At 40.5% G+C, this 57,671-nt stretch carries 62 protein-coding genes, 1 pseudogene and 1 riboswitch; of the genes and pseudogenes, 49 read left to right on the top strand and 14 right to left on the bottom strand.

Translation table 11 applies throughout. The features are described from left to right. The first annotated feature begins 15 nt into the window (after nucleotides 1–15). The 6 genes from HPC67_RS13460 to HPC67_RS13435 all read left to right on the top strand — a co-directional run bounded on the left by HPC67_RS13460 (nucleotide 16) and on the right by HPC67_RS13435 (nucleotide 3,892). Nucleotides 16–465, top strand: a complete 450-nt coding sequence (locus HPC67_RS13460) for a Panacea domain-containing protein (protein ID WP_217588716.1) — start codon at nucleotides 16–18, stop codon at nucleotides 463–465. 3 nt (nucleotides 466–468) lie between these two features. Next, complete coding sequence (locus HPC67_RS13455; protein ID WP_217588715.1) at nucleotides 469–825, top strand: MAG6450 family protein; 357 nt, start codon at nucleotides 469–471, stop codon at nucleotides 823–825. Nucleotides 826–991: 166 nt separating this feature from the next. Then, the gene (locus HPC67_RS13450; RefSeq protein WP_217588714.1) at nucleotides 992–1,432 is read left to right on the top strand and encodes a hypothetical protein; all 441 of its coding nucleotides are present in this window, start codon (nucleotides 992–994) and stop codon (nucleotides 1,430–1,432) included. 622 nt (nucleotides 1,433–2,054) lie between these two features. After that, the gene (locus HPC67_RS13445; protein ID WP_217588713.1) at nucleotides 2,055–2,270 is read left to right on the top strand and encodes a DUF6366 family protein; all 216 of its coding nucleotides are present in this window, start codon (nucleotides 2,055–2,057) and stop codon (nucleotides 2,268–2,270) included. Nucleotides 2,271–2,295: 25 nt separating this feature from the next. After that, nucleotides 2,296–2,691, top strand: a complete 396-nt coding sequence (locus HPC67_RS13440) for a VOC family protein (protein ID WP_217588712.1) — start codon at nucleotides 2,296–2,298, stop codon at nucleotides 2,689–2,691. 151 nt (nucleotides 2,692–2,842) lie between these two features. Next, entirely contained in the window at nucleotides 2,843–3,892 is a 1,050-nt protein-coding gene (locus tag HPC67_RS13435) for a M42 family metallopeptidase (protein WP_217588709.1), read from the top strand. Nucleotides 3,893–3,966: 74 nt separating this feature from the next. On the opposite strand, the gene trhA is transcribed toward HPC67_RS13435, so the two are convergent. Continuing rightward, nucleotides 3,967–4,617, bottom strand: coding sequence for a PAQR family membrane homeostasis protein TrhA (gene trhA, locus HPC67_RS13430; RefSeq protein WP_217588707.1), 651 nt, complete (start codon nucleotides 4,615–4,617; stop codon nucleotides 3,967–3,969). A 132-nt stretch (nucleotides 4,618–4,749) separates the two neighbouring features. Here trhA and HPC67_RS13425 point away from each other — a divergent pair, with 132 nt between their 5' ends. From HPC67_RS13425 to HPC67_RS13415, 3 genes are all read left to right on the top strand, one after another. Next, nucleotides 4,750–5,340, top strand: a complete 591-nt coding sequence (locus tag HPC67_RS13425; RefSeq protein ID WP_217588706.1) for a DUF1836 domain-containing protein — start codon at nucleotides 4,750–4,752, stop codon at nucleotides 5,338–5,340. 134 nt (nucleotides 5,341–5,474) lie between these two features. Continuing rightward, on the top strand, nucleotides 5,475–6,473 hold the full coding sequence (gene sppA / locus HPC67_RS13420; protein ID WP_343327848.1) for a signal peptide peptidase SppA: 999 nt from the start codon (nucleotides 5,475–5,477) through the stop codon (nucleotides 6,471–6,473). Between the two features lie 13 nt (nucleotides 6,474–6,486). Further along, entirely contained in the window at nucleotides 6,487–6,963 is a 477-nt protein-coding gene (locus tag HPC67_RS13415) for an RDD family protein (RefSeq protein WP_246570105.1), read from the top strand. Nucleotides 6,964–7,029: 66 nt separating this feature from the next. On the opposite strand, the gene HPC67_RS13410 is transcribed toward HPC67_RS13415, so the two are convergent. Further along, nucleotides 7,030–8,046 (bottom strand): FUSC family protein, encoded by a 1,017-nt coding sequence (locus HPC67_RS13410; RefSeq protein WP_246570103.1) that lies wholly within the window; start codon nucleotides 8,044–8,046, stop codon nucleotides 7,030–7,032. A 224-nt stretch (nucleotides 8,047–8,270) separates the two neighbouring features. Between HPC67_RS13410 and HPC67_RS13405 the strand changes: the two genes are divergently transcribed. The 5 genes from HPC67_RS13405 to HPC67_RS13385 all read left to right on the top strand — a co-directional run bounded on the left by HPC67_RS13405 (nucleotide 8,271) and on the right by HPC67_RS13385 (nucleotide 15,593). Next, a complete protein-coding gene (locus HPC67_RS13405) occupies nucleotides 8,271–9,509 on the top strand; it encodes a C40 family peptidase (RefSeq protein WP_217588705.1) in 1,239 nt (412 codons plus the stop codon). A 642-nt stretch (nucleotides 9,510–10,151) separates the two neighbouring features. Continuing rightward, nucleotides 10,152–11,642: a BCCT family transporter gene (locus HPC67_RS13400; RefSeq protein WP_217588704.1), complete on the top strand. Its 1,491-nt coding sequence runs from the start codon at nucleotides 10,152–10,154 to the stop codon at nucleotides 11,640–11,642. An 82-nt stretch (nucleotides 11,643–11,724) separates the two neighbouring features. Then, the gene (locus HPC67_RS13395) at nucleotides 11,725–13,008 is read left to right on the top strand and encodes a hemolysin family protein (protein WP_217588701.1); all 1,284 of its coding nucleotides are present in this window, start codon (nucleotides 11,725–11,727) and stop codon (nucleotides 13,006–13,008) included. A gap of 175 nt (nucleotides 13,009–13,183) precedes the next feature. Further along, complete coding sequence (locus tag HPC67_RS13390; RefSeq protein ID WP_217588700.1) at nucleotides 13,184–14,410, top strand: DUF58 domain-containing protein; 1,227 nt, start codon at nucleotides 13,184–13,186, stop codon at nucleotides 14,408–14,410. Then, the gene (locus HPC67_RS13385; RefSeq protein WP_217588699.1) at nucleotides 14,400–15,593 is read left to right on the top strand and encodes a hypothetical protein; all 1,194 of its coding nucleotides are present in this window, start codon (nucleotides 14,400–14,402) and stop codon (nucleotides 15,591–15,593) included. Before HPC67_RS13390 ends, HPC67_RS13385 begins: the two co-directional genes overlap by 11 nt. Before the next feature lie 124 nt (nucleotides 15,594–15,717). On the opposite strand, the gene HPC67_RS13380 is transcribed toward HPC67_RS13385, so the two are convergent. Genes HPC67_RS13380 through HPC67_RS13365 form a run of 4 tightly spaced genes read right to left on the bottom strand, consistent with a single transcriptional unit; the run spans nucleotide 15,718 to nucleotide 18,759 of the window. Then, nucleotides 15,718–16,131, bottom strand: coding sequence for a Fur family transcriptional regulator (locus HPC67_RS13380; protein WP_217588698.1), 414 nt, complete (start codon nucleotides 16,129–16,131; stop codon nucleotides 15,718–15,720). Further along, nucleotides 16,100–16,978, bottom strand: coding sequence for a metal ABC transporter permease (locus HPC67_RS13375; protein WP_217588697.1), 879 nt, complete (start codon nucleotides 16,976–16,978; stop codon nucleotides 16,100–16,102). Before HPC67_RS13375 ends, HPC67_RS13380 begins: the two co-directional genes overlap by 32 nt. Continuing rightward, complete coding sequence (locus HPC67_RS13370; RefSeq protein ID WP_217588696.1) at nucleotides 16,975–17,751, bottom strand: metal ABC transporter ATP-binding protein; 777 nt, start codon at nucleotides 17,749–17,751, stop codon at nucleotides 16,975–16,977. The genes HPC67_RS13375 and HPC67_RS13370 overlap by 4 nt, the downstream gene beginning before the upstream one ends. A 24-nt stretch (nucleotides 17,752–17,775) precedes the next feature. After that, nucleotides 17,776–18,759, bottom strand: coding sequence for a metal ABC transporter solute-binding protein, Zn/Mn family (locus HPC67_RS13365; RefSeq protein WP_217588695.1), 984 nt, complete (start codon nucleotides 18,757–18,759; stop codon nucleotides 17,776–17,778). Between the two features lie 228 nt (nucleotides 18,760–18,987). On the opposite strand from HPC67_RS13365, the gene HPC67_RS13360 reads away from it, so the two are divergent. The 3 genes from HPC67_RS13360 to copZ are packed head-to-tail and all read left to right on the top strand — an operon-like array spanning nucleotide 18,988 to nucleotide 21,899. Further along, the gene (locus HPC67_RS13360) at nucleotides 18,988–19,278 is read left to right on the top strand and encodes a metal-sensing transcriptional repressor (RefSeq protein ID WP_217588694.1); all 291 of its coding nucleotides are present in this window, start codon (nucleotides 18,988–18,990) and stop codon (nucleotides 19,276–19,278) included. Between the two features lie 13 nt (nucleotides 19,279–19,291). Continuing rightward, nucleotides 19,292–21,676 carry a heavy metal translocating P-type ATPase gene (locus HPC67_RS13355; protein ID WP_217588690.1) on the top strand — a complete coding sequence of 795 codons (2,385 nt, stop codon included), beginning with the start codon at nucleotides 19,292–19,294 and terminating at the stop codon, nucleotides 21,674–21,676. A gap of 19 nt (nucleotides 21,677–21,695) precedes the next feature. Then, nucleotides 21,696–21,899 (top strand): copper chaperone CopZ, encoded by a 204-nt coding sequence (gene copZ, locus HPC67_RS13350; protein ID WP_217588689.1) that lies wholly within the window; start codon nucleotides 21,696–21,698, stop codon nucleotides 21,897–21,899. Between the two features lie 55 nt (nucleotides 21,900–21,954). Here copZ and HPC67_RS13345 read toward each other — a convergent pair whose 3' ends face one another. From HPC67_RS13345 to ymzB, 4 genes are all read right to left on the bottom strand, one after another. Next, nucleotides 21,955–22,476, bottom strand: coding sequence for a hypothetical protein (locus tag HPC67_RS13345; RefSeq protein ID WP_217588688.1), 522 nt, complete (start codon nucleotides 22,474–22,476; stop codon nucleotides 21,955–21,957). A gap of 128 nt (nucleotides 22,477–22,604) precedes the next feature. Beyond that, nucleotides 22,605–22,784, bottom strand: a complete 180-nt coding sequence (locus HPC67_RS13340; RefSeq protein WP_217588687.1) for an H-type small acid-soluble spore protein — start codon at nucleotides 22,782–22,784, stop codon at nucleotides 22,605–22,607. 13 nt (nucleotides 22,785–22,797) lie between these two features. Beyond that, on the bottom strand, nucleotides 22,798–22,995 hold the full coding sequence (locus HPC67_RS13335; RefSeq protein ID WP_217588686.1) for an H-type small acid-soluble spore protein: 198 nt from the start codon (nucleotides 22,993–22,995) through the stop codon (nucleotides 22,798–22,800). Between the two features lie 70 nt (nucleotides 22,996–23,065). Continuing rightward, nucleotides 23,066–23,413, bottom strand: coding sequence for a protein YmzB (ymzB, locus tag HPC67_RS13330; RefSeq protein ID WP_217588685.1), 348 nt, complete (start codon nucleotides 23,411–23,413; stop codon nucleotides 23,066–23,068). Nucleotides 23,414–23,661: 248 nt separating this feature from the next. Here ymzB and HPC67_RS13325 point away from each other — a divergent pair, with 248 nt between their 5' ends. The 16 genes from HPC67_RS13325 (at nucleotide 23,662) to sufB (ending at nucleotide 39,799) form a co-directional block, all read left to right on the top strand. Continuing rightward, nucleotides 23,662–26,061 carry a 3-hydroxyacyl-CoA dehydrogenase/enoyl-CoA hydratase family protein gene (locus HPC67_RS13325; RefSeq protein ID WP_217588684.1) on the top strand — a complete coding sequence of 800 codons (2,400 nt, stop codon included), beginning with the start codon at nucleotides 23,662–23,664 and terminating at the stop codon, nucleotides 26,059–26,061. Nucleotides 26,062–26,079: 18 nt separating this feature from the next. Next, on the top strand, nucleotides 26,080–27,255 hold the full coding sequence (locus HPC67_RS13320) for an acetyl-CoA C-acetyltransferase (protein ID WP_217588682.1): 1,176 nt from the start codon (nucleotides 26,080–26,082) through the stop codon (nucleotides 27,253–27,255). 60 nt (nucleotides 27,256–27,315) lie between these two features. Further along, complete coding sequence (locus HPC67_RS13315) at nucleotides 27,316–29,100, top strand: acyl-CoA dehydrogenase family protein (protein WP_217588681.1); 1,785 nt, start codon at nucleotides 27,316–27,318, stop codon at nucleotides 29,098–29,100. A 167-nt stretch (nucleotides 29,101–29,267) separates the two neighbouring features. After that, entirely contained in the window at nucleotides 29,268–29,630 is a 363-nt protein-coding gene (locus HPC67_RS13310) for an arsenate reductase family protein (protein WP_217588680.1), read from the top strand. 70 nt (nucleotides 29,631–29,700) lie between these two features. Next, entirely contained in the window at nucleotides 29,701–30,087 is a 387-nt protein-coding gene (gene gcvH, locus HPC67_RS13305) for a glycine cleavage system protein GcvH (RefSeq protein ID WP_217588679.1), read from the top strand. Between the two features lie 102 nt (nucleotides 30,088–30,189). Continuing rightward, nucleotides 30,190–30,543, top strand: coding sequence for a toprim domain-containing protein (locus HPC67_RS13300; protein ID WP_217588678.1), 354 nt, complete (start codon nucleotides 30,190–30,192; stop codon nucleotides 30,541–30,543). 97 nt (nucleotides 30,544–30,640) lie between these two features. After that, on the top strand, nucleotides 30,641–30,943 hold the full coding sequence (locus HPC67_RS13295) for a thioredoxin family protein (RefSeq protein ID WP_246570113.1): 303 nt from the start codon (nucleotides 30,641–30,643) through the stop codon (nucleotides 30,941–30,943). A gap of 109 nt (nucleotides 30,944–31,052) precedes the next feature. Then, nucleotides 31,053–31,171, top strand: a riboswitch (SAM riboswitch). A 153-nt stretch (nucleotides 31,172–31,324) separates the two neighbouring features. Then, a complete protein-coding gene (locus HPC67_RS13290; RefSeq protein ID WP_217588675.1) occupies nucleotides 31,325–32,353 on the top strand; it encodes a methionine ABC transporter ATP-binding protein in 1,029 nt (342 codons plus the stop codon). Beyond that, nucleotides 32,343–33,011 carry a methionine ABC transporter permease gene (locus tag HPC67_RS13285; RefSeq protein WP_217588674.1) on the top strand — a complete coding sequence of 223 codons (669 nt, stop codon included), beginning with the start codon at nucleotides 32,343–32,345 and terminating at the stop codon, nucleotides 33,009–33,011. The genes HPC67_RS13290 and HPC67_RS13285 overlap by 11 nt, the downstream gene beginning before the upstream one ends. Nucleotides 33,012–33,052: 41 nt before the next feature. Continuing rightward, nucleotides 33,053–33,910 (top strand): MetQ/NlpA family ABC transporter substrate-binding protein, encoded by an 858-nt coding sequence (locus HPC67_RS13280; protein WP_217588673.1) that lies wholly within the window; start codon nucleotides 33,053–33,055, stop codon nucleotides 33,908–33,910. A 229-nt stretch (nucleotides 33,911–34,139) separates the two neighbouring features. Further along, nucleotides 34,140–34,292, top strand: a complete 153-nt coding sequence (locus tag HPC67_RS16040) for a YuzK family famiily protein (protein ID WP_484984253.1) — start codon at nucleotides 34,140–34,142, stop codon at nucleotides 34,290–34,292. Between the two features lie 293 nt (nucleotides 34,293–34,585). After that, nucleotides 34,586–35,371 (top strand): Fe-S cluster assembly ATPase SufC, encoded by a 786-nt coding sequence (gene sufC / locus HPC67_RS13275; RefSeq protein WP_217588672.1) that lies wholly within the window; start codon nucleotides 34,586–34,588, stop codon nucleotides 35,369–35,371. A gap of 17 nt (nucleotides 35,372–35,388) precedes the next feature. After that, entirely contained in the window at nucleotides 35,389–36,702 is a 1,314-nt protein-coding gene (gene sufD / locus HPC67_RS13270) for a Fe-S cluster assembly protein SufD (protein WP_217588669.1), read from the top strand. 1 nt (nucleotide 36,703) lies between these two features. Next, entirely contained in the window at nucleotides 36,704–37,924 is a 1,221-nt protein-coding gene (locus HPC67_RS13265; protein WP_217588668.1) for a cysteine desulfurase, read from the top strand. Then, the gene (sufU, locus tag HPC67_RS13260) at nucleotides 37,914–38,360 is read left to right on the top strand and encodes a Fe-S cluster assembly sulfur transfer protein SufU (RefSeq protein ID WP_217588667.1); all 447 of its coding nucleotides are present in this window, start codon (nucleotides 37,914–37,916) and stop codon (nucleotides 38,358–38,360) included. Before HPC67_RS13265 ends, sufU begins: the two co-directional genes overlap by 11 nt. A gap of 41 nt (nucleotides 38,361–38,401) precedes the next feature. Then, a complete protein-coding gene (gene sufB, locus HPC67_RS13255; RefSeq protein ID WP_217588665.1) occupies nucleotides 38,402–39,799 on the top strand; it encodes a Fe-S cluster assembly protein SufB in 1,398 nt (465 codons plus the stop codon). Nucleotides 39,800–39,865: 66 nt separating this feature from the next. On the opposite strand, the gene HPC67_RS13250 is transcribed toward sufB, so the two are convergent. After that, complete coding sequence (locus tag HPC67_RS13250; RefSeq protein WP_217588664.1) at nucleotides 39,866–40,168, bottom strand: hypothetical protein; 303 nt, start codon at nucleotides 40,166–40,168, stop codon at nucleotides 39,866–39,868. 383 nt (nucleotides 40,169–40,551) lie between these two features. Between HPC67_RS13250 and HPC67_RS13245 the strand changes: the two genes are divergently transcribed. From HPC67_RS13245 to HPC67_RS13210, 8 genes and pseudogenes are all read left to right on the top strand, one after another. Next, nucleotides 40,552–41,082 (top strand): hypothetical protein, encoded by a 531-nt coding sequence (locus HPC67_RS13245; protein ID WP_217588662.1) that lies wholly within the window; start codon nucleotides 40,552–40,554, stop codon nucleotides 41,080–41,082. Between the two features lie 251 nt (nucleotides 41,083–41,333). Beyond that, nucleotides 41,334–41,855 (top strand): annotated as a pseudogene (locus tag HPC67_RS16025) (peptidoglycan recognition protein family protein); the annotation flags it as partial. A gap of 760 nt (nucleotides 41,856–42,615) precedes the next feature. After that, nucleotides 42,616–43,434: a sulfite exporter TauE/SafE family protein gene (locus tag HPC67_RS13235; protein ID WP_217588660.1), complete on the top strand. Its 819-nt coding sequence runs from the start codon at nucleotides 42,616–42,618 to the stop codon at nucleotides 43,432–43,434. Nucleotides 43,435–43,498: 64 nt separating this feature from the next. Further along, a complete protein-coding gene (locus tag HPC67_RS13230; RefSeq protein WP_217588659.1) occupies nucleotides 43,499–44,890 on the top strand; it encodes a bifunctional metallophosphatase/5'-nucleotidase in 1,392 nt (463 codons plus the stop codon). Between the two features lie 96 nt (nucleotides 44,891–44,986). After that, nucleotides 44,987–45,289 (top strand): YunC family protein, encoded by a 303-nt coding sequence (locus HPC67_RS13225; protein ID WP_217588657.1) that lies wholly within the window; start codon nucleotides 44,987–44,989, stop codon nucleotides 45,287–45,289. Nucleotides 45,290–45,375: 86 nt separating this feature from the next. Continuing rightward, complete coding sequence (gene yunB / locus HPC67_RS13220) at nucleotides 45,376–46,155, top strand: sporulation protein YunB (protein WP_217588656.1); 780 nt, start codon at nucleotides 45,376–45,378, stop codon at nucleotides 46,153–46,155. Nucleotides 46,156–46,343: 188 nt separating this feature from the next. Next, nucleotides 46,344–47,897 carry a sodium-dependent transporter gene (locus tag HPC67_RS13215; RefSeq protein WP_217588655.1) on the top strand — a complete coding sequence of 518 codons (1,554 nt, stop codon included), beginning with the start codon at nucleotides 46,344–46,346 and terminating at the stop codon, nucleotides 47,895–47,897. Further along, nucleotides 47,898–47,996: a MetS family NSS transporter small subunit gene (locus tag HPC67_RS13210; protein WP_217588654.1), complete on the top strand. Its 99-nt coding sequence runs from the start codon at nucleotides 47,898–47,900 to the stop codon at nucleotides 47,994–47,996. A 62-nt stretch (nucleotides 47,997–48,058) separates the two neighbouring features. Here HPC67_RS13210 and HPC67_RS13205 read toward each other — a convergent pair whose 3' ends face one another. Beyond that, nucleotides 48,059–49,033, bottom strand: coding sequence for a M23 family metallopeptidase (locus tag HPC67_RS13205; RefSeq protein WP_281417531.1), 975 nt, complete (start codon nucleotides 49,031–49,033; stop codon nucleotides 48,059–48,061). A gap of 182 nt (nucleotides 49,034–49,215) precedes the next feature. On the opposite strand from HPC67_RS13205, the gene HPC67_RS13200 reads away from it, so the two are divergent. Further along, nucleotides 49,216–49,491 carry a YutD family protein gene (locus HPC67_RS13200; protein ID WP_217588653.1) on the top strand — a complete coding sequence of 92 codons (276 nt, stop codon included), beginning with the start codon at nucleotides 49,216–49,218 and terminating at the stop codon, nucleotides 49,489–49,491. Nucleotides 49,492–49,524: 33 nt separating this feature from the next. Here the strand turns inward: HPC67_RS13200 and HPC67_RS13195 are convergent, their stop codons facing one another. Together HPC67_RS13195 and HPC67_RS13190 are read right to left on the bottom strand one after the other, a co-directional pair. Continuing rightward, nucleotides 49,525–49,791, bottom strand: a complete 267-nt coding sequence (locus HPC67_RS13195; protein ID WP_217588652.1) for a hypothetical protein — start codon at nucleotides 49,789–49,791, stop codon at nucleotides 49,525–49,527. 64 nt (nucleotides 49,792–49,855) lie between these two features. Continuing rightward, the gene (locus HPC67_RS13190) at nucleotides 49,856–51,301 is read right to left on the bottom strand and encodes an amidase (protein WP_217588651.1); all 1,446 of its coding nucleotides are present in this window, start codon (nucleotides 51,299–51,301) and stop codon (nucleotides 49,856–49,858) included. Between the two features lie 324 nt (nucleotides 51,302–51,625). Here HPC67_RS13190 and HPC67_RS13185 point away from each other — a divergent pair, with 324 nt between their 5' ends. Genes HPC67_RS13185 through HPC67_RS13155 form a run of 7 tightly spaced genes read left to right on the top strand, consistent with a single transcriptional unit; the run spans nucleotide 51,626 to nucleotide 57,530 of the window. Next, on the top strand, nucleotides 51,626–52,435 hold the full coding sequence (locus HPC67_RS13185) for a flagella basal body P-ring formation protein FlgA (RefSeq protein WP_217588650.1): 810 nt from the start codon (nucleotides 51,626–51,628) through the stop codon (nucleotides 52,433–52,435). Nucleotides 52,436–52,475: 40 nt separating this feature from the next. Continuing rightward, nucleotides 52,476–53,612: a CpaE/TadZ family protein gene (locus HPC67_RS13180; protein ID WP_217588648.1), complete on the top strand. Its 1,137-nt coding sequence runs from the start codon at nucleotides 52,476–52,478 to the stop codon at nucleotides 53,610–53,612. 40 nt (nucleotides 53,613–53,652) lie between these two features. Then, entirely contained in the window at nucleotides 53,653–55,017 is a 1,365-nt protein-coding gene (locus HPC67_RS13175; RefSeq protein ID WP_217588647.1) for a TadA family conjugal transfer-associated ATPase, read from the top strand. Next, the gene (locus HPC67_RS13170) at nucleotides 54,989–55,918 is read left to right on the top strand and encodes a type II secretion system F family protein (RefSeq protein WP_217588646.1); all 930 of its coding nucleotides are present in this window, start codon (nucleotides 54,989–54,991) and stop codon (nucleotides 55,916–55,918) included. The genes HPC67_RS13175 and HPC67_RS13170 overlap by 29 nt, the downstream gene beginning before the upstream one ends. A 4-nt stretch (nucleotides 55,919–55,922) precedes the next feature. After that, nucleotides 55,923–56,858: a type II secretion system F family protein gene (locus HPC67_RS13165; protein WP_217588645.1), complete on the top strand. Its 936-nt coding sequence runs from the start codon at nucleotides 55,923–55,925 to the stop codon at nucleotides 56,856–56,858. An 18-nt stretch (nucleotides 56,859–56,876) separates the two neighbouring features. Then, complete coding sequence (locus HPC67_RS13160) at nucleotides 56,877–57,104, top strand: hypothetical protein (protein ID WP_217588644.1); 228 nt, start codon at nucleotides 56,877–56,879, stop codon at nucleotides 57,102–57,104. Nucleotides 57,105–57,161: 57 nt separating this feature from the next. Beyond that, nucleotides 57,162–57,530 carry a hypothetical protein gene (locus HPC67_RS13155; protein ID WP_217588643.1) on the top strand — a complete coding sequence of 123 codons (369 nt, stop codon included), beginning with the start codon at nucleotides 57,162–57,164 and terminating at the stop codon, nucleotides 57,528–57,530. The last annotated feature ends 141 nt before the right edge of the window (nucleotides 57,531–57,671 follow it).

The raw sequence follows: 57,671 nt of genomic DNA, 5'->3' as shown, positions 1-57,671 counted from the left end.
TGTGGAGGGAGAAGAATGAATCGAATTAGCGTATTGGATGTAGCTAATTATTTTCTAAGTAAAAATAGCATGACTCCAAAAAAACTTCAAAAACTTGCTTATTATGCAGAGGCGTGGCATCAAGCTTTGCTTCAAAGACCATTAATTGAAGATGAAAGCTTTCAGGCATGGGTTCACGGTCCTGTCGCACCCAGTTTATACCAAAAATATAAAACATATGGATGGAATCCTATACCGAAAACAGAAGAGGCAACTGTCAATTTTTGTGAAGAGTCGTTGTCTATCTTAGAATCTGTTTGGGAAACATATGGTGATCAAGACGGTAATTCATTGGAAGCACTAACCCATAGTGAAGCACCTTGGATAAACGCTCGTGCAGGATTAGAACCAAATGAGAACTCCAACGTAGTTATTTCAACCGAAGATATGAGGAATTATTATAGATCAATATATTTGGGTGGGTAATAATTGCAATTAACAACCAAAAATATAGGGATACCTAAAAAAGGACAAGTATTAACTAATAAAAGCAAAGCGAAATTCAAAATGTCTTTGGAGAGATCGTTGGAGAATGGGTTTTGTTTTAAAGATTTACAAAAACGAGAAGTAAAAGCTTTTAACAGCTTTATAGATAAGACAGTTGGAAAAAATTTAACGGTACTAGAGGTTAATCAACGATTCGGAAGATCCCCTGATAAAAGTGATTCAATAGACGGATATAATATATACCATTATGAAGTTTCAGGTAAGTTTAGAATCCATGGGTATTTAAAAGAGGGGTATTTTGTAATTTGTAGAATTGACCCCAACCACAGAGTTCATTAAGGCCCAATTTGGGTCTTTTTTAATGATTACTACTATGAATTATCTGATGAACCCCCGCCTAAAACTATTACTAATATATAATTCGCCAAGAAAACATAAACTGCTCTTTTGTTAGGAGGAAAATAGGGATATGTGTCGAATGGTAATGTAGAGGGGGGAGATTCTTATGAACAAAGTGGCAATTGCATTGAATACTGTTGGGGCACTAAGTATAGTTGGTGGATTTATTGTTGGTCTAAATTTATACAAAATACCAATGGACGGTATGTATTCGAGTGAAGAGAATTACGCGGTATTATTAACATGGATTGCAGCGGGATTTATCAGTGGTATTATTATGTTTGGTTTTGCTGAAATCGTTAATTTGCTTGATGAGAAAAAACATGTTGCTGAAGAGCAGACAGATATATTAAAAGGCATTCATACATATTTAAAAACTAGAGATGATGATAAAGAAAGCTTAGGTGCAGTAGATGAACCTGAACAAAAAGAAATTAATGTCGAGTTGTATGAGGACCTTAAGGAGTTAAGAAATGAATTAAAGGGTAGAGGTTACGGCAATGATATCATTGAAACAATGATAGCCGAGAAAAAAAGAAAGCAATGATAAAGGATAAAAAGGGCCAATGCGGCCCTTTTTTAATTACTGTGTATCCAGTATCATCCTTGATAGTTCTGATACAGATTCCCTGTACTTTTTGCTCTCCACAAGCCTAAGAGTAATATCATTTATGTGTTCTTCAGTCAATCTTACTCCCATACTGTTAGCGATCCATTTGACGTAGTCATGCAACGTTTCCATCACAACTCCCCCTTTGATGATTAATTCTCCAGGAATATATAAAATCCTCTTTTGTAACTACTTGAAAAAATAACCCTCCAAGAAAACAAGAAGGGTTATTTTTAGGGACTGTCGTGATACAAAAATGATACTATAACGCTAAAATTATTGTTTTAGTGACTTTTTCATAAGTTGCTAAAAAGCCTGTTGTATCAAGCCTTTTGTTGTATTTTTAAAACTAAGGGTGATTTAATTCAGAGTATCCCGCCGTCTCCACCAATACATATGTTGGTGGTTTTTTTGTGGAATGATAAGACCGTAGTAACAAACTTATATAAACAGCTGTAGTCGTCTTCTATTTTAGGAGACGGCTTTTTATATGCTATCATTAACCTAATTTCAACTATATGATTATTTGTATACCTTTAAGCTAAAGGTGGTGATCTCATTGAGTCATGATAAAGAATCTCCTCAAGAAAGAAGAGAAAGAATGAGCCAAGAGGAGCGGAAACGCAATTCTGGTGGTCATTTAAATGATTCAATCAATAGAGCAAATAGTGGTAATCTAGTTGACTTAGTCGGGGCATTAGGCTGGAAAGGGACTGGGATCCTTATTCTTGTCCTCATTTTAGCGTTTATTATATACGCTGTCTTTTTCTGTTAAAAGGTAAAATAAGGGGGGCTTGCTATTGGCAAAGGGCGTTATACATCATATTGAGCTTTATGTTTCTAATCTAAAAAGGTCGCTTGATTTTTGGGGTTGGTTTTTAGAGGAATTAGGATACAGTTCTTTTCAGAAATGGGAAGGTGGACAAAGTTGGAAAATGGGGGATACATACATCGTTTTTGTTCAAGTAGAAGAGCGATTTCTAGACATCCCCTATCATAGATGTCGAGTAGGGTTAAATCATTTAGCATTTTATGCCGAGTCACGGGAGCACGTGGACGACATGACTGAAAAACTAAATCATAAAGGCGTTAACTTACTTTATACAGAGCAACATCCTTTTGCTGGCGGAGATGACTATTACGCTGTTTATTTTGAAGATCCAGACAGAATCAAGGTGGAGCTTGTTGCACCTTGATAGGATGATAGTTGAAAGGCCAAGCCATTTTGCGATATAGGGTCAACGTACATCACGTTGTATGATTGTTGCATAAAGCGTGGAATGTCCATTGCCAAATCCACCGCCGAACGATTAAACTATAGATATAAGAATTAGGGAGGCCCTTTATATGACGACATATCCAAATACAGAAGAAACGATTCAGCTTATTCAAGAGCTCGTTTCGATACCGAGCCCGTCTGGTTATACTGACAACGTTATTCAATTTGTCGAAGACTATTTAACAAAACGAGATGTTGACACGTATCGGAACCGTAAAGGTGGTTTAATTGCGACATTACCTGGGCAGGATACGACACGGCACCGGATGCTAACAGCACATGTTGATACCCTCGGTGCCATGGTTAAAGAGGTTAAAGGTAATGGACGGCTTAAAATCGCTTTAATTGGTGGGTTTAAGTTTAACTCAATAGAAGGTGAATATTGCCGTATACATACCGCTGGCGGGCATGACATTACAGGTACGATATTGATGCATCAGACATCTGTTCACGTTTATAAAGATGCCGGTACAGCAGAACGTAATGAAGATAATATGGAAATCCGTGTTGACGCAAGGGTAGAAAATGCAGACGATGTCAGAGCGTTGGGCATTGAAGTAGGGGATTTTGTGTCATTTGATCCACGTGTTGAAACGACTGACAGCGGCTTTATTAAATCACGCCATCTTGACGATAAGGCCAGTGTTGCCATTCTTCTCCAGCTCATCAAACGGGTGCAGGAGGAAAACATCACATTGCCATATACGACACACTTCCTAATCTCTAACAACGAAGAAATCGGCTATGGTGGTAATTCAAACATTACACCTGAAACAGTAGAATATCTTGCTGTTGATATGGGTGCAATGGGCGATGGTCAAGCAACGGATGAGTATACTGTATCAATCTGTGTGAAGGATGCCAGTGGTCCGTATCACTTAGGCTTACGCAATCACTTAGTTGAGCTAGCCCGTAAAAACAATATCGGTTATCAGCTTGATATTTATCCATACTACGGCTCGGATGCCTCAGCAGCGATAAGAGCTGGGCATGATATCGTTCACGGCTTAGTAGGCCCAGGGATTGATTCATCGCATGCATTTGAACGTACACATGAAGCTTCACTCACAAATACCGAGCATCTCTTATATCACTATATCCAGTCAGAAATGGTGTAACATTGAGAGTTAGATAGACTAAAAAAGCGTTTGGCATAAATCAGAGCCAAACGCTTTTTGAATTTTATTTTGCCTTACAACACATACCAATAGATACAAATAAAATGAAATAGGCTGCCAAATAAGATGAAAATATGAAATATCTCATGGAACCCCATATGTTTAAACTCCAAGAACTTCGGCTTCAACCAGTAAATAAAGCCACCGATCGTATAGGAAACGCCACCGAGTACCAAATAAACAAGACCAGCTGTCCCGATAACTGGTGCAAGAGACGGACTAAAAAAGACGACAATCCACCCCATAACAATATATAAAGAAGTTGATAACCATCTAGGTGCGTGAAACCAGACAAGCTTGAAGATGACGCCTAAGATGGCTAGACCGTTGATCACTGCAAAGAGAATCCAGCCTGTTTTCGTCCCATTTAAACTAATGAGACAAAACGGTGTATACGTCCCAGCAATCAGAACGAATATCATGGAATGATCCATTCTTCTAAGAAAAGCAATAACCCGATCACGGGCAATGACCATGTGATATGTGGCAGACGCAGAATATAACAAAATCATGCTCACGCCGAAAATAATGACTGCCGAAATGGCCAGAATAGAGTCTGTTGTTGCGCTCGCTTTCAGAATGAGCGCCAAAAGACCAAAAATTGATAAAACAGCACCGAATAAATGGGTCAAACCGTTGATTGGTTCACGTATACATGCACCCATGTAATCAACTCCTTTTAACATGTAGTTATTGAAACTACATATAATCATACTAGTATATCTTCATGTAGTCAAGGTTTACTCCGATGTTTTTTTTCAGTATAATATGAGAAAATATGACATTGGAGGCTCATCATGAAAAGATGGGAAACATTGATTAATGATTTACAAGTAGAAAATAGGTTAACGATAGAGGATATACCGGATTTGGACTTATATATGGACCAGGTTATTCAATTGTTTGAAAGGAAATTTTCAGGATCAAAACGTCATGAAAATGAAAAAGTCTTAACGAAAACGATGATCAATAATTACGCGAAAGGGGATTTATTTATCCCCATAAAAAACAAGCGTTATACGAGAGATCATCTCATGCTAATTAGCATGATTTATCAATTAAAGGGTGCGTTGTCAATCAAGGATATTAAGCAGCTCCTCGGTGAATTGAATGACCAAATTACAGACGATGATTTTCATTTAGAGGATTTATATGAGAGCTATCTTAAATTAACAGAAACGAATGCCGAGCGTTTTAAAGACAATGTCCTTGCATGTGCTGAAGAAGTTGAGAATGAAGTTGGTCAATATGAGGACGATGACAATCGCGACTACTTAGAGCAATTATTGCTCGCATGTGCGCTCGTTAATATGAGTAATTTTTATCGCCGGGCAGCTGAAAAGCTTGTAGATGACATGGCAGAACGTCATCAAGAAAGGGATCAATAAGGTCTGAATTACATTTCTGAAATACGTTCTATTCTATTTAAACAATTTTTGAATCAAAATGGGTGTTATTGACGTATACCGTTTTGGGGAGAGCCGATAGTCGGCAAAAAATATAATGTGAGGAGATGACAAACATGATGTCAGGGAAAAGGTGGTTAGCACTGGGGATTGCAGCAGGTTTATTCGTCGTTTCAATTGGTTTTCAATTTTTATCAAGTGTTGTTATGACGGACTGGGAAGCCTTGCTGGATATGACAGAGCAGCCATTTGAAGAGGTAATGATCGAAACAGGCTCATCAACGGATAAAATCGCAATTGTTGAGCTGAACGGTGTTATTCAAGATACAGGTAGCGGTTCGGTATTAAGTGGGGCCGGTTACAATCATAAACAATTTCTTAAGATGTTAGAATCTGCAGGCGAGGATCAACACGTTGATGCTGTTATTATTAGGGTTAACACTCCAGGTGGCGGTGTTGTCGAAAGCGCAGAAATTCATGATAAGGTTGTTGAGATTCAAGATACATATGAAAAGCCTGTTTATATTTCGATGGGTAATTCGGCGGCTTCAGGTGGCTATTATATTTCAGCGCCAGCCGATAAAATTATTGCACATCCAGCCACTTTAACGGGCTCAATCGGTGTGATCATGCAGAGTATTAATGTTGCCAAGCTTGCTGAAGATCTTGGTGTTGATGTTAAAACAATTAAAAGCGGTGAATTTAAAGACATTATGTCACCAACGAAAGAAATGACAGACGAAGAGCATGACATTTTACAGACGATGGTTGATGAATTATATGGCGACTTTGTCCAAGTGATTGTTGATGGGCGCGATATGGATGAGCAAACGGTTAGAAAATTAGGTGACGGTCGTGTATATACAGGCGCTCAAGCAAAGGATATCGGACTTGTTGATGAGTTGGGAACGTTGGATGATACGATTGACATGCTCATGGAAGATCACAATTTAGCGGGTGCCTCTATTGTTGAATATCGTTCTGGTGTTGGATTTCCTCAGTTATTTAGTATGACAGCTGGGAAATTGCTTGGTAAGGAAGCTGAGCTCTCAGGTCTTCTTGAATTGATTCGTGATTCATCTGGACCAAGAGCAATGTACCTGTATTCAAAATAAGGGAGGTGCGATGATGAACGGTGATACATTTGACATAGCTATGGCGGAAGACCAAACAGTTGCCGAAGAAATGCGTTATGTTGGATTTTGGGTGCGGTTTTGGGCTTATTTAGCTGATTTACTCGTCATATTTGCAATCAGTACTCTGCTACTTGGACCAGTTAATTTGTTATTTGAACTCAATCAGATTTCTATTGGTTTTTGGACAGTCGGGGGCATTCTTGGAGTCGTTATCTTTTATGGGTACTTCCTTTTAATGACACGCTTGTTTGGTCAAACTTTAGGAAAGATGATATTCGGATTACGTGTCGTTCATATCAATGGAGAGCAATTAACATGGGGAGATCTATTTTTCCGTGAGGTAGTTGGGCGTTTTATAAATGAGGTGTTGTTTCATATCGTTTATATAGTTGTTGCCTTTACACCCCAAAAGGAAGGCGTTCATGATATGGTTGGCAATACAAGAGTTGTATACGAAAAATCTCGGTAAAACAATGGTTAGCAGGGGGGATGGGAGTTCGCGCTTCGATGCGCGATCCTATCCTGTACTGCTTTTTCAATTTGCGTAGTATCGCGTAACCAATTTGTATATAGAAATCAATTCATATAGGATAATTAATTCAGGTGGGAAGCGTGTTGGATGCTTGTCGCTTTTTTTCGTGATTTCTTCATTGTCTTCCCAAAATAAAGCCATCAATTGATTAAAGCGATCAATATGTTCATCCTGATTATATTTGGAGCGGTTTTTCATACTTTGACCTAAAGCAGCGACAGCCTCTAAAATAATATCATTTTCTTCATTTGACCATGTTGGCTTCTGGAGTGGTGTATAAATTAAATTATCCAAATGATAATGAATGAGGCGCAATTGTTGTAAGTGCGTACATGCATATTGAAATTGTTCTTTTTCACTTCCAACTAATGGGTGGAATTTACTTTCTTCTCTTTGGAATCGAATTAATGTCTCAATATTAATCAACTTTTGATCAAGACGCTGTAGCATTTGAATGTCTACCGCATTTTCCTCGTGTTTGTGATCGAGAATATCCTTAAATACCTTTTCAACAATTTCACCTGTTTGCTTGCGCGCTTTGTCACTTTTTTCAGCAATTTCTTTCGTGTAATCGGGTGGAAGAACAAACATATTTACAACCGTTGACACAACTAATCCGATCGTCGTCGTTCCTAGTCTAATAAAAAATGCAATAAGATAATGGCTGTGAATCACTTCAATCATCGCAACAGCTGTTAATGTTGCAACGAGGAGTCCGGCGTGTAATTTTAATTTGAAACAGGTTGCAATGGTAAAAACCGCGGCAAATGTATATGTGATCGGTGAATTCCCAAACAGTGATATAAAGAGAACAGCATAGAATGAACCAATGGCTGACGCAGGAAAACGAATTAACCCTTTTTTGATTGAATCTGATACAGTCGGTTCTAATGTTACTATAGCCGTGATGACGGCGAATACTGGTGGCCAGTCAAAAAGATTGCATATCCATGCAGTTAAAAAGACAGCAACACCTGTCTTGACAACACGACTGCCTATAAAAGGCCATTTCCGAATCATTCATTAAACCTCCTTTCCAATGTACTTTGTAAAATTTAATATAACTCTGAAACACAATTGTAATATGATTATCATATTCATGTCATCTCACCGTGTTATACTACTCGTTGAGTTATAGAGTTTTACTAGTTTACATATAAAAATATACCATAAATGCAACGTCAATACATAGAGTTGGACAAGCAGAGTTATTGCATTTTGGTTGGGAAAGCGGGGAATGAAGATTGAAAAAGTCAATTTTGACAATTACTGCTGTAGCCACACTTGGTTTTGGTGGTATCTTTTCAAGTCACACAATTCATGCAGACAGTCTTCAATCACTTAAACAACAGAAATCAACCATTCAAAGTGAACGTGATTCTATCAAAAGTGAATTATCTGATGCAGAAGCGGATATAGCTGATGTGTTGTTCGATATAGAAAAATTAAATGAAGCGATTCAACGAACGGAAGAAGCTTTAAAAGAAAATCGCAGCATGATGAAACAAACTGAAAAAGATATTACAAAGGCCAACGATGAAGTGGCGGCTCTTGAAGACGAAATCGGTGTTCTCGAAACAAACATCGAAAAGCGTATGGATATCCTTCACAACCGTGCATTGTCATTTCAGGAAAGTGGCGGTAATTTAAGCTATATGGAAGTTATTTTTGGAGCAAAGAGCTTCGGTGAATTTATTAGCCGCTTAGCAATTGTGAATCGGATTACGGAATCCGATGCTGATATTGTTGAAGAACAAGAAGCTGATAAAGCAACACTCGTTGTTAAACAAGATAAAGTTGAGACGAGACTTCAAGAACTTGAAGATATGAAGCTTGATTTAGATGAAATGGACAGCATTATTGTAGCACAGCGAGAGGCGAATGCTGAACGCAAGCAAGATTTAAATAAAAAGGAAAACAACTTACGCAAATTGGCAGCTAAGCTTAAAGTAGAGGATTCACGTTTGGCCTCACTTGAATCAAATATTAGCCAGAGCATCGCTGCTGCAACTCCAAGTAATGGCGGTAACTTAACGAGTCTAGGTCATTCTAGTTCATCAAAGCCATCGAATTCGTCAAAGCCATCAGGAATTCCATCAGGATCAGGAAATATGAGTACGATATTAAATGCGGGGATGCCATATTTAGGATTACCTTATCGTTGGGGCGGAAAGAGCCCTTCAACCGGGTTTGATTGCTCTGGATTTGTTTCTTGGGCCTATAAGCAAGGTGGGGTATCAATTCCATCTAGTACGAGATCTCTGAGATATACAGGAAAAGCTATTCCTTATTCAGAGGCAAAACCAGGTGACCTTGTCTTCTTTAGCAATACAGTTCCAGGAAGAGCGGACAGTCATGTAGGGATTTATTTAGGCAATGGCAAATTCATTGGTGCTCAATCAAGCAATGGAGTAGAAATTGCAAGTATGACAAGTGGCTATTGGTATAATCATTTTAAAGGTCATGTAAGAAGAATACATTAATATACAACAATACAGCCCTCCATTATGGAGGGTTTTTTATTTGGAAAACATTCATTTATACATTCAATGAGTGAAAAACGTTTCAATGCTACATTGCTAAACACCCTATATCTATCTAAATTCGCATACACATCAATTCAGCCTTATAAAACCTAATATTGCCGTATAAAGGCTAATAAATCCGTATAAACGCTATTACAGCCGCATAAATCAGAACTCTACCGCATATCCACCAAAGCAGCCGCATAAATCAGAACTCTACCGCATATCCACCAAAGCAGCCGCATATATCAAAAATCTGCCGCATATCCGTCAAAGCAGCCGCATATCTTGTCCAGCAGGCTTGCCCACCACAGCTGTCATTCCTAACCACATCAAAAATCATTTATCCAAGTCCACATAATTGGAACTCCTTTCACCATTCGTTTTACCCCCGTCATAATAGAACCACACGTACAATCCCACACACTATTATAGAATAGAGCCCTTAAACGATGCCCTCGAACCCAACTCCAATGTATAATTTTGTATCTATTTCTTAAAATAAGGTTTACCGAGCAAGATTTGTGGATATATACCTATGAGCTCTTTCATCCACCGTTTGATTTACGGTGGAAAAAACTTAATAGGGAAGGTTTTGTTATGTCACATCGAAACCCTGTTTTCTACATATCTGCCGGTGTTGTTTCTTTACTCGTTATAATTGGTGCATTTTTTCCAGTCAAGTTTCGTGAAGTGGCTGAAAAGCTGTTTCAATTTACGACGACTTATTTTGGCTGGTTTTATTTGTTAGCTGTTTTTATCTTTGTATTATTTTTGGTTGGTTTATCGATTAGTAAATATGGAAAAGTGAGATTAGGTGCCGCTCATTCACGTCCTGAATATCCGTTTTTTACATGGATCGGTATGTTGTTTTCAGCGGGATTTGGTGCCGGTCTTGTATTTTGGGGTGTGGCTGAACCGATGAGCCACTTTTTCACGACGCCTTTTCCAGGGCTAGAAGCTCAAACAGAAGAAGCAGCTCGCGTTGCAATGGGGTATTCATTTTTCCATTGGGGTGTCAGTCAATGGTCTGTTTTTGCGATTGTAGGGCTCGTAATTGCGTTTCTCCAATTCAAGCAAGAAAAGAAAGGATTGATCTCCAAAGCGATAGAACCTGTCGTCGGCAAAAATAAGCTGCTCGGAAATACAGTTGATTCTCTTGCAGTTATTGCAACTGTTATGGGTGTAGCGACCTCTCTGGGACTTGGAATCCTGCAAATGAATGGCGGATTAAAAAACGTATTTGGTCTTCCAACATCCATTTGGATTCAAATTGCCATTGCAGCTGTGATGCTCGTGATGTATTTGTTGTCCTCAAGTACAGGTCTGAACAAAGGCATCAAATGGCTTAGTAATTTAAATTTAGGCTTGTGCTTGGTCCTTTTGGTATTTGTCTTTATTGCAGGTCCTGGTGTCTTTATTTTAAATACATTCGTACTCGGCCTTGGTGATTATTTAACGAATTTTGTTCAATACTCACTTCGTTTAACGCCTTATCAAGATGGGAGCTGGGTCCAAGACTGGACAATCTTTTATTGGGCTTGGGCGATTGCCTGGTCACCTTTCGTTGGCGCATTTGTTGCCCGTGTTTCTAGAGGAAGAACGATTCGAGAATTTGTTTTTGGTGTCCTCGTTGTGCCTCCGGTAATTGCGTGTATGTGGATTGCTGTGTTTGGGGGAACGACGATATTCAGTGACTTGAACAATGGTACCCATATTGCTGAAGCCGTGAACAATGATATCGCTGTCGCATTGTTTGAAACATATGGTGATATGCCATTTTCGATTGTCCTATCTATTCTTTCGATCATGCTTATATTCACATTTTTAGTGACATCTGCCGATTCAGCAACATATATACTTGGTAGCATGACATCGAAGGGCAGTTTAAATCCAGCCCTACGCGTTAAAATGATATGGGGCGTTCTCATTACGGCCATTGCTGTCGTTCTTTTATTAGCTGGATCAGGTGGTTTAAATGCGTTACAAACCGCTTCGCTCATATCTGCCTTGCCATTTACCGTCATATTGTTAACAATGGTTGTTGCATTTTTACGTATTATAAAGACGATGTTTTCATCGAAATCGTAACGATGATTTTTGTGAAGACGGGTGTCATCTTGGGGTTAAAAAGGAGGTGAGTGCTCTGTACGAGCAGTGACAGAGCAACGCCATGATCATTGTTAAGCTTCTAACAGTCGCTCTACTAATTATATTGACAGCTTTTTTCGTAGCAACTGAATTTGCGATTGTCAAAGTAAGGGCAACACGGATCGATCAGTTAATCGCTCAAGGCAATAAAGCTGCCATACATGTTAAAAAGCTGATCGACAACCTTGATGCGTACTTATCAGCTTGTCAGTTAGGGATTACGGTTACAGCTCTTGGACTCGGGTGGTTAGGTGAGCCGACGATTCAAGTGTTGCTAGACCCTGTATTTCGAAGCATTGAATTGACACCAGCATTATCGGCGATCATATCATTCGGTATTGCCTTTTTCTTTATCACATTTTTACACGTTGTAGTTGGTGAACTGGCACCGAAAACAATAGCGATTCAAAAGGCTGAAGCGGTTGCGCTCGTCTGTGCGCGCCCACTCATATTATTTTACAAGATTATGTACCCATTTATTTGGTTGTTAAATGGCTCGGCCCGTTTAATCATTCACTTGTTCGGGTTCAAGGCTGTGAACGAAAATGAAGTGGCTCATTCTGAAGAAGAGTTACGCCTCATTCTTTCGGAAAGCTATGAAAGTGGAGAAATCAATCAAACCGAGATGACATATGTGACAAACATATTTGATTTTGATGAGCGAACGGCGAAGGAAATTATGGTTCCACGTACTGAAATGCTCTGCTTCTATAAGGAAGACAGTTATGAAGAGAATTTGAACGTCATTAAAGAAGGACAGTTCACAAGATATCCGGTTGCTGAAGAAGACAAAGATCATATCGTTGGTCTCATTAATATTAAGGAAGTGTTCACAGACCGTTTGACGACAGAACGAGACAGCATTAATGATTTAATTAGACCCATTTTGCACGTGTCGGAAGCTACCCCAATCAAACAAGTGCTCCTTCTCATGCAAAAAGAACGAATTCATATGGCGATTGTCATTGATGAATATGGAGGCACAGCGGGACTTGTAACTGTAGAGGACATTCTTGAGGAAATTGTCGGTGACATTCGTGATGAATTTGATACAAATGAAAAACCAATGAGTGAGAAATTGTCTGACGGTACATACATTGTGGATGGTAAATTGTTACTTGAGGACGTGAATGCATTACTCGGAACACATCTAAAGGATGAAGAAGTCGATACGATTGGAGGTTGGATTATTACCCATCATATGGACGCGGGCTATGGGACAGTTGTTGAACATGACGGGGTTCAATTTATCGTAGAAGAAATTGATGGCTACCAGGTGAAAAAAGTTAAAATCATACAGCGTTAAAAAGCGGCTAAAATATTCTATCGAATATCGTGACTTTATAATAACCTAAATCTCATGACCATTCATGTGATTTAGGTTTTAATTTATCCCGAGTTGATCCGCCCGTTATAATTTTTCCGATTTTTGTGATAGTATAAAAGTGTCGTTTATATCAGTCTAAAAGGATGTTGTAATGATGATGTGGCAAAAGGAACGCCGTGTAACAGAACATAAACTGTATGAATTTATTGGCGCTTCAATTCTTCTTTTGAGTCTATTGGGGCTCTTTATGGCTATTAGAGGCCTGTTCGTAGTGGCAGGTGTCTTAATCATTTATTTGGTGCTAAATGTATTATTTGATCGGTCTTATCCAAAAAATATTGAGTTAGCTAATCCGCACACAACGCTGTATTTATTTCCGAAAGATGAGGGTGAGCTTCAGTTTGTATTCTCGAATATAGGGAAATTCCCCCTTATAAACGGTCATTTACATATGCAAGTCAATCAAACGATTAAACCTGCTTCACATTTAAAGTACCAAGGCCGGCAAATAAACGATATTGAAATACCACTATCTTTGATAGGAAAGAAAAAGACGATTATCACATTCAAGTTTACCGCAGAGCAGCGCGGAGCGGCCCGCTTTAATAACATATCTTATCGATTTCCGCATTTATTTAGTTTTTCTGACGTTCGTCTCAGTTATCAACATTTTTTCAAGCCCGAAATTGTCGTATTTCCTCAAAGCACACCTGTTTCTGGTATTGATATTTTGAAACAATTCGAACCGGGACATCAACCGGTTCGCAATTCTATCTATGAAGACCTTATGCATACAGTTGGAACGCGTAATTATACATCTCGAGATCCATTCCAACGTATTAATTGGAAGGCATCTGCTAAATCGCAGGAATTACAAACGAATATTTATGAAACCGTTATGGATGATGCTTACGTATTTATTGTGAATGCGTCTATGTCATCAGACCCCAGTTCCCAAGAGCATATTCAAGTCGATGACCTTGAGGGTCGTTTGTCTGCGGCAACATTTTTGTGTCAGTTTGCTGTAGAACATCATATCCCGTTTGAGATGATGATTAATACTTTAAAACCTGGCCGCCCACCGTTTATACATGTGAGGGAAGGTGAAGGCAAGCAACACTTAATTAGAGCAATGGAAATGCTCGCACGTGTTCCTAAAGAACCTATTGTCTATCCATTTATATCGTTACTCCATCATGTCGCACAAAATTTATCACGTCCAAAGACGATCGTTGTGATTGGTGATGTACCCCCTGAAGGGCACTCTGTCATGAATGATTTGATGTATGAACATCCGAATGTTCTTAACGTTGTATTTTCGAAACATGGAGACGCAAGTCTAAAACCTTGGATAAGTGACGTGATAACAAATGCGAGATAATCAGCTATTATTCACCTATGCGTATTCTTTTTTATGTGAAGCACTTCTTTTATTTATGCTGTTATCTCCAGTTTTGCAGCTATTTACTCGAGACGTGCCATATATGTCCTTTTTAGGTGTGACAATGGTGATGTGTATCGGCTTTTCCATGTTAACGAAGTACAATATGATTCAGCCACTGTTTATTGTAATGGGACTCTCATTTATTCCTGTTTTTTATTTGTTAGGTTTTACAGTCGTGCCCAGCGTTGCACTTCCTTTATTAATGACATGGCGTTACTTAATCATTCGACAGGACACGCTTTTAAAAAGAAATGATACATATCTTCGTATCGTGTGCGTATTGCCAATTATCATTTTCATAGTGTTAAAAGACTGGGAAATCATTCTGTATGCCGTTTTAACCCTTTTGATTTTAATAGCTGGCTTCATGCTCAGTCATATGAATAACATGGATGCCAGGCAGAAAAAGAGCGTTCTAGGAACATTATCGCTTTATTTAGGGACATTACTAGCAGGTGGGGTAGGGTATTTATTTTTATTTGATGTCGTTCAATATGGTGTCGTTAATGCATGGCGATTATTGACATCAACGGTCATTGCGATAGGGAAATTCATTTTAAATCCAGTTGAAAAACCGCTTGATCAGCTCCAAGAGCACATTCAAGAAAATGTCGACTCGGAGGAAAAGAGTTTAATACCGAATCGTGAGGATCGATTTGAATCCAGACAAGATTCATCGATTGAAGAAGCCTTGCCAATCATTCACATCATCTTTATAGGAATTGGTATTGCCCTTATAATCTTATTCATTGTGCGGTATTCTCGCCAACATTGGAGTCAAAAACAGCAATCTTTTTCTGACGGCGTTACATATGAAGACATTGATTTTAATGACAAAGGAAAAAATCGTTCAAGCTGGTCTGATTCAATAAGGAACAAATATCTTAAGCGACGACATCCTGTTCGAAAAAAGGTGCACAATTTAGAAAAGCAGGCAGTTAGAACAGAATACAAACGATATCGCTTTGAAACCATTGAAGAATGGCTTACTAGAATTGGCTTTCATGATGACTTGGCTGTGTATCAGCATGTGCGATATGGTGAGGAAGACGTTTCTGAAAGTGCTATTGCACGGTTTGATAAAAAGTTAGATGATCTTTTGACTTTATTAAAGAAATAGTTCCTGTCTTTTGGATACAGCATCATACAACTCATTAAAAAACCTGAACATTGATTCATGATGAAGCATCTGAATCGGTTCAGGTTTTTATAATAAATACGTCATGTTTTTATATATTCGACAGTTACACAGATTGACAAGACGGGCATAGCCCATAAATTTCAAACTTATGATCATTTATTTGATAGCCTGCCAATGCTTTTTTTAATTGTTCCATGGGACACATATCTATTTCTTTAGTGCCGCCACAATGGCTACAAATAAAATGATGGTGATGATGATGAGAACAGCGGAGCCTAAAATGCTTCTCCCCTTGTAATGTTGTTGATTCTAATAGACCCATTTCATGATACAGGTGGAGATTACGATAAACAGTATCGAAGCTAATATTCGGATGCGTGCTTTCCATATAGGTATTTAGGTCTTTCGCTGTGCGATAGCCATCGGCCTCTTCAAAAAAGCGAATGATGTCCAAACGTTTGTCAGTGATTTTAAAGTTGTGTGCTTTAAGCATATTGACGGCTTCTTGTTGATTCATCGCTGCTGCCTCCTTTATAAGCTGTTCGGATCCGTTTATAAATTAACGTAGCTATTAAGATAAAGATAGCGGTTAGAACAATCGTACCGCCTGGTGGTATGCCAAGATAATATCCGGTTACGAGTCCAATTATGACCGCAAACTCTCCGAATATAATTGACATGATGACCATTTGTTTAAATCCCTTCGATACTCTTATGGCTGCTGCGACAGGTAATGTCATTAAAGCGGATACTAACAATACACCTACGATTCGAATCGAAGCCGCTATAACGAGCGCGGTTAACACGATAAATAGCAAATGAATCCACTTTGCATGTATCCCTGATACAGTCGCATGTTCTTCGTCAAAGGACAGCGTAATTAATTCTTTATAAAATAGGAGTATAACAATGATAATAAAAATGGATATACCTAGAATCGATAGAAAATCAGTTTGGCTCACAGCTGATACGGACCCGAATAAATAGTTGAATAGATCTGTGTTAAAGCCATTGGCCAATGATATGAAAATGACACTAAGGCCGACACCACCAGATAAAATGATCGGGATGGCTAACTCTTGAAACGCCCTATACACGCTACGTAATTTCTCAATTAGAACTGACCCAATCACTGAAAAAATCATGCCGCCATAAAGTGGTGAAATCGCAACAATTCCCCATCTCTTATCAATATATAAGGCAAAAGCAATTCCTGCAAGCGTCACATGGGATAGTGCATCAGCGAGCAGAGAAAGCCGTCTGACAACAATAAATGAGCCGAGTAATGGTGCGATAATACCGATCAGGAGACCCGTATACAACGTATGCCGCAAAAAATCATAATGCAAAAAATCTGCAATCACGACAATTCCTCCTTTTCGTCTGGATCATGCTCGACGAGATTGACCGGATAACCGTAAAACTTGGACAGATCTGTCGCCGTTAGTGACGTATAGTCATCAGGTTCACCGTGAAAATGGAGCGTTTTATTTAAACAAACAATATCGGTGGCATGCTTTGTCATTGTGCCAGTATCATGCGTGACGAGCAGCATCGTAATCCCTTGTTCTTGATTGAGCTTTTTTAACAAATCATAAAAACGATCGACATTTTCAGCGTCAACACCGACGGTTGGTTCATCTAATATGAGCAATTCAGGGTCGCTAACGAGTGCGCGCGCGATAAACACACGCTGCTGCTGTCCGCCTGATAGGTCGCCAATATTTTGGTTCGTGTATGCTTCCATACCGACGCTTTTAATCGCGGTATGGATTTTTTCTTTGTGCGTCTTGTTAAAAAATTTAAAGTAGCCGAGTTTTCCAGTTAGTCCCATCGACACAACCTCATAGACAGTTGCAGGAAATCCTTTATTAAAGGCATTGGATTTTTGTGAGACGAAGCCTATTTTCGTCCAATCCTTAAATGTCTGAATGGGCTGTCCAAACAAATGAATTTGACCTTTATCAGGCTTAAGTAATCCAAGGATGAGCTTAATGAGTGTCGTCTTTCCACCACCATTTGGACCCGTTAGTCCCATAAAAGAGCCGCGTGGTAATTCAAAATCGATTTGTCGCAGGACGCTTGATCGATCATATGTGTATTCTACGTTGTGCATCGTCACAGCGGGTTGTTTCATCGTTATCACCTGTTTTCTGTACCTTTAGTCAGACAGTGCGGTATGAAGTACATTTAAATTGTCTTTCATAATTGTCAAGTAGTCTCGGTCATGCTCAATATCCTCTTCGGTTAAAACACTTAAGTTATGAATGACTAATGCTTCAGCACCGATATCTTCTTGAATAATTTCTGATACTCTGTTTGTAGCGTTTTGTTCAAAAATAATATAATTAATATCGTGTTCTTTTGCCTGTTCAATAACGGAGATGAGCTGTTTTTGAGAAGGCTCCTGGCTAGGCGAAAGTCCACTAATAGGAATTTGTTTTAAGTGGTATCGGGATTCCCAATAGCCGTATGCCGCATGAGCAACTATGATTTCATTTCGGTCTTTCTTATGAAGCTTTTCTTGAAACGTTTCATCAAGTGCTATTAAGTCATTCTTTAAAGCTTGAAAATTGTCCTCGTATAACGTTTTTTGATCTGGATTTAGTTTGATTAAAGCATCTTTGATCATAGAAGACACGTCAACCATTCGAACTGGATCTATCCAAATATGAGGATCATAATCTCCGTGATCATGATCATGACCATGCTGATCGTCTTCATCTTCATCCCCATGAGCATGTGCGTCTTCCTCGTGATCTTCATCATGGCTCATTGCTTCAAATAAAGATTCGTTTTCACCAATTTCAAGAAGAAGTGGTCCATTTTCTTCAGAGTCAAGTGCTTTTGCTGCACTTTCAGCAAAGCTTTCCATACCCATGCCGAGGTAAATAAAGGCATCACTGTCGGCAATATCTGTCATGTCCCTTGAAGAAGGCTCGTACGTATGTGCATCTACACCAGGTGGGTAGACGGTTTTTGCCAAAATAGTATCGCCGCCAATGCGTTCGACAGCATATTGTATCGGGTAGATCGATGTATAAACAGTCAGCTCTGCTTCATTTGCTTTGCCAGCGTCAGATGTACAAGCTGAAAGAAAAATGGCTCCAAAAAGTAACATAAATAATGTGACATAATGTCTCATTCCAATTTAACCCCTTTTTATTCATGATGCAATTTATTATATCGGAATCATTTCGATTTGTAAATAGTAATCATTACGATTTGTTTTTTTTATTAATATCGCTACAATGTCCACAAACAAAAATAATATACAATTATTGACTCATATACAATAGGGGGGTATAGTATATATAAGGAGATTCATACTAAATGAAGTCGATGTCTTTTAAAGGAAAGGATGTGAATCGTTATGCCAGAACACCCACTTGTTCCAAGAACGGATTCTGAAAAGACGGCGGTTATCAACCGATTAAAGCGTATAGAAGGGCAAGTAAGAGGCATTCAAAAAATGATTGAAGAAGATCGCTACTGTGTGGACGTGCTTGTCCAAATAAGTGCGATTAATGCAGCTTTAAAGAAGGTTGGTTTTTCATTAATGGAGCGACATACGAAGCATTGTGTCGCCAACGCTGTGCAGTCTGGTGATGGAGATGTTGCCATTGATGAACTTATAGATGTTATGAAGCAGTTCTCTAAATGAGGGGGTTAATAATATGGAATCAACAAAGCACGTAAACCTTGGTGTAACAGGGATGACATGTGCTGCATGCTCCACTCGGGTTGAAAAAGTGTTGAATAAAATGGACGGGGTCGACGCCAAAGTCAATTTGACGACTGAAAAGGCAACGGTCGACTACGATCCAAACCAAACGTCTGTTGTAGAGATATCACATCGCATTGAAAAACTCGGATATGGTGTGTTAACGGATAAAATAGAGCTCGACGTATTCGGTATGACGTGTGCAGCCTGCTCGACAAGAATTGAAGAAGTGTTAAATAAACAAGCCGGTGTCAAGCAGGCTGCGGTCAATCTTGCGAATGAATCAGCGGCGATTGAATATACACCTGGTCTCATTGATGAAACGGATTTAATTGAACGGATTCAGAAACTCGGTTATGATGCAAAAGAAAAATCATCGAGCAAGGATAAACAGAGCCATAAAGAAACAGAAATTAAACGGATGCAGATGAAATTGGCTGCTGCCATACTTCTGTCACTGCCATTACTCGTCACCATGCTTGATCATTTGTTTGGCATGTCATTGCCAGCAGTGTTCGGTAATCCATGGTTTCAGTTTGCCTTAGCAACACCTGTGCAATTTATCATTGGCTGGCAATTTTATGTTGGTGCATATAAGAATTTGCGCAACAAAAGCGCTAATATGGATGTGCTTGTTGCCCTTGGTACGAGTGCCGCCTATTTTTACAGCTTATATGAAAGTATTCAAACAATTGGCCAGCCAGATTATCAACCACATCTTTATTTTGAAACGAGTGCGATTCTCATTACGTTAATTTTATTTGGGAAATATTTGGAGGCCAATGCAAAAGGACGGACAACGCAAGCTATCTCAAAGTTGTTAAGTCTTCAGGCAAAGCAGGCACGTGTTATGCGTGACGGTGAAGAAGTTATGATACCTGTAGAAGAGGTGCAGGTTGGAGATAGAATTGTTGTTAAGCCAGGAGAAAAAATCCCAGTAGATGGCGTGATTGAATCGGGCCACACATCGATCGATGAATCGATGATAACTGGTGAATCCATTCCAGTTGAGAAGGAAAGCGGCAGTCAAGTTATTGGTGCGACTTTAAATAAAAATGGTACCATTGAGATGTCCGCAACGCGAATTGGAAAGGATACCGCATTAGCTTCAATTGTGAAAGCTGTAGAGGATGCCCAAGGAACCAAAGCACCTATTCAACGATTAGCAGATGTAATTTCGGGATATTTTGTCCCAATTGTTGTGGTTATTGCAGCTGTTACATTTGCAATCTGGTACTTTTTCGCCGTACCGGGAGACATTGAAGCGGCTCTTACTGCTGCGATTGCAGTGCTCGTCATTGCTTGTCCGTGTGCGCTAGGTCTTGCAACACCTACTTCGATTATGGTTGGAACAGGTAAAGGCGCGGAAACAGGCATCCTGTTTAAAGGTGGCGAACATTTAGAGCGTACACATCAACTTGATACGATCGTCTTGGATAAAACTGGGACAATTACAAAGGGTAAACCTGAAGTGACGTATTTTTCAGGGGATGAAGAGGCGCTACAAATGCTCGTTAGCGCAGAAAAAGGCTCAGAGCATCCATTGGCCGATGCCATCGTCTCTTATGGAAAGGAAAATGACATATCCATTCTTGAGGCTGATAGCTTTGAGGCGATACCAGGACACGGTATTCAAGCTACAATCAGTGATCAAAATGTCTTGGTCGGAACACGCAAATTGATGCATGATCATCAAATCGGGACAACATCTGTTGAACAAGACTTGATCGATTACGAAATGAAAGGGCAGACAGCCATGCTCATTGCCATCGATGGCGCGCTTCGCGGGATTGTAGCCGCTGCTGACACGCCAAAGGATACGGCAATTGAGGCAATTAAGCAGTTGCACGATGAAGGACTCGATGTCATTATGCTGACAGGTGATAATGAACGCACTGCACAGGCAATTGCTAAGCAGGTTGGCATTGATCACGTCATTGCACAAGTCCTTCCTGAGGAAAAGGCCAGTAAGGTAGCAGATATTCAACGTCAAGGTAAGAAAGTCGCTATGGTTGGAGATGGCATTAACGATGCGCCGGCATTGGCTACTGCGGATATCGGAATTGCGATTGGAACAGGAACAGAAATTGCAATTGAAGCGGCTGATATTACCATTCTCGGCGGTGAGCTGCTCTTAATTCCAAAGGCGATCAAGCTTAGCCATGCAACGATTCGAAACATTAGACAAAATTTATTTTGGGCTTTCGGTTATAATAGTGCCGGGATCCCGATTGCCGCATTTGGATTGCTCGCACCATGGGTAGCAGGAGCTGCTATGGCGCTCAGTTCAGTTAGTGTTGTAACGAATGCCCTTCGTTTAAAACGGGTAAAACTTTAACTAAAAAGGAGAATGTAAAATGGAAACGACATTAAAAGTAGAAGGTATGACATGTGGACATTGCAAGCAAGCTGTTGAAGGTACGCTTAAAGCATTAAACGGCGTAACAGACGTGAAGGTTGATCTCGCCTCTGGTGAGGTTACAGTTAAGCATGACGATTCAGTATCCCTAAAAGACATGCAATCAGCCATTGAAGACCAAGGCTATGATGTCGTAGCATAGCTTTAACCTGGTAAAAGGGATTAGGACAAAACAAGCTAAAAAACTTAAAAAGGTTTCAATCATCGACTTTTGATGACTGAAACCTTTTTGATTTGGATGTTTTACGTTTTATATAAGGAAAAAAACGCCAAGGACAATTCCGACTGCCCAACCGTATGTATAATGAATGATGCTTCCTTTTTTTGAGCTGACGTGATAAACAAGAGACATAATAAAGAGGAAATAAAGAATTAGAAAGTAGAAAGTAAACAATGGTGACATAAAAGAATCCCATCCATCTCGAAATCAAATCACTCGAGACAATGAAAGCTAGTCCGATAACTGAAATAAAACTGAATCCCCCTATTAAAATAGGTAAGGACTTCCATAAAGAATGATTCAACAAATGCGGCTGTTTTTTTAACTGCAAAAAGCTAGTAATGTACAACCAAGTGATCGTTAAGACAATTAAACCAATCACTAAATAAACCGTCCGATCACCATTAGCAAGTATACCAGATGTTTTAAGCCATACATTAAGTAAAATTAATAATGTAACGTAAATCATTGTTGTGATAACCTGTAACGCAGTCTTCATTATATTAACCCCTTAACGTAACACGAATTTAATTCATAACATAACAATAATACTGTTGTTTTGCAATTTTTTAACGATATGTATATGGCATTAAAAAAGGGACGTACCAATAGGTAGCCCCTGCCTGCTTATTGCTCTACAAGCTGGTCAAGCGTAACGTCAAATTCGCTTGCCGGATCATCAAGAGGATAGACACGCGCTGTTTTTTTATCTTCATCAACGTGTTGGATATAAATCTCCTTTCCCTCAAATGTAACTCTGATGAGTTTACCTGACTCAACAATTTCCTTCGCCCGTTGTAAATCCATCTAAACACCTCCTTCAATGAATTGAATTAAAAGGTCCTTTTTCAGATAATCCATTAAGCTCGACGCGTTGCTCATTATTAATCTCGTCGAGAGGAAACACTGTTGCAGTGCCGTCATCATTAATGTGTTTTAAATATATCGGAATGCCCCGGTAAGTGACTTGGATCATGGCCGGAGAATTAATAATGTCATGTGCCTGTTGATCATTCATGCATCGTCCTCCTCAGAGGTCGTAGTCGTATATATAAACGGGTGATGGGTATGCTATACGCCAGCACGTTTCATCGTGCAAGGCTGATTTGGTATACGCCTCGGTCAGTACTAATTAAAAACGTGTTACCGTCAAACTCATATAAAGACGTGTCTTCAAGCGGAATTTCATACGTCATATTTGGTAAAGCTTGAAAATCATCTGTTGTGAATGTTTCACCATATCCATTTAAATGAAGGGCATATTTCGGAATATAATGATCCCATCCACCTGTCTCTTTCGCGTAAGAAATGCGATCCAATTCAAGGCGAATGACATCCACATCGTCCATTTCAATTTTTTTAATGACGATCTGTTCGCCACTCCACTGATTAATGAGCTCATTGAAGGCATCAACAGATAAAAATTGTGGGTCCATGTTCATCCCTCCTACGTATAACATGCCTTTTGCACGGAAATTCATACAACATCATTGGTTGGCAAATATCGGTGTCATGAATTGTTGACGTTAAAAAAAGTATTTTCCGACGAATCTGATCTATTTGTATTGCGAAAAACAAAAGAGTCCTCTATAATGAAAAATAAGTGGATAGCGATCTATCTTTATTTTTTCAACAAAAAATGAATGAGTATTCATTCAAAGTATGGGGATTGGGGGATGAAATTATGAAGCGAACGATCAAACGGGCTGCTGTTCTTGGATCAGGTGTCATGGGTTCAGGCATTGCAGCACACTTAGCCAATGTAGGCATATCCACATTGTTGTTGGACATCGTGCCTCGAGAAGTAACGGCAGGGGAAGAGAAAAAAGGGTTAACCCTTGAAGACAAAGCTGTCCGTAATCGTATGGCTGCACAAGGAAAACAAGCGTTAACTAAACAAAAACCGTCACCAATTACATCTAAAGCAAGTCTTGATTTGATTCAAGTTGGCAATATGGAAGATGATATGGACAAACTCAATGAAGTCGATTGGATTATTGAAGTCGTTGTGGAAAATCTCGACATAAAGAAGAAGGTGTTGGCGAAGGTTGATCAATACCGTAAGCCGGGTTCGATCATTTCATCAAATACGTCAGGCATTTCAATCGAAGCAATGTCAGCGGACTGCTCGGAAGACTTTAAAGCCCATTTTCTCGGGACACATTTTTTTAACCCACCGAGATATTTAAAGCTACTTGAAGTCATTCCAACAGAGCATACCGACCCAGACGTATTATCCTTTATGAAAACGTTCGGTGAAGATGTTCTTGGTAAAGGTGTTGTAGAAGCGAAAGACACGCCAAACTTTATCGCGAACCGCATCGGAACGTACGGATTGCTCGTCACGGTTCAGGAAATGCTAAAGGGAGGCTTTTCTGTCGGTGAAGTGGATTCTGTAACAGGCCCGCTAATTGGCAGACCGAAAAGTGCAACCTTTCGTACATTAGACGTTGTCGGCCTTGATACGTTTATTCATGTGGCCCAAAATGTGCGTGATCAAGTAGAAGGCGACGAAAAGGCTGTTTTTGAAATACCATCTTTTTTACAAGCATTATCTGATAAAGGCTGGATCGGTGAAAAGAGCGGGCAAGGCTTTTATCAAAAGAAAAAAGGAAAAGACGGAAGCACCATTCTTGAACTTGATCCCGACACGCTACAATATGGCGAACGTAAAAAACTAAAAACTCCAGCCATGGAAATGGCCAAACAAGAAAAAGGGTCACGCCGTAAATTGAAAGCGCTTATCAAAGCGAAGGATGATCAAGCTGGGCAGCTCGTATGGAATGTGCTGAAGCCTGTCCTCATTTATTCAGCGGACTTACTTGGTCACATTGCTGATGATATTGTTGCGATTGATGATGCGATGAAATGGGGCTTCGGCTGGGAAATGGGCCCATTTGAAACGTGGGATGCCATCGGTGTTGCCAAATCGGTTGAACGTATGCAAAAAGAAGGAGATACAGTTCCTCAATGGGTTTTAGATATGCTCGATTCAGGACACGAATCGTTTTATAAATCAGAGCATGGCAAACGGTATTATTTTGCCAATGGGACATACGAACAACAGTCCTTTAATCCAAAAGAGATTAATTTAAAACGCCTTAAAGATGTCAATGGTGTTATTAAGAAAAATTCAGGTGCGAGTTTGATAGATTTAGGCGATGGTGTGGCTGGTCTCGAATTTCATTCTCAGAGCAATGCGATCGGTCTTGACATCATCCAAATGATTAACGCGGCTATTAAAGAAGTCAATCAAAATTATGAAGGCCTTGTTATTGGAAACCAAGGTAAAAACTTCTGTGTTGGCGCCAATATCGGTATGATGCTGATGGCTGCACAAGATCAAGACTTCTTTGAGCTTGATATGGTCGTTCGTCAATTTCAAAACATGACGTTAAACATTAAATACGCTGAAAAACCTGTTGTTACAGCACCATTTAATATGACACTCGGTGGCGGTGCTGAAGTCTCCTTACCAGCGGCAGCCATTCAAGCGTCAGCAGAAACGTATATGGGGCTTGTTGAATTTGGTGTCGGTCTCATTCCAGGTGGCGGTGGCACAAAAGAATTGTATTTGAAGGAGCTACGCAACATCCCTAACGGCATCGATGTGGACCTTACAAAAGTTGCGAATGATGTATTCCAAAAAGTCGCCATGGCCCAAGTGTCAACGTCAGCTGCAGAAGCACGTGAAAATGGCTTCTTAGATGCACATGATGCGATTAGTGTGAATCCGGATCACTTGCTTCATGATGCGAAACAAAAAGTGTTGGCACTCGCTAAGGCTGGGTATACACCGCCAAAACAAGAAACTGTACCAGTCGTTGGGGACCCAGGTTATGCGGCGATGCTCTTAGGTGCCAAGACACTACAATTTGGTGGCTATGCGTCAGATCACGACGTTAAAATTGCAGAAAAACTCGCCTACGTTTTATCTGGCGGACGCATTAAGCAAGGTTCCGTCATTACAGAACAGGCAATGCTTGATCTGGAACGAGAAGCATTTCTTAGCTTAATCGGTGAGCCAAAAACACAGCAACGGATGCAGCATATGCTCCTTAAAGGAAAGCCACTTAGAAACTAAAGAAGAGGGGGAAAAAACGTGAAAGAAGCAGTGATTGTTGCAGGTGCGAGAACACCTGTCGGAAAGGCTAATAAAGGCTCGCTTGCCCATACACGACCAGATGATATGGCGGCCCTCACAATCAAGGAAACTATGAAACGTGCTGGAGATTATGAAGGTCCAATAGATGATGTCATTATTGGCTGTGCGATGCCTGAAGCTGAACAAGGGATGAACATGGCGCGTAATATTGCTGGACTTGCAGGATTGAAGCATGATGTTCCTGGGATTACGATAAACCGCTATTGCTCATCTGGGCTACAAAGCATTGCATATGCCTCAGAGCGTATTATGCTTGGTGCCAGTGACGCCATTATCGCAGGGGGTACTGAGTCAATGAGTCTCGTACCAATGCCTGGCTATATCGTTAAACCGAACCCGACACTCGTTGAACAGGCACCAGGATATTATATGGGGATGGGACACACGGCAGAAGAAGTGGCGAATCGCTTTAACATATCACGGGCAGATCAGGATGCGTTCGCTGTCCAAAGCCATCAGCGAGCGGCTCAAGCGATTGCAGAAGGGAAATTCGCTGATGAAATCGTCCCTGTAGAGGTAACAGAGCGTAGACTTGATAAGAACAATAAAGTAACAGAACACACAACGACTTTCAAAATGGATGAAGGTGTTAGACCCGATACATCCATGGACGCGCTGGCTAAATTACGTCCAGCATTCCATATAAAAGGATCCGTCACAGCCGGTAATTCATCACAAATGAGTGATGGCGCTGCTTCAGTTCTCGTTATGGAACGTGAAAAAGCGGAATCAGAAGGGCTTACACCGCTCGTTAAATTTCGTTCATTTGCAGTTGCTGGCGTTGAACCGGAAATTATGGGTGTCGGTCCAGTTGAAGCGATTCCTAAAGCGTTAAAAATAGCTGGTCTGAACCAATCTGATATTGGACTGTTTGAATTAAATGAGGCATTTGCCTCTCAATCTGTTCATGTCATTAATCAACTAGGTCTTGATCCTGCAATTGTCAATGTAAATGGTGGTGCGATTGCACTCGGACATCCGCTTGGTTGTACGGGAACGAAGCTGACATTATCCCTCATTCATGAAATGAAACGGCGACATGTTCAATTCGGGGTTGTCACGATGTGCATCGGTGGCGGCATGGGTGCAGCTGGCGTATTTGAATTGTTGTAAGCTGGGACCGTCTATTGGATTGTCCCCTATATAACCTATAAAAGAAAGGGCGTATGATCGATGAGCGAAACGACAGAAAAGTTATTCAAAGGTGGCGCGTTTTTAGTTGAGGATTTAACTGGTGAGGATGTCATTACACCTGAAGATTTTACAGAAGAGCATAAAATGATTGCCAAAACGACGGAAGAATTTGTAGTTGGTGAGGTTGTTCCTAAAATTGACAATCTCGAGAACCATGAATTCGAGCATTCGGTTGATCTATTGAAAAAAGCTGGAGAGCTAGGCCTACTCGGCGTTGACGTTCCTGAAGAATATGGCGGTCTCGGATTGGATAAAATCAGTTCATCACTCATTACTGAAAAATTCTCGCTGGCTGGTGGATTCTCCGTCACACACGGTGCGCATGTCGGTATCGGTTCATTGCCGATTGTGTTTTTCGGTAACGATGCACAAAAAGAAACATACTTGCCAAAGCTTGCATCTGGTGAACTGCTTGCTGCCTATGCCTTAACAGAACCAAGCTCAGGTTCAGATGCACTTGGTGCCAAAGCAACGGCAAAACTTAATGAAGCAGGCACGCATTATATTTTAAACGGAGAGAAGCAATGGATTACGAACTCTGCGTTTGCGGATGTGTTTATCGTTTATGCCAAAATTGATGGCGAGCACTTCTCGGCCTTTATCGTAGAACGCGACTATCCTGGCGTCTCAACAGGACCAGAGGAAAAGAAAATGGGGATCAAAAGCTCCTCGACACGGACGCTCGTCCTTGAAGATGCTGAAGTTCCTGTTGAAAACCTGCTTGGAGAAAAAGGACGCGGCCATATTATCGCCTTTAACATTTTAAATGTTGGACGCTATAAGCTTGCGATTGGTGGTGTTGGCGGTGCAAAACGTGGCATTGAACTGGCGACCAAATATGTCAACGAGCGAAAACAGTTCGGTACACCGATTTCAAGCTTTTCATTAACACAAGAAAAGCTCGGTACGATGGCAGCCAATACGTACGCGAATGAAAGTGCCGTTTATCGGACTGTCGGCTTGTTCGAGCAGCGGATGGGTGCTTTGTCAGATGAGCAGCTTAAAGACGGACGCGAAGTTGCCAAGGCGATTGCAGAATATCAGATTGAATGCTCGATGAACAAATATATGTGTACGGAATTGCTAGATTATGTCGCTGATGAAGCCGTTCAACTCCATGGCGGGTATGGGTTCATGCAGGAGTATGAGGTAGAGCGCATGTATCGTGATTCTCGCATTAACCGTATTTTCGAAGGGACAAATGAAATCAACCGTCTCCTCGTTCCAGGGACGCTCCTGAAAAAAGCAATGAAGGGTGAGCTACCACTTCTGCAAAAAGCCCAAAGCCTGCAGGAGGAGCTCATGATGATGATGCCTGAAGAACCAGGATCAGAGCCGTTGGAACAAGAAAAGTACTTGCTGAAAAATGCTAAAAAGCTCGTTTTACTTGGTGCAGGTCTTGCAGCGCAGAAATATATGCAAAAGCTTGATAGAGAGCAAGAAATTTTAGCAAACCTGGCTAATATGACTGCTGAGGTCTTTAATATGGAAGCGGCTATTTTAAGAACTGAAAAAGCACTTAACAGAACAGGTGAGGATAAAAATGAGTTAAAGCTTCTTTATACTCAAGTGTATGTTCAGGAAGCCTTTAATCGAATGGAAGCAGATGCCAAAGAGATTTTGATTGCAGTTGAAGAAGGCGATAACCTGCGCATGATGCTGTCATCATTAAGAAAACTTACACGTCACACACCAATTAATGTCATTGCAAAAAAACGAGCCATCGCAGCACAAATTATCGAAGCAGAAAAATATATCGTTTAAATATAAGACAATTGAGTAGCGTTTTATATAAGAATGGCCATTGGATCATGAAAGATTCAGGGGCCATTCATCTTTATGATGATTTATAACATGATTAAACGCTTTTCGTCGAAATTACAATTTGGATTTGCTATAATGTCATCAGCATAAGGAATGGAGGGGTGTGGATGGCGTTAACCTTTTATTGGTATCCAAATTGCAGTACGTGTAAAAAGGCAAAAAAGTGGTTTGATGACCATGACATTGCATATGAAGCTGTACATATTGTCGATGAAACACCGACAAAGGACCAATTGCTCACATTAATTGAAAACAGTGGTCTCCCAGCGAAGAAGTTTTTTAACACAAGTGGTAAAAAATATCGTGAACTCGGTATGAAGGACAAGCTAACAGATGCAACCGTCGAAGAAATGGCTAATTATTTAGCATCTGACGGAATGCTTATTAAACGGCCGATCGTTACAGACGGCACACGAGTCACGGTTGGTTTTAAAGAAAATGAGTTTGCAAATACATGGTTAGAGCAATAACATGAAATAATGATCATGAACGTGTTATACTATTATCGAAAATGTGTGAGGATTTAATGGAGGGATATTGATGAGTTTACCAAAGGACTTATTGTACTCAGAGGAACACGAATGGATTAAAAAGGAAGATGGCAAGGTACGTATTGGGATTACGGACTTTGCTCAAGACGAGCTTGGAGATATCGTTTTTGTAGAATTACCTGAAGTTGGTGACACGCTAGAAGCTGATGAACCATTTGGCAGTGTTGAATCTGTTAAAACTGTTTCTGAGCTGTATGCGCCTTTAAGTGGTAAAGTCGTTGAGGTGAATGAGGAGCTTGAGGACAGCCCAGAGCTCGTCAATGAATCACCTTACGAAAAAGCTTGGATGGTCGTTGTTGAACCTTCGGATGAAGCTGAATTTGATGATCTATTATCTGCTGACGCTTATCGGGATGTCATCAACGAAGACGATTAATCATATACATGGAAAAAGGCTGGCTTGCACCGATTGGTTCGAGCCAGTTTTCTTCTATTAGATTATAAGCATTTTTCTTGAATGCGCAAGGAGTGCTATGTCATGATGACAAACGTACCGGATAAAGTGATGATTGTTGAAGGGTTGACAGATAAAAGACAGGTCGAAAAAGTGTTAACAGATGACATCGAAGTCATTTGTACCAACGGCACTCTTGGTGTAGAGCGATTTGATGACCTACTTGAGCGCTATGACTTAGACAATAAAGATGTGTACATACTCGTCGATGAGGATGAACCAGGTTTCAAGCTTAGGCGCCAGCTCAGGCACGAGCTGCCTCACGCGATCCACATTCATGTAGCCAGTGAATTTCGTGAAGTTGCCACCACACCATATGATGTCTTAGCGACAGCTTTAGTAGGTAAACACCTCCACGTCAATCCTGACTTTTTATAAGGCTAAATGATCTAGATTGAATGCCCGAGGGCAACCCTCTAAACAAAAACAGCTTATTATACATCAATTAAGGGACAGGATGATCGTTTTGCAGAAGATGACTGAAGCACAGTTGCAAGAAGATAATTATTTATTGTACATTCATACGCCATTTTGTGGGACGTGTCATTTGGCACGAACGATACTTGATAAAATCGAAGCGGTGCATGGGGAGCACATATTTTTCGAGATGAATGCCTCACTATTTCCTGACTTCATGCAAGCGGCTCAAGTCGAAAGTGTTCCTTGCCTAATGATCAAACAAGATGGGCACATTAAGGAAAAAGTATACGCTTTCCAATCAACCGCTAACATATACAATTATCTCCTCACTTATAAACCAGAACTATTTGTTGGTTAAATACGATAATCGGTTCCAAATGACCTGCTTTTCCCTTTGATTATGTTGACAGTTGAGCATGATCATGCTATGATTTAAAGCATTCAATGACAATTAAATTAAGTTCGAACTCTTATCTAGAGCGGTGGAGGGACTGGCCCTATGAAACCGCGGCAACCATCAGACGATATTCGTTTCGTCTGGTAAAGGTGCTAATTCCAGCAAAGCAGCTGCTTTGAAAGATGAGGGAACGTGAAGGCATATACCGACGTCTTTCTGTTCTCTTGCAGAAGGGCGTTTTTCTTTTGGATTCATAGCCAATAAATTTCAAGAAAACAAAAATACTAATAGGGCATGACGCCCAGCAAGGATAATTGCTTTACTTTATGGAGGTGTGTACACGTGATTTCAATAAAAGGCTTAAGTAAGCACTTTACAACACGTGAAGGTGCGCTAAAAGCTGTAGATAATTTAACGCTAGATATTAAAGAAGGCGAGATTTTCGGTGTGATCGGCTATAGTGGTGCAGGAAAAAGTACTTTCGTCCGTTTGTTAAATCGCTTAGAGGAACCAACCGGTGGTCAAATTATTATCGATCAAGAAGATATAACGGCGATGAATGCCAAAGCGCTTCGCGTCGCAAGACAAGATATCGGGATGGTTTTTCAGCATTTTAATTTGTTATGGTCAAGAACAGTAGCTGAAAATATTGCTTTTCCACTCGAAATTGCTGGCTACCCTAAAGCGAAACGCGAGCAACGTGTTCAGGAATTGATTCGGCTCGTTGGATTAACTGGCCGTGAGGATGCTTACCCATCACAGTTAAGCGGTGGACAAAAGCAGCGTGTCGGAATTGCAAGAGCCTTGGCAAATGAACCGAAAGTGCTTCTCTGTGATGAGGCGACTTCCGCACTTGACCCAGAAACGACAGATGCCATTCTCGATTTATTGGTCGATATTAATCAAAAGCTCGGTTTAACGATTATTCTCATTACCCATGAGATGCATGTCATCCGTAAAATATGTAATCAAGTTGCTGTTATGGAGGCTGGAAAGGTTGTTGAACAGGGGGATGTGCTTGATGTCTTTCTCCATCCTAAGCAGGCCGTTACGAAACGGTTTGTCGCGCAAGTAATGGGTGAGGATGAAACAGATTCATATGAACAACTGGTAGGTGCTTACAAGGAAGGGACGTTAATGCGTCTCCAATTCGTCGGTGAAACGACTAATCAAGCGTTAATTAGTCAGTTGGCCAAGACATTCCCGATTGATATAAATATTTTACAAGGGAAGATTACACAAACAAAGCACGGGGCATATGGCACATTAATTGTCCAATTGCTAGGAGCAGACGATGATTTGCAGCGCGTTGTTCATTATATATCTGAAGAAACGTCTGTTGATATGGAGGTGATTGACGATGCTCACTGAATGGTTGCCAAATATAAAACTTGAAGATTTTTGGGAAGCGACAGAAGAGACTTTTTATATGACGAGTCTTGCGCTTGTCGGAACATTTATTCTCGGAACATTGCTCGGACTCCTGCTTTATCTTACGATGAAGGGTGGCATATGGCAAAACAAGGTGATCTACTCCGTAACTGCGGTGTTTGTGAATGTGTTTCGTGCAATCCCTTTTATCATATTAATTTTATTACTTTTTCCTTTTACCAATTTTTTAATGGGTACAATTCGTGGACCAAGCGCAGCATTGCCAGCACTGATCATCGGTGCAGCACCATTTTATGGACGCCTTGTTGAGATTGCTCTAAAAGAAGTCGATAAGGGCGTTGTTGAAGCTGCTCAAGCAATGGGCGCAAAAACAAGGACGATTATTTTACGAGTCCTGTTACCTGAAGCAATGCCGGCGCTCGTGTCAGGTTTAACAGTAACCGCCATCGCTTTGATCGGCTATACCGCCATGGCAGGTGTGATCGGGGCTGGTGGACTCGGTAACTATGCTTACTATTTCGGTTTTCAGCGCCGAGATTTTGATGTCGTATTAATATGTTCTATTGCGATCGTTGTCATCGTCTTTATTTTTCAATTTATCGGTGACTTTATATCCAATAAATTAGACAAGCGTTAATCGCTTGTCCTATACAAACTATCAAAAGGAGAGAAAACAAAATGAAAAAGCTTTTAGCCTTATTAAGTATCATTATTGTATTCGCGTTGACAGCCTGTGGTGGAAACAACAATAATGAAGCAGACGAGACAAATACAGGATCAGGGGACGACAATGAATTGGTTTCGATTAAAGTCGGGGCTTCAAGTGTGCCCCACGCTGAAATTCTTGAAGAAGCAAAGCCGTTACTTGAAGAAAAAGGGATAGAACTCATTATTGAGGAATATCAGGATTTCGTTATGCCAAACGATGCGCTCGCAGACGGTGAACTGGATGCGAACTATTTTCAACACATTCCATACCTTGAACAGACAGTTGCTGACACGGGCTATGATTTAGATTATATTTCAGGCATTCATATTGAACCTATGGGTATTTATTCAAAGGATTTCGCAAGTCTTGATGACATTCCCGAGGGAACCGAGGTTATTCTAAGTAACTCTGTTTCCGATCATCCTCGTGTGCTTGAGCTTTTTGAGGATGCTGGTTTAATCAAGCTTGATGATTCAGTTGCACAAGGCGAATTGACCTTTGATGATATTGTTGACAATCCGAAGAACCTGGCATTTGATCCTAATTTTGAACCTGCTTTTTTACCTGAATTATATCGGACAGAAGATGATGTCCTAACAGTCATTAATACAAACTATGCGATTCAAGCTGAATTAGATCCGCTCGAGGATGCATTGTTTGTGGAAGGCGATGAATCACGCTATGTGAATGTCATTGCAGTTCGTTCAGACGATATGGACAATGAGGCACTCCATACGTTAGTAGACGTCCTCCATTCTGATGAAATACAGACGTTTATTAATGAAAAGTATGAAGGTGCAATTGTTCCAGTTGATGACGCTGAATAAACTTTTTTACAAATCACGCGTAATGCAAAGAAACTGAGCGTTATTGAGGTTATATTTTGACATATCGTCGTTATGTTTCTGATAAACGAACTCAGTCCTTGTTATCGACTTTAATGCGATAATATCCATGTTGTGTCTCATCTTGGTCATATGTTAAAGTGTTTATTGACATAACATGAAAGGATGATTCACTATTCATAGTGACCTTAAAATCGATTATACGCCCGAAATGGAAAAAGCGATGCAGCAATCGCATAAAATGGGCTACGCGGAATACAGTCGGAAGCTGGAAAACCGCTTAACAGTTGAAAAAAGACGCCAACAGGATTATATGAAGAGTAAGTTTTTAGTGGCGGAAATGGAACATCAAGTATACAAATAATATATGCGAATTCATCAATATTGGTGCCCCTGATCATGAGGGGCACCATTTTAAATACATAGTATTTTTCCAGATCATAGGCGTCGTATTTGAGTGATTTTCTCATTAAACACATCAACATAGTAGAAAGTCAGTCACAAGTATACTACAATAGAAGTCAGAGTCGTAAAGGCTTAACGTGAAATGGTTGTATTTACATTTTATATGCTTTAAAATTGTAATGAGAATAAATTGAGAATGGACGGAGATGTTCGTTTTCAATAAAATAAATATAAGTATTTGGAGGTATCGACATGGCAGGATCAGTACTTGAAATTAAGAATCTTCATGTGTCTATTGAAGGTAATGAAATATTGAAAGGTGTAGACCTTACGATAAAGGGTGGAGAGTTTCATGCGGTCATGGGACCGAACGGAACAGGTAAGTCAACGCTTGCCTCCGCGATAATGGGACACCCTAAATATGAAATCACTGAAGGTAGCGTCCATTTAGATGGTGAAGATGTGCTTGAGATGGAAGTAGATGAGCGCGCGCGTGCAGGTCTGTTTTTAGGGATGCAATATCCAAGTGAAATAAGCGGCGTTACAACGTCTGATTTCTTGCGCTCTGCAATTAATGCCCGTCGTGAAGAAGGCGATGAAATCTCCCTCATGAAGTTTATTAAAGAAATGGATGAGGTGCTAGATTACCTTGAAATTGATAAAAATATGGCACAGCGTTATTTGAATGAAGGTTTTTCTGGTGGTGAGAAAAAGCGCAATGAAATTTTACAATTGATGCTGTTAAAGCCTGAAATTGCAATTCTCGATGAAATTGATTCGGGACTTGACATCGATGCTTTAAAGGTTGTATCTAAAGGGATTAATAAAATGCGTGACGACAATTTCGGTTGCTTAATTATCACACACTACCAGCGTCTCTTGAACTACATTACACCGGACTTCGTTCATGTTATGATGCAAGGCCGTGTCGTTAAATCAGGTGGACCTGAGCTCGCTCAGCGTTTGGAAGCTGAAGGCTACGAGTGGATTAAAGAAGAACTCGGTATTGAAGATGAAACTGTTGGGCAAAAAGCGTAAAGAAAAGGAGGGGTAATATGACGGTTGATACAAAACGTTTATACGATAAAACATATGTAGAACAATATTCTCAAGATAAACAAGAGCCTGAATGGATGACAGCGTTACGTCTTCGTGCCCTGGAACAAGCTGATGCGCTAGAATTGCCTAAGCCAGATAAGACGAATATAACGAGATGGAATTTCACACAATTCAAGCATACAGCGGAAGCAAAGCCAGAGCCAATCACATCGCTTAACGATCTACCTGAAGCACTTCAAGATTTTATTGATCAGGAAGATGTGACAGAAAATCTGTTGATTCAGCGCAACCAATCTGTGGCTTATGCGAGCATAAGTCAAGAATTAAAAGATAAAGGCGTTATTTTTACCGATATCTTTACTGCATTGCGGGATCATGAAGAGCTCGTTAAACGTTATTATATGAAAGATGCGGTTTCGATTGATGAACACCGTTTAACGGCATTACACGCTGCCTTAATGAATGGCGGCATATTTGTTTATGTTCCAAGAAATGTACAAATCGAAACACCGTTACAAACGATTTTTTGGCAAGAAGATCCTGAAGCAGCATTATTCAACCATGTTCTTGTCGTTGCGGATGAAAGTAGCTCATTGACGTATGTCGAAAACTACGTATCCAATAACGATGAACAACAAACAGTTGCTAATGTTGTTACAGAAGTCATCGCTCAAAATAATGCGAAGATCTCTTTCGGTGCGGTTGATCACTTTGCAGCTGGTACAACGACCTATATGAACCGTCGCGGTGTCGCTTATCGTGATGCAACGATCGACTGGGCACTCGGACAAATGAACGATGGACATACCGTATTTGAAAATGTGACCCATTTGGTTGGAGATAACTCAGCAACACATCCTAAAACAGTCACTGTTGGAAGTGGTAACCAAGTTGTGAACTTTACAACGAAGACGGTTCACAGTGGATTAGATACAGATGCGCACATATTGCAGCATGGTGTGATGAAAGATAAAGCAACATCCATCTTTAATGCCATCGGTAAGATTTATAACGGTGCCTCCCGTTCAAATGCTGAACAGGAATCTCGCGTTTTAATGTTAAGTGAAAAAGCACGTGGCGATGCAAACCCAATTTTATTAATCGATGAGAATGATGTCACTGCTGGTCACGCAGCATCTGTTGGCCGTGTAGATCCAATGCAGCTTTACTACTTGATGAGTCGCGGTGTTTCAAAGGAAGAAGCAGAAAGTCTCATTATCTTTGGATTCCTTGCACCAGTCGTAAATCTGTTGCCTATTGAATCTGTTAAAAAGCAGCTTACGCAAGTGATTGAAAGGAAGCTCTCTTAACATGAATGTGCACGAAATACGCCAGCAGTTTCCAATTCTTCAACAGAACGTGAATGGGCAGCCGCTCGTATATCTTGATTCATCGGCCACGTCACAGAAACCAATTCAGGTGATTGAAGCGGTCAATGCCTATTACCGCGAAGACAATGCCAATGTTCATAGAGGGGTCCATACGCTTGGATCCCGTGCCACAGAACAGTATGAAGGTGCTCGTGAAAAAGTACGCCGCTTCATTAACGCACCGAGTGCGGCCGAGGTTATTTTCACAAGAGGCACGACGACAGCTATTAATTTAGTAGCAACGAGCTATGCACGAACGAAGCTTGAACCTGGCGATGAAATTGTTATAAATGAAATGGAACACCATAGCAACATTATTCCGTGGCAGCAGGCTGCAAAGGCGACGGGTGCCACATTAAAATACATTCCATTGCAGGAAGACGGAACATTGTCAATGGAAAGTGTGCGCGAGACGATTACAGATCATACTAAAATTGTCGCTGTCACACATGTATCGAATGTTCTTGGAACGGTTAATCCTGTTCAAGAGATTGCAAAAGTCGCCCATGAGCATGGCGCTATCATGTTAGTTGACGGGGCTCAAGGTGCGCCACATATGCGTGTTGATGTTCAAAAGCTTGATGTTGACTTCTATGCATTTTCAGGTCATAAAATGTGTGCACCAACAGGTATCGGTGTCCTTTATGGCAAACGCGAGCTTTTGGATAATATGGAGCCGGTTGAATACGGTGGTGAAATGATTGATTTCGTTGATCTGTATGACTCCACATGGAAGGAGCTCCCTTGGAAGTTCGAAGGCGGTACACCAATTATCGGTGGTGCTATCGGACTTGCAGCGGCAATAGACTTTCTTGAAGACGTCGGTATGGATGCGATTCTCGATCATGAAAAAAAGCTGGCAGATTATGCAATGGAACGCATGACAGCATTTGACGGAATGGACATTTATGGACCGGAGGAAAGAGCTGCCCTCGTCACTTTTAATTTAAAAGGCGTCCATCCACACGATTTAGCTACGGTCCTTGATGCAGAGGGAATTGCTGTTCGAGCCGGTCATCATTGTGCCCAGCCGCTCATGAAATGGCTTAATGTAACAGCAACCGCCCGCGCAAGCTTTTACCTATACAACACTGAAGATGATGTTGATCGTTTGATTGATGGACTCTCTAAGACAAAGGAGTATTTCGGTGATGTCTTTTAATAACCTTGATACACTATACAGACAAGTGATACTTGATCATTATAAAAACCCACGTAACCGGGGCCAAGTTGAAGGAGATGCCTTAACTGTCGACATGAACAATCCGACGTGTGGTGATCGCATTCAACTGCAGCTCCAAGTTGAAGACGGATTGATCCAAGATGCCAAGTTCAATGGCGAAGGATGCTCCATAAGTATTTCTTCTGCATCAATGATGACACAGGCAATCAAGGGGAAAACTGTAGAACAGGCTTTGAGAATGTCAGAGTTGTTTTCGGATATGATGCTCGGTAAAGAGATAGACATGGATGCCATGTCACTAGAAGACATTGAAGCCTTACAAGGTGTATCCAAATTTCCTGCCCGCATTAAATGTGCGACACTAGGTTGGAAAGCGATGGAAAAAGGTGTTCATGATGATTCTGCTGCCAAGTAGCAGATCGGTACGGATCATTTTTAATAAGGAGGTTTTTATTCATGGCAAAAGAAATGCCAGAAATGGAAGAGTATAAGTATGGCTTTCATGACAAGGATGTTTCAGTCTTCCGTACAGAAAGAGGCTTAACGCGCACAGTCGTTGAAGAAATTTCTCGTCAAAAGGAAGAGCCAGAATGGATGCTGGAGCAACGTCTGAAAGCATTAGACATTTTTTATAGCAAACCAATGCCACAATGGGGTGGCGATCTCGCAGAGCTCAATTTCGATGAGATCATCTATTATGTCAAACCATCTGAAGCACAAGGGCGATCATGGGATGAAGTGCCTGAAGAAATTAAAAACACATTTGACGCACTTGGCATTCCAGAAGCCGAGCAAAAATACCTTGCCGGTGTGAGTGCTCAGTATGAATCAGAGGTTGTTTACCAAAGTCTTGAAAAAGACCTCGAGGAAATGGGGATCATTTTCAAGGATACAGACACAGCTTTAAGAGAACATGAAGAGCTGTTCAAAGAGTATTTCGGTAAAGTTATTCCTGCTGCCGATAACAAATTCTCAGCATTGAATACAGCTGTTTGGTCAGGTGGCTCGTTCATTTATGTACCAAAAGGCGTACAGACGACTGCCCCTTTACAAGCTTATTTCCGTATTAACTCGGAAAACATGGGACAGTTTGAACGTACACTGATTATCGTTGATGAAGGTGCTTCTGTTCATTATGTTGAAGGTTGTACTGCACCAGTTTACACGACCAACTCACTTCACAGTGCTGTCGTTGAAATCTTTGTTAAAAAAGATGCGTACTGCCGTTACACGACGATTCAGAACTGGGCGAACAACGTGTATAATTTGGTAACGAAGCGTGCAACATGTGATGCCAATGCAACGATGGAGTGGATTGACGGAAACATGGGCTCTAAGCTCACGATGAAATATCCAGCTGTGCTCCTTCGTGGCGAGGGTTCTCGCGGCACGACGATTTCGATCGCACTTGCCGGTAAAGGTCAGCACCAGGATGCCGGAGCGAAAATGCACCACTTGGCACCAAATACGTCATCGTCGATCGTGTCAAAATCCATCTCCAAGCAGGGTGGTAAAGTATCTTATCGCGGTATCGTGCATTTTGGACGTAAAGCGGACAACGCCCGTTCTAATATTGAGTGTGATACGCTGATTATGGATAATGAATCAACGTCAGACACCATTCCGTACAACGAGATTTACAATGATAACATTTCACTTGAGCATGAAGCGAAAGTGTCCAAAGTATCCGAAGAGCAGCTGTTCTATCTCATGAGCAGAGGCATCGGCGAACAAGAAGCAACAGACATGATCGTCATGGGCTTCATCGAACCATTTACGAAAGAACTCCCAATGGAATATGCCGTAGAAATGAACCGTTTGATTAAGCATGAGATGGAAGGTTCTATTGGTTAAAAACAAAACACCCTTGTCACAGCAACGTTTGTGACAAGGGTGTTTCTGTTTATTCATCTATAGTCATTAGACTTTTCCTGTTTGATATTTAAATGTGTAATATACGAGCGGTATCGCCATTAAAAGAGCTGCTAATATATAGAGATATGATAGTCCATAAACCCCTAAAAGAATTGCAACTAAGAGTAGAAAGGGTGCAATTCGATTCTTTGCTAACTGGAAGGAAGCAATAATTGCAATAATGCCTCCTAAAATCCCTAATAAACCAAAGTTACCAAACGTATAAGAATCATCCACGACTGCAAATAGCATCGCAACTAAAGAAAAAAACACACCTAAAAGACCGCCAAGCATAGCTGTGATTTTCATCATTTACCCTCCTATATTAAAATTGTTTAAACATATCGTCTAAGAACATGACGACGATGATGTCATTTATCAAAACCGCCCAAAACCATTTATTTCTATGCTTTCTCATTGTGTAGGATGCTTGGATTTTTTTCTATGATGATCAATGAGAGCATTTTTAACATTTACGATAAGCCAACTCCTAACATAGTTTAAGGATATTCTTTTCCCCAGCACCTTAATACACAAGAATAAGATAATGACCTTAATTCTATACCTATAAGTCTGATTATAATTATTATATAGATTTTTACAAAAACAATAAAGCGTGATAAAATTTAATTGTGTGTGATCAACCTAATGAGCAAGGCAGCTTGAAATTTTGGTGCTGAGGAGGGATAGTTATGAAAAAAATAATGAAAGTGTTTATTGTACTTTTGTTAATGGTGGGGTTAGGTTATGGAATATCACGTGCAAATTCTCCTTCTGCAGACGACTCGAAGCTTAATACCTTTGTCATAAACACCGGGGTTAATGAAGCTGGTGATGCTGCTATGAAAATTTCCTTTACGATTGACTTAGATCAACAGCCGATTTTCTCAAAACAACATCACGTTAATATGCAGTGGAATACAGGGTGGAAGTTAGAGTCTTATTTTATAAAAGAGAATGGAAAAAACGTAGGGAGCGACGTAACAGTATCACCTTTTAATTACAGTGGACATATGAATTTACCGATAAATACTCAAAAACATATTGATGAAAATGGAGTAATCGAAGGATATGTGGTGTTAACCTCTGAGAACGAAAAAATGATTAAAAAACAACTTATGTCCAGCATAACTGTTGATTTTTATTATCAAAGCTTAGTTAAAGATTTTAAACTAAATGATTCCATTGGCTGGTCAAATGCCGAGTCCTTGAATAGAAATTGATTGTATTGATTGAATTTAACATGAGCCCCCTTGTCACAGCAGATATTGTGACAAGGGGATTTTCATAGGGAAATGTCACATGTACCCGTCTGAGGATTAATAAACGAGACCTAAATAGATTTATTTGGAAATTTCTTTCCGGCCATCGTGACCATTCCAATGATCATTGACCAAAAACGAAGAAGTTGATGAAGTGGCTCATTCATGGCTCTCACTTTTGCATAAAGTAGTTTGAAAGGAGAGATCAAATGATGTCAAAGGTGAAAAACAAGTACTCTATTGAACGTCGGTATATTACGAATGCGATTGCACGTCCTCAGGTTAAAAATTTAGGGGTTGAATTCATCGTTGCCCACGAAACTGCCAACAATCAGGCTGATGCAAATGCGCATTATAACTATTTTAATACGATTACATTCAGTGCATCAGCGCATACATTTATAGATGACACGACCATACTCGAAATCATCCCACTCGATGAAAAAGCATGGCATGTTCGTTATGATACGCCTATCGATAATCGATTGTATGGCGATGATGCCAATGATGTGGCAATAGGAACAGAATTGTGTCGTACAGGAAGCTTTAATCAGGCTTATGACAGATATATTTGGTATCATGCGTATTTATGTAAAACGTTCAGATTAAATCCTATGCGGCACATCGTTGCCCACTCTACTTTGGATCCAAGTAGAAGAAGCGACCCAGAAAGCTGGTTAGAGCCGAATGGTGTAAGCTGGGAACAGTTTATCAATGATGTAAAGCGGTATTATGATGATTGGGATACAGAGTTTGATAATGATGTTTATATCGTTAAGTCGGGTGATACCCTTTGGAGCATTGCGGAGGACAATGACATGACCGTCGATGAATTGAAAGCACTAAATAATTTAAATGATCATCTTATTTACCCTGGTGATCAGTTGGTGCTCAATCCATTTAGTACAGGGAAACCTAAAGCGAATCTCAAGGTTGACGGTTATCTCGGGCCAAATACGATCAAAGCGTTACAGCGCTACTTTGGTACACCAGTCGATGGTTATTTTTCCAAGCCTTCACTGGTCATAAAAGCGATGCAAGAATGGCTTGGTACACCAGTAGACGGTTATATTAGCGAGCCAAGATCACTTATGGTTGAAGCGTTACAAAGACGTTTCGGTACACCGGTGGATGGCTTTATAAGCAAACCTTCATTGGTCATTAAAGAACTGCAAAGACGGCTTAATCGGGGGGAATTGTAAAATCTAAAGGAACTACTTTTCTACTGGAAAATATATAATTGACGTAATGGTTAAGGATTTTTATTACGAATTTAACATCCGGTTGAAAGTGTTCTAACTTGATGAACAGATTGAGGCTGAAATGAGTATGGATGAGTTTAGCTTATTTGGAGTGTATCTGATAAAAAGATACGCTCTTAAATTTATGTCATGTAACCCCACTTGGAGTGCAAGACGAGTATTAAATGGTGTATAGTAATAAATACATGGCGTTGATGCGCTGGTTACAACATGAGAGATTGAAGGGATTATATTGGTTTACATCATTTGTATTTTAATTGGCATCGCAACAGCTTTTGTTGGTAGTCTGATCGGACTTGGCGGCGGTGTTGTACTCGTTCCAACGATGCTTATTTTGTATCAGTATTCAGAAGCTTTTGGCTGGGCAACCCCACAGACGATTGTCGGGATTTCGCTCGTTACAATGGTCTTTACGGGTCTATCTTCAACGTTAGCTTACTATAAAAAAGGCCGTGTCGACACAAAAACGGGTACGTTGTTTTTATTCGGTAGCATTCCAGGCGGGATTATTGGGTCATGGCTCAATCAATTTATCGACGCTGATAGCTTTTCATTATACTTCGGCTTGTTAATGATTGGGTTGTCGATGCTATTTCTTATTAAACGGAAAGAGCCAGATGACAGCTTATCAGAGACGGATCAACACGTTAGGACGTTTCATGTAAACGGTCAAGTGTATCGCTATCGCGTTTCTGTTTGGCTGGCATTTTTTCTCGCCTTAGGTGTTGGAATGATGTCTGGTTTGTTCGGTATTGGTGGCGGATCAATTATGGTACCAGCAATGATTCTATTGTTCGGTATACCTGCTCATATTGCTGCACCGACATCGATGTTTATGATTTTCTTTTCAAGTATTATTAGCTCAAGCACTCATATTGCTTTAGGGCACATTGCTTGGGAGTACGTGTTTTTCTTTATTCCAGGCGCTTATATCGGTGGAACGCTCGGTGCTAAAGTGAATCAAATGCTTAAAGGAAATACACTGGAATTGATTTTGCGTATCGTACTTGTATTAATCGGTATTCGACTTATTTTCTCTAGCCTTTTTTAAAGTTGTGAAACATAATAAGTCATGTAGGCATTTTTGAACAAGCTTGATTAAAGGAGCCATTTACATGGAGGAAACAATTCATATTTATTATACTAATGACCTGCATAGCCATTTTGGTTATTGGCCGCAGGTTGTTGGATTTTTAAAGGAAAAACAAGCTGAAAACAATATAGCAGGAAAGACGTCCTGGCGCGTGGACATTGGTGATCATGTTGATCGCGTGCATCCTGTAGCTGAGGCATTCATGGGGAAAGCGAATGTTCAGCTTTTAAATGAAGCGGGTTATGATGTCGTAACGCTAGGTAATAACGAAGGCATTACGGTCTCGCATGACGATCTGCATGATTTATATGCCGATGCGAACTTCAGCGTTGTATGTGCCAATTTATCGAGCACAAGGCAATTATCTCCTTCATGGCTACAAACAACGGTTCAAAAACAATCGATTCATGGCGTTAAAGTTGGGTTTATTGGATTAACCGCTCCATTTAATGATTATTATGAGCTATTGGATTGGTATGTCGCCCCTCCATATGAAACGCTCGATACACAGATCCATCAGCTGAAGCAATCGTGTGACATCATCGTGCTTCTGTCTCATCTCGGAATTAATGATGATCAAGAAATCGCCAGACGCTATCCTGATATCGATGTGATTATTGGCGGGCATACACATCATTTGTTACGGACGGGTGAGACGATAAACGAGACGATATTGACAGCAGCAGGAAAGCATTGCCGTTTTGTCGGTGAGGTTATTTTAACGTGGGATCATGAGACGAAACAATTGGTTAACAAAGAAGCCTATACGACAGACATCACCCATATGGCAAAGGATATGCAAACGGCCAATACGCTTCACTTATTGGAGGATGATGCACATAGAAAGCTATCTGTCACTGTAGGGTATGTATCAACGCCTTTAACTGCGCGCTGGTTTCGACATACAGATTTGATGCAAAAGCTAACAGATACGATGTTATTGTGGACAAAGGCCGACTGTGCCATGTTGAATGCCGGTTTAATTGTTGATGATCTACCGGGGGGAGCCATTACATATGGTGATATCCATCGAGTCTGTCCCCATCCGATTAATCCATGTGTTGTTGAATTAACTGGAGCTGAGCTATTGGAAGTTGTTCGGGTATCATTAACAAAAGAATTTATGGAAATAAAACTGAAAGGGTTCGGCTTTCGGGGAGAGGTGATCGGCAGAATGATTTTTTCTGGCATTGACGTTGTTACAGACGTACGTGATGATGGGGAAGAAGTTGTTCAAGGCGTAACGATGAACGGTCATCCGCTTGAACGTGATACGGTTTATCGTTTGGCAACGGCTGACACATTTACTTTTGGAAGACTTCTACCCGAAATTGCCAAATCCGAGTATAAAGCTTTTTTCTTACCGGAGTTCTTGCGAGATTTGCTCGTTAAGTCAATTCAAGATGATCAATAAGAGGTATCATTATAGGGTGTTTATTTTCGAGCTGTGACATCTGGCAATGCCTTTGCATACACTGCTATGTACATGAAAAAGGAGGCGTGCAATGAAATGATCACAGTTAATCCTCTTGAAATTGATGGCTTGGTTTTCACTGCGATTCGAGTTGAGCTGCCAAAGACAAATTTACTCATCATTACGAATGAGGTCGGTTACGTGATGTGTGGCGCTTTAGATGTAGGGGTCTTTAATCATTTGCTTGCAGATCGGAAAGTGATTGCTGCACGCGCACTTGGTGTAAGGACCATTGATGACTTATTGGAAGCACCACTCGAAAGTATTACAGATGCGTCAAAGGCGTATGGATGGGAGCTAGGGATGCCGGTAAAGGAAGCACTTTTAAAAATCGCTTAATGACAGGTGATTGATATTCAATTCAATTAAAAGCAATTCTAACCCGCTTAAAACAAGCATAGGCTGTTTTGAGGGGGTTTTTTGTTATGCGATTTCAATATAGAAAGCCTATAAAACCAAGACGCACACCGCCTCCGGTGAAACAAATTATACTAATTACATGTATCATATTTACGCTAATGGTTTATGGCAGTATTGAACTGATTGATAAAGGAATTGAACCGACCTTAATGGATATTGCAACGGTCAAAACAGAAGAATTTGCGACTCGTGCAATTAATACAGCTGTTCGATTCGCTGAAGACTATGAATTTGAGGACGTATCAACGGTGAGCTACGATAATGAAGGCAATGTCGCAACGTTTAACTGGAACTCAGCTGTTATAAGTGAAATTAATCGTGTCGCTACTGATCGTGTCGAAGAGTTTTTCCGTAGTATGAATCGCGGTAAAGTGCCATCTTATGAAGAATCCTTGGAGGACCCACCAGATTTTGGTGATGGAGCAGAAGATCTAGCCGAAAAAGATATGACAGTTGTAGAAATTCCACTTGGTCAGGCGACTGGGAATACGATCCTTGCCAATCTTGGGCCCAAAATTCCGGTTAATCTAGATTTTGTCGGCAGTGTTCACACAGATGTTGTCCGAGATAGTCAGCCATTTGGTATCAATGGTACATTTTATTCAATTTATTTAATTGTTGAGGCGGACGTCCAGGTTGTCATTCCTTTTACGACGGAGGTTGCAAGAGTAGAAACACGTATTGATATTGATTCAGGTGTAATTATGGGCGATATACCAGATTTTTATGGCAATGGTAATGATCCATCAATATCTGTTCCTAAAGAGTCCATTACTGGCGATTAATCGTTCACTATTGAAAGCGAATTCTAAACTTATGGAAAATATTACCTATACAAAATAATATTAAAATTACTTTGACATCCGCCTAAAGTCACGTTATAATCTAGTTTAATATCTGAAAACAACAAAGATTAAAAGTAAGGTCAATACACTGTCATTGGTGGTGCGGCCAAAAAGGAGGAGGAATTTTCATGGAGACACGTTCGCAATGGGGAACGCGAGCAGGCTTTATTTTAGCAGCAATGGGATCGGCCATTGGTCTAGGGAATATTTGGCGATTTCCAGCAACTGCTTATGAAAATGGTGGGGGCGCATTTTTTATCCCATACTTAATTGCACTTCTAACAGCGGGTATCCCTATCTTAATTATGGAATTCACGATGGGGCATAAGTATCGAGGTTCTGCACCTTTAACATTCAGGAAAGTAAACAAGAAATCTGAAGTTGTCGGTTGGTGGGCCGTCATGGTTGCGTTTGTTATTTCCACCTATTACTCAGTTATTATTGCCTGGGCAATATCATATTCAGTCTTTTCGATTAACTTATCTTGGGGAGATGACACGGGTAGTTTTCTCATCGGAGATTATTTACAGAGGACTGTTGATCCAGGGCAAACAGGGAGCTTTGTGCCAGGCGTATTAATCCCATTAATAATTGTCTGGGTTCTCGTTCTTGGTATTTTGTTCCGTGGTGTTAAAAAAGGGATTGAAGTGGCGAACCGAATATTTATTCCTGCACTTGCAGTCATCTTTTTAATTATCGTTATTCGGGCAGTCACATTACCAGGTGCGATGGAAGGTCTTGAGGCGTTCTTCAAGCCCGATTTCTCGCAAATATTGAACCCACAGGTTTGGGTGGCGGCATATGGTCAAATATTCTTCAGTTTGTCAATTGCATTTGCAATTATGATTACGTACTCAAGTTACTTACCGAAGAAATCGGATATCACAAATAATGCGTTTATTACAGGCTTTGGAAATTCAAGTTTTGAACTCCTAGCTGGTATCGGTGTATTCGGTATTTTAGGGTATATGGCTTCAACGACAGGTCAAACAATAGATAGTGTCGTTCAAGGTGGCGTTGGTCTGGCATTCATTGCGTTTCCAGAAATTATTAACAATTTCCCGGCGTTTAACGAGTTATTTGGCTTTTTATTCTTTGCGTGTCTCGTGTTAGCAGGGCTGACCTCACTTATGTCAATTATCGAAACGTACATCGCTGGCCTTTCCGAGAAGTTTAATATTTCACGTGGAAAAGCAGTCTTGTTCGGTGGGGGAACAGCAGCAGTGATCTCACTCTTATTCGCAACACAAGGTGGGCTCTTCTTCCTGGATTCAGCTGATTACTTTATTAACCAATTTGGTGTGGCTCTACTAGGACTTGTTGAAGTTGTCTTACTCGTATGGGTGTTTCGTAAGCTTAAAGGCTTGCGTACACACGCGGATGACGTGTCTGATATTCGTCTTGGGTCATGGTGGACGATCAGCCTTGGTGTCATTACCCCGGTCGTTCTCGGATATATGATGTTTATGCTTTTGAAAACAAACATCTTGAAACAGCATACGAATTCAGACGGTGAAGTCATTGGTAACTATGAAGGCTATCCAGATATGTTCATTTATTTCGGAGGGTGGGGCGTTGCGATTGGGGCTCTCGTCTTTGGTATTTTATTGACACTGCCTCGTTGGAAAGGACCTCATGCCCAAGAAACATCATATGAGTCTGAGACGAAGGAGGCCAAATAAATGGAAAGCTGGATTGTAGTTGCGGTACTAGGAGTGGTCATCATTTGGGGCGGCTTCGCGACTAGTATTTTATACGCGGTCAAGAAAAGTAAACAGTAAATCAGATATATCTATTAAAAAACAGGGCTTGATTGAACAGCAATCAGGCCCTGTTTCATTGATTACTTTTTGGACATCCGTTCCCATTTTCTTAAGTAAGGATATGGATCAAATGACCATTCACTATAGCCATTGTCCTTGTACATACCATAATGCAGATGCGGTGGAAACTTACCAGATGTGCCCGGTGGTCCATAACCTGTTGAGCCAACACTACCAATGCGGTCACCTGGCTTCACAATTGTACCTACTTCAATACCATCCTCATAGCCACTCATATGAGCGTAGTAATGATAGATGTTATGAATGTCGCGAATGCCGATCCGCCAGCCACCATATAAATTCCAGCCTTTCATTTCGACAACACCATATGTTGTTGACTTTACAGGCACACCGTAATCAGCAAATATATCTGTCCCTTCATGGATACGGAGGCCACCAAAGCCGCGTCTGTCTCCCCATGTGCTTCGATAGCTGTAATTATAATTCGTTGCAACTGGGAAATCACGATCGGTTAATTCAATCGTTTTAAAAGACTTAAACACGTTTGCGGTATTTTTGATCGTTTGTACGGTTAAATCACGTTGATAGTAATGCCACAATGCTATGTTAATATCCTCTTCTCTTGGGCCTTGTTCCATAAGGAATGTTGCCATTGTGTATAGTGCGTCTTCTGGGTTGTTTGGGTCTGCCAACCCATCACCATTCCCATCCCTTCCTTTCCCATCAAATAGTGCGATAGAGGCGGTATGTTTTGACTGAGTAACATTGCCAGCCCCATACCAAATGTGTGGATCAATATCGATGGAAACGATCGTATCATCAGGGACATCTTTTTTTATATTACGTTCAAACTGATCGACAGCAGCTAAATAATACCATGGTACAAGCGTCAAAGCTTCGGTTTTTTTATAAAGGGCCAACCGTTTATCCCAAATACTCGTGCTATCGTCTTCTTCTGCATATACTGTAATAGATAATGACAGTACGATTATGATACTAAAGACAAGCTGGATGCTGTGTTTTTTACTGAACAATGCTCTTCACTCCGTACGTTTGTGTCATGAGTCTTTAAATTCTTGAGATGTATAAACAAACACCTCATTCAATATGCGTTACAGTTAGTGTGGATGATCAAGCTGTTTTCATACACGAAAATTTAATGCAGTCTTTTGGAAAACGTGATAGACTAAGACTAGAATAAAGTGGGGTGACGATCATGATTGAAATGAATGGTAAAACCTACGAAGTGATTAAAGATGTCCGGGACGGTTTTGACGAAGACGCATTTAAGGAAAAGTATAGCGATATTTTAGCTAAATACGATTATATTGTCGGCGATTGGGGATATGAACAGCTACGCTTAAAGGGCTTTTACCATGACCGCAATCAAAAAGCCAATTACGAATCAAAAATTAGTGCACTTGAAGACTACATATACGAATACTGTAATTTTGGATGTGCACACTTCGTTTTGAAAAAAATCGATAAGTAAAAGCAGTAGCGAAAAAAATCGCTACTGCTTTATTCATATCTGCTCATCTGTTTCATCATGAAGGGGGTGAGCGCCAGGTGCTTGTCGTGGTAAATCATCGTGCTGTTCCTTGTCAGCATAAGTGAATGCGCTTTGCCGATATTGGCCATCCTCCCATGGTGTTGACTTACTTTTGACAGGTTCATCCTGTTCAATAGGTGATCCGAAAGCCCCTTCTGGAAACTCTTCAGGAATGAGTGCATCGCGCGTCTTTTTAACATTGGCAAAATCGGAATACCGATCATGAGAGCGTTTATTCATGTTAAATCATCCTTTTCTGTCTAGTCTCAACAGACAAGGATGATTTTATCCTATTTTTAATACGTTATTTGATCACGATCTCCTTATCATAATGGTTACATCTTTCATAACCACCCCATGCCTTTTCTATAATTTCACCAAGCTTAAACAATGCATCTTCATTGCCATTTTTGCTCATAAGCTGAATGGCAATAGGCATGCCAGCTTCATCCTGCCCAACAGGAACGACTAAAGCAGGTAGACCCCATACGTTGGCATATGCTGTAAACGGCATATATTTCCGAAATGATTTCTTAATTGAAAATATCTCCTTATAGACCGTGCCATGCTCTGGTGCCCCACGGTGATAAACTGGTGATATCAGAATACGATTGTTAAAATAGCTGTCCAGCTGTTGGTCTCCCTCACGTAAGATATGTGCAATATCCATTTGTCTTTTCATAGACGGCTTAAACAGTTGCGCACCAATTAACGCCCATGATAAATAGGTGTGATGGTTCGTTTTGTGTGTGATGCTTTCTTGTATGTATGCTTTCCATGGTGACAATCGATCACTTGGGAAGGCTTCTTTCTTAATTGAAGCTGCACCGTCAATAGACATAATTTCCTGCCATAACTGCGCACTGCTGTCCCAAAAGGGCGGTGTCGCAAAGGTCGTTAAAAAGCTCTCACCAAGATGGTGTTGAATTTGTTTCATGAGCTGTTGACCAGACGCATCCAGCGGATTATCTCCATCTGGTGTGATGACATCAATGTTGAACGGTTCGATATTCTGTTCACTTTGCTTAGACCCTGACATGATGCTATACAACAAACGCATGTCTCGAACAGATTTCCCCATTGGTCCTATGCCAAGCATTCTATGCTGAAGTGAATTTGTGACAGTTGGGAAATGACCTGCATCGCTGACCTGATTGCGCCCAGGTTTAAAGCCGATAACCCCATTAAAATGTGCTGGGAAACGGATAGAACCCCCAATATCAGAGCCAACACCTACAGCTGCCCCACCGACACTTAACAGCGCACCTTCACCTCCACTTGATCCACCAGCTGTACAAGCAAGGTCCCACGGATTATTTGTTTTCCCATATAATTTATTATCTGTTTCCTGACAAAAGCATAGTGTAGGTGTATTTGTTTTACCGAGTATGATTGCCCCTGCTTCTTTAAGGCGTGTAATGACGTCAGCGTCCTTTTTGACCATTAGATCCTGGCGGTGAAGCAAGCCTCCCGTTGTTTTCATTCCTTGAACATCGTAAGATTCCTTAACACTGATTGGAACGCCATGTAGTGGACCAATTTCCTTATTTTCGGCGATTTGCTGATCCGCTCGTTCTGCCTCGCGTAATGCATTATGGAAACGGTCCTCAACGACAGCATTGACTGCTGGATTCACGTGCTTAATATGCTCAATAAATTGGGTTACAAGGTATGTACTTGTATAGTCCCCTTGTTTAATTGCTTTTGACAAATAAGTTGCATCTCTTGAATAAATTTTATGGTTAATCATCTATGGAAAACTCCTTCCGATTATTCTGATAACATTCAAATATCGCCATTATAACATTCACAATATAAATATATTTAAAAATGATTAATAAGACCTAAGTTTATATTGGGATTTATCTTGTCTATAGGACTAAATGAGGTGATTTCCGTCACATTTCCGTCACATTTTTACCCCGGGAAGTATTATTGCAAAAACATAAATTGGTAATTTTTTACTATTAATTTTACGAACGTGATTTGACAGAAAGTTAATATATGTAAAAATAGGGTACGTGTAAGTACGTATTTTTTTAAAAAGAAAGAAACTGAAGAGAGGGCTACTGAGATGCTTGAATCAAAACGAAGAGCTATCATCTTTTTTGTTATAGCAATAATTCTAGCAGCGATATCAGGCTATTTAGTCTTGAATAAGGTTAAAACCTTAAATGCGGATTTAGGTACAATGGTCAACATTTATGTGGCGAGTAAAGATGTGTCGTCAAGAGCCATTATAACACCTGATGACGTTATGATTGAAGAGATACCAAAGAAATATGTCAGAGACGAATACATAACAGACCCAGAATTTTTCATGAATAAGGTCTCTGTTGTTCCTCTATCAGAGGGAGACATCATGACTAAAAACATATTAAAAGAAGCCTCTTCTGTTACAGAAGCGAACAATCGTTTGATTTCCATTTTAAGATCGGATCGGGTTTTTTTCGATGAACCGTTGACAGCTCTAGATCGGGTTGATTTGATCGTGTCGCGTAACGTTGATGGGGAAATTGTAACTGAGGTATTTATGGAAGATGTCAAGGTAGCGCGAATTGCTAAAAATGATGGCGATTTCTCAGGCGTACAACTTGAGGTCACCTTTGAAGAGGCACCAGAGCTCATTCATATGCACCATTATGCTGAGCGTTTTCGAGTCGTTAAAGCAAATGTTGGCCAGGACAATCGTCCAACAAATATAGAAAACGAGCAATCAACTGAGGCAGAAGCGACGGATGACGCAGAAGATAAGGATGAGACGAATGGCTCCCGCGAAAAAAAATCATCTGAGCAAGTCGAAGAAGAGACGTCTGAGGAAAGTGACGAGATAGAGGATGCGGACTCGGACTCGGACGAAAATCAAGAAGATCAAAACGAATAATATTTAACTGTAACCTACAAGATTTTGTTGGAGGAAGCCAATGAAAAAAATGACTGATATACACGTATTAGGAAATAACAAAGCTTTATTTTCAGTCGTCAAAACGGCCATCGGCGATGATTTTCAGCTTAAGCATGTTGTGCCAGGAGATCTGAAAAAAGAAACAGTTCACCTGATATTTATTCTCAAAACGGAGCGTGAATCTCCGCTTGACTTGGCACAATATATCCTGTCTGAGCACCCGAATGCGTCTGTTGTATTTATTAACGACAGCCCAAATTTTGAGTTGCTGCGTGACTTAACGCGAGTAGGTGTGACAGATTTCTTTGTCCTACCTGATGAAGAGTGGTTATTTTCCGAGCGTATTAAAGCACTTGTGGAAACAAAGCTGATCACCAAAGAAAAGGCAGCAACGACGGAAGGTTTTAAACGTGGTGGTGGAAAAGTCTTTACGTTCTACAGTGGTAAAGGTGGCACTGGCAAGTCGCTTATTAGCTCAACATTTGCTCAGACACTAAAAGTAGAATCAACCGCAAAGGTATTATTTATTGATTTAAACATGCAATATGGCGGTGCTGAGACGTTTCTCGGTATCGACAGTGAACGTTCCATGATTGATTTGATACCAGTCATAGAAGAATTAAATGAACATCATATTCGTAATGTGTCTGAGACAATGGAACCATCTGGTCTCGACGTGCTTGTGAGTCCACGTGATGCTGAGATGGCAGAAAAGATTGATGACACATTTATCATGCGGCTCATTAGAGCGAGTAAGCGAAGCTATGATTTTATCATTATTGATGCCCCTTCAAACCTTGACGTTAAAACATTCACAGCACTAGAAGAATCAGATCGTATTTATTACTTAATGATTCTTGAAACGATTTCAATTCGAGTACTCAAAGGGGTTGAGACGTTATTGAAACAGCTCGGCATTCATCCAGAAGAGCAGCTTGAACTGATTGTTAACCTTAAAGGTAAGGACAATGAATTATCAAAAAAAGACATCGAGCGTTTCGTTACCTATCCCATTGCTTATGAAATAAGAAGGGATTTAAAAGGTGTGCAGGCACATATGAATAAAGGGGAGCCACTTAGAAAAGAGCCACAGGAAAAGAAGCTCACCCCCGTTGCAAAAGATATTCAAAAGTGGGTACGTTCTATGCTGAAATAATCACTTTTACAAAGAGATAGATAAAGGCAGGTGAGGAGATTTGGCACTTTTTCAACGCAGGGCTGGCAATCAGGAAAGACAACAGTCCGACTTTCAGATCAACAATACATATATTGATAACCTCGTAGAGCACTATAAGTCGCGACTATTAACTGAGGTCAACCTTGAACAAATTACGAGTTTGCCTGAAGCAGATAAAAAGCTCACCATTGAACGGTTTATTAACCAGTTTATGGCTGAAGAAAAGGTCGTTATTCCTAAGCATGATAAAGATGCGTTACTCTCTATGCTCATTGATGAAAGTGTTGGCTTCGGACCGCTTGAACCACTACTCAAGGATGATGACATTACAGAAATACTTGTGAACGGTCCACGTGAAATTTATATAGAGAAACGTGGTAGGTTAGAGCGTTCTGATGTCGCGTTTAAAGACGAGGCTCATGTCAGACATATTGTTGATAGAGTTGTTGCTCCTTTAGGGCGTCGTATTGACGAAAGCTCACCCATGGTTGATGCACGTCTCCCAGATGGCAGTAGGGTAAACGCAGTGATTTCACCGATCAGCCTCGGCGGAACGATCATCTCAATCCGGAAATTCCGAAAAACCCCTTATGAAATGATGGATTTAAAGGGCTTCGGTACGTTTACAGAAGAAATGTCAACGTTTATGCAAGCATTGGTTGAAACGAAGCTGAATGTATTAATTTCAGGAGGGACCGGTAGTGGAAAAACAACACTGCTTAACGCACTTGCTAAAGCCATTCCACATTCCGAAAGACTTGTGACCATTGAGGACTCTGCTGAATTGAAATTCGACCGTTCGAATGTTGTAGGCCTTGAAGCACGTCCACCAAACGTGGAAGGTGAAGGTGAGGTTACAATCAGACAGCTTGTCAAGAACGCGTTAAGAATGCGACCAGATAGAATAATTGTTGGTGAGGTAAGGGGCGCAGAAGCGTTCGATATGCTTCAAGCAATGAATACTGGCCATGAAGGCTCATTGACTACTGTCCATGCGAATACACCGAGAGATGCGATTAACAGGGTAGAGGGTATGGTTGTCATGGCAGGCATGGATTTACCAACACATATTATTCGAGAATACATTGTAGGTGCACTTGATTATATCGTTCAAGTTCAACGATTAACCGATGGTACTAGAAAAGTAACGAACATATCCGAGGTCGCGATTAACGAAGCAGGCAAGATTGAAGTGAGAGATATTTTCTACTTTAAGCGGACTGCGATGGATGAGGACGGGACCATACGCGGTTATTATACACCAACTGGTTTAGTTCCAACATGCTTGTCACACCTTAACGTATTCGGAATATCATTTCCAAAAAAATATTTCGAACCAAAGGGGGATATTTCTGATGAATCTCGCCGTGTCTATACTTTATAGTCTTGCTGTCTTATCCCTTTTGTTCTGTCTTTATTTTTATCTCGGTTACCGTAACCATCGCAAGGAATGGACACAGCAAGTTAGAAAATGGTATCCCGAAGAAAAAAGGAAAAGCATTATTAGTAAGTGGGGGGACCGATTTGATGAACGGGAGAGCACCCAAAAATTACGCAACAAGCTTCAAGCCGCGAATTTGGGACTACTACCTTCAGAGTATGTCGGGGTTCTCCTACTTGGCTATCTCATCATGTTCGTAGCCTTCTCCACGATCTTCAACATGTCTACGAACTTGAGCGTATTGCTCCCGCTCGGGATGGTCATCGTCTCACACTATCTATTATTCTACTTCCGGAAAAACAACTATGAAAAAAGATTCAATGAACAATTGGCAGAAATTTGCCGGCTGCTCGCTAACTCAGCTCGATCAGGTCTGACGATCAATCAGGGGATCGATATGATCGCTCGAGAAGTATCTGCCCCCGCAGGTACAGAATTCAATCGCATATCAAATGAATTAAAGCTAGGTGTGTCACTAGAAGCGGCCTTAAGGTCTATTCAGAAACGAAATAAATCGCGTGAGTTCAATTTATTTATCGCAACATTACTCATCCAGAAAAAAACAGGCGGTAACTTGGCGACAACCCTCGATACAATGGCACAAACATTTGAAGACCGTAAAGTCATTAGGCAAACAATTAAAACGATGACATCAGAACAACGCTTTGTATCATTCATTGTCCCAGCCCTGCCAATCTTTTTATTGCTCATCATGAACAATGTTATTGATGGCTTTATTGATCCACTATGGTCAGGCTTTGGAATTGTGATCTTAATCTTGTTTCTTGGTGTCATTACGTTATCATTCTTACTCATTAGAAAAATAACAGATATAAAGGTGTAGAGCTATGGATGCGCTCATTATTCTTTCAATTATCGCTTTTTGGTTTTGTATCATTTTATTTTTAAAGCATTATTGGTCTTTTCTTCAGGAAAAGAGAGCTGTTTTAGAGCACGTGTCTGACGTGACAGAGATTGACCCATTTGAAAAGAAGCTTAAAAAACGCGATAGACGTGCAGAGGCTTTTCAAAAGATCACAACTTATGCAGATGACTTCGCAGATCTCGGTCAACGCATCAACTTTTTCAGTGAAAATCATGACGTCGAAGAATGGCTTAGAAAATCGGGTAACCCACTTAAGCTAACGGTTGAACGATTCCAAGGTTTGAAAATCTTTTTGTTCCTTGTCGGTGCTTTTATTGGAGCGCTCGCTCTGGTCATCGGGTTCCCGTTTGGACAATATATACTTACCTTTGGCCCATTATTGGGATACTTCCTACCAATCATCATAGTTCGTAGCGAAGCGAAAAAGCGCCAGGACAAACTGCGTAGTGATTTACCCGACTTCTTAGACACAGTTAGCACGAGTGTTCAGGCAGGCGTAAGTCTTGATCATGCCTTAAAGGAGGTGATTCGTCACTTTGAAGGCCCGATTCGTGAAGAATTTTCCCGATTCAACCATGAGATAGAATTGGGTGTTCCGAGGGAAAGAGCTTATCGGGAATTATTGCGGCGAAATGATAATCAGGAATTCCAAACGTTAATCAAAGCCCTTATTCAAGGAATGAGTCTCGGTGTCCCAATTGCAACGACATTTAAGATTCAAGCAGAGGATATGAGGCAGATTCAAGAGGAACAGGTCAAGGAACTAGCGGCAAAAGCATCGCCAAAAGTCACACTTGTTACAACGTTTTTAATCGCGCCTGTGTCCATATTGATGATCGCTGGACTAATGATCATGAATATGCTAATGGGCGACAATAGTATTTTCAATATGTTTTAAAAAATAGGAGGAATAATAATGAAAATGATGACAGGTTTATATGCAAAAATGATGAATAAGGTGTCTGCGTGGAAGCAAGAAGAAAGAGGTTCACAGACGCTGGAATGGTTAGGAATTGCCGCTGTTATTGTGATTATTGTGGGGATTGTATCTAATGCGTTTGATGAGGAGTTAGGTAAAAAAATTGGTGATAAATTCAATGAGCTTATTGATAAAATAGGTAGTGGTGAAGGTGGTGGTGAATGAGGGGCTATCACCTCTATATCTATCTCGAATTAAACTATATAGCATAGGAGCTTGTCTATGAAAGTAAAATTTACAATTATCTACTTTGTTTTGATACTCTTCCTTATCGGTTGTTCAAATGAAGACCAACCTAAAGATACGTCGCAACAACCGGATGAAGACCAAGCAGAAAGACAAGATGAAACTGAAAATGAAGAGCCTGAAAAATACGAAGATCAGGAAGATGAGAAAGAAGTATATCAATCACCAATTGATAATACAATTCCAGAGGTGCCAGAAGACACAGCGGGTTTTATTCAGCAAGTTGCGGGTTCCTATTCGGGCGTTAATGTATATAAGGATAACATAGTTGATCAAGTAAAAAGTGATATTAATAAATTGAGTCCTTTACCCAAAGATGCAACAGATGAACAGTTAGACGACTAGTATCGATATTTGTATTCACTTGTAGCAGAAGATTTCCCTGACCCACAAGACACTATAAAGAAATGGGAATTCGGGTCATTCGGAGATCCAGATTTACCGGATTCCCGATATCACTTTAAGGAAAACTACAACATCGAAGTG

Origin of the sequence: Lentibacillus saliphilus, assembly GCF_019093865.1 — a bacterium.
GTDB classification, from domain to species: domain Bacteria; phylum Bacillota; class Bacilli; order Bacillales; family Amphibacillaceae; genus Lentibacillus_B; species Lentibacillus_B saliphilus.
This window is presented reverse-complemented; position numbering and strand designations above follow the sequence as displayed.

Bases quoted from the DNA above. Each gene is read 5' to 3' on its own strand.
- HPC67_RS13460 (WP_217588716.1), top strand. From the start codon at position 16: ATGAATCGAATTAGCGTATTGGATGTAGCTAATTATTTTCTAAGTAAA.
- HPC67_RS13450 (WP_217588714.1), top strand. From the start codon at position 992: ATGAACAAAGTGGCAATTGCATTGAATACTGTTGGGGCACTAAGTATA.
- HPC67_RS13435 (WP_217588709.1), top strand. From the start codon at position 2,843: ATGACGACATATCCAAATACAGAAGAAACGATTCAGCTTATTCAAGAG.
- trhA (WP_217588707.1), bottom strand. From the start codon at position 4,617: ATGGGTGCATGTATACGTGAACCAATCAACGGTTTGACCCATTTATTC.
- HPC67_RS13425 (WP_217588706.1), top strand. From the start codon at position 4,750: ATGAAAAGATGGGAAACATTGATTAATGATTTACAAGTAGAAAATAGG.
- sppA (WP_343327848.1), top strand. From the start codon at position 5,475: ATGATGTCAGGGAAAAGGTGGTTAGCACTGGGGATTGCAGCAGGTTTA.
- HPC67_RS13415 (WP_246570105.1), top strand. From the start codon at position 6,487: ATGAACGGTGATACATTTGACATAGCTATGGCGGAAGACCAAACAGTT.
- HPC67_RS13410 (WP_246570103.1), bottom strand. From the start codon at position 8,046: ATGATTCGGAAATGGCCTTTTATAGGCAGTCGTGTTGTCAAGACAGGT.
- HPC67_RS13400 (WP_217588704.1), top strand. From the start codon at position 10,152: ATGTCACATCGAAACCCTGTTTTCTACATATCTGCCGGTGTTGTTTCT.
- HPC67_RS13395 (WP_217588701.1), top strand. From the start codon at position 11,725: ATGATCATTGTTAAGCTTCTAACAGTCGCTCTACTAATTATATTGACA.
- HPC67_RS13390 (WP_217588700.1), top strand. From the start codon at position 13,184: ATGATGTGGCAAAAGGAACGCCGTGTAACAGAACATAAACTGTATGAA.
- HPC67_RS13385 (WP_217588699.1), top strand. From the start codon at position 14,400: ATGCGAGATAATCAGCTATTATTCACCTATGCGTATTCTTTTTTATGT.
- HPC67_RS13380 (WP_217588698.1), bottom strand. From the start codon at position 16,131: ATGAATCAACAAGAAGCCGTCAATATGCTTAAAGCACACAACTTTAAA.
- HPC67_RS13370 (WP_217588696.1), bottom strand. From the start codon at position 17,751: ATGAAACAACCCGCTGTGACGATGCACAACGTAGAATACACATATGAT.
- HPC67_RS13365 (WP_217588695.1), bottom strand. From the start codon at position 18,759: ATGAGACATTATGTCACATTATTTATGTTACTTTTTGGAGCCATTTTT.
- HPC67_RS13360 (WP_217588694.1), top strand. From the start codon at position 18,988: ATGCCAGAACACCCACTTGTTCCAAGAACGGATTCTGAAAAGACGGCG.
- HPC67_RS13355 (WP_217588690.1), top strand. From the start codon at position 19,292: ATGGAATCAACAAAGCACGTAAACCTTGGTGTAACAGGGATGACATGT.
- copZ (WP_217588689.1), top strand. From the start codon at position 21,696: ATGGAAACGACATTAAAAGTAGAAGGTATGACATGTGGACATTGCAAG.
- HPC67_RS13345 (WP_217588688.1), bottom strand. From the start codon at position 22,476: ATGAAGACTGCGTTACAGGTTATCACAACAATGATTTACGTTACATTA.
- HPC67_RS13340 (WP_217588687.1), bottom strand. From the start codon at position 22,784: ATGGATTTACAACGGGCGAAGGAAATTGTTGAGTCAGGTAAACTCATC.
- HPC67_RS13335 (WP_217588686.1), bottom strand. From the start codon at position 22,995: ATGAATGATCAACAGGCACATGACATTATTAATTCTCCGGCCATGATC.
- ymzB (WP_217588685.1), bottom strand. From the start codon at position 23,413: ATGGACCCACAATTTTTATCTGTTGATGCCTTCAATGAGCTCATTAAT.
- HPC67_RS13325 (WP_217588684.1), top strand. From the start codon at position 23,662: ATGAAGCGAACGATCAAACGGGCTGCTGTTCTTGGATCAGGTGTCATG.
- HPC67_RS13315 (WP_217588681.1), top strand. From the start codon at position 27,316: ATGAGCGAAACGACAGAAAAGTTATTCAAAGGTGGCGCGTTTTTAGTT.
- HPC67_RS13310 (WP_217588680.1), top strand. From the start codon at position 29,268: ATGGCGTTAACCTTTTATTGGTATCCAAATTGCAGTACGTGTAAAAAG.
- gcvH (WP_217588679.1), top strand. From the start codon at position 29,701: ATGAGTTTACCAAAGGACTTATTGTACTCAGAGGAACACGAATGGATT.
- HPC67_RS13300 (WP_217588678.1), top strand. From the start codon at position 30,190: ATGATGACAAACGTACCGGATAAAGTGATGATTGTTGAAGGGTTGACA.
- HPC67_RS13295 (WP_246570113.1), top strand. From the start codon at position 30,641: ATGACTGAAGCACAGTTGCAAGAAGATAATTATTTATTGTACATTCAT.
- HPC67_RS13285 (WP_217588674.1), top strand. From the start codon at position 32,343: ATGCTCACTGAATGGTTGCCAAATATAAAACTTGAAGATTTTTGGGAA.
- HPC67_RS13280 (WP_217588673.1), top strand. From the start codon at position 33,053: ATGAAAAAGCTTTTAGCCTTATTAAGTATCATTATTGTATTCGCGTTG.
- HPC67_RS16040 (WP_484984253.1), top strand. From the start codon at position 34,140: ATGGAAAAAGCGATGCAGCAATCGCATAAAATGGGCTACGCGGAATAC.
- sufC (WP_217588672.1), top strand. From the start codon at position 34,586: ATGGCAGGATCAGTACTTGAAATTAAGAATCTTCATGTGTCTATTGAA.
- sufD (WP_217588669.1), top strand. From the start codon at position 35,389: ATGACGGTTGATACAAAACGTTTATACGATAAAACATATGTAGAACAA.
- HPC67_RS13265 (WP_217588668.1), top strand. From the start codon at position 36,704: ATGAATGTGCACGAAATACGCCAGCAGTTTCCAATTCTTCAACAGAAC.
- sufU (WP_217588667.1), top strand. From the start codon at position 37,914: ATGTCTTTTAATAACCTTGATACACTATACAGACAAGTGATACTTGAT.
- sufB (WP_217588665.1), top strand. From the start codon at position 38,402: ATGGCAAAAGAAATGCCAGAAATGGAAGAGTATAAGTATGGCTTTCAT.
- HPC67_RS13250 (WP_217588664.1), bottom strand. From the start codon at position 40,168: ATGAAAATCACAGCTATGCTTGGCGGTCTTTTAGGTGTGTTTTTTTCT.
- HPC67_RS13245 (WP_217588662.1), top strand. From the start codon at position 40,552: ATGAAAAAAATAATGAAAGTGTTTATTGTACTTTTGTTAATGGTGGGG.
- HPC67_RS13230 (WP_217588659.1), top strand. From the start codon at position 43,499: ATGGAGGAAACAATTCATATTTATTATACTAATGACCTGCATAGCCAT.
- HPC67_RS13225 (WP_217588657.1), top strand. From the start codon at position 44,987: ATGATCACAGTTAATCCTCTTGAAATTGATGGCTTGGTTTTCACTGCG.
- yunB (WP_217588656.1), top strand. From the start codon at position 45,376: ATGCGATTTCAATATAGAAAGCCTATAAAACCAAGACGCACACCGCCT.
- HPC67_RS13215 (WP_217588655.1), top strand. From the start codon at position 46,344: ATGGAGACACGTTCGCAATGGGGAACGCGAGCAGGCTTTATTTTAGCA.
- HPC67_RS13210 (WP_217588654.1), top strand. From the start codon at position 47,898: ATGGAAAGCTGGATTGTAGTTGCGGTACTAGGAGTGGTCATCATTTGG.
- HPC67_RS13200 (WP_217588653.1), top strand. From the start codon at position 49,216: ATGATTGAAATGAATGGTAAAACCTACGAAGTGATTAAAGATGTCCGG.
- HPC67_RS13195 (WP_217588652.1), bottom strand. From the start codon at position 49,791: ATGAATAAACGCTCTCATGATCGGTATTCCGATTTTGCCAATGTTAAA.
- HPC67_RS13190 (WP_217588651.1), bottom strand. From the start codon at position 51,301: ATGATTAACCATAAAATTTATTCAAGAGATGCAACTTATTTGTCAAAA.
- HPC67_RS13185 (WP_217588650.1), top strand. From the start codon at position 51,626: ATGCTTGAATCAAAACGAAGAGCTATCATCTTTTTTGTTATAGCAATA.
- HPC67_RS13180 (WP_217588648.1), top strand. From the start codon at position 52,476: ATGAAAAAAATGACTGATATACACGTATTAGGAAATAACAAAGCTTTA.
- HPC67_RS13170 (WP_217588646.1), top strand. From the start codon at position 54,989: ATGAATCTCGCCGTGTCTATACTTTATAGTCTTGCTGTCTTATCCCTT.
- HPC67_RS13165 (WP_217588645.1), top strand. From the start codon at position 55,923: ATGGATGCGCTCATTATTCTTTCAATTATCGCTTTTTGGTTTTGTATC.
- HPC67_RS13160 (WP_217588644.1), top strand. From the start codon at position 56,877: ATGAAAATGATGACAGGTTTATATGCAAAAATGATGAATAAGGTGTCT.
- HPC67_RS13155 (WP_217588643.1), top strand. From the start codon at position 57,162: ATGAAAGTAAAATTTACAATTATCTACTTTGTTTTGATACTCTTCCTT.